Here is a 52,807-nt window from a genome sequence, read left to right as displayed (position 1 = left end):
CAGTGAAACAGGATGAAGAAGAAGCCCACCGCGGCGAGCGAGCTCCGCAACGCGGCCTCGGCGTACGAGCCCGCCTGCCCGCACAGCAACAACAGCGGGACGAGCCCGAACCAGGCCAACCACCACGCGTCGGCGGCCGGGAACGCAAGCGCCAACGCGCACCCGCACAACAGCGCGAGCACCTGCCCCGCCCACCAACGCAACCGCGCGGTACCAGACACGCAAGGACACTACCCCGCCTGAGAAGCACGACGTCCCGCCCGGAACGGATCGTCCTCACCGGCTACTGGGCGCTATCCGGCTACGGGCAACGCGCCGTCCGTGCCCTGGCCGCCCTGGCCGTGTTGGGTCGCCGTCGTCATCATGCTTCTGGCCTCGAAGTGGTCAACGCCGTCGCGAGTGCGGTCGGCCAGCACATGTGGGCCGACCCAGGCGCCTCAGTTGGGACCGACTGAGACCACAACTGAGACCACACGACGAACGCCGGGCTTTCCCCAGCAGGGAGCCCGGCGTTTCGCCTGTTCAGGAGCGGAGGATACGGGATTCGAACCCGTGAGGGCTTTTACACCCAACACGATTTCCAATCGTGCGCACTAGGCCACTATGCGAATCCTCCGCCGGAGAGGCTACCGGACGTGGTGGTGGCGGCCGAAACCGGAGTGGGCGGCGCTGTTGTGGCTGTCGCGCTCGCGGTCGGGGGCGATCTGTTACTGGGACCGCGCTGGTATCGGGTCCCGCATCCTTGGCGTGCGCATCGGATGGGTCCAGGGGGCTGGGCCGATAGCTGCCGCGGCACTGTCATCAGCCGGACACGAGAGGTGACTCATGACACTGCGCGATCTTGGCTTCGACGAACTCGCGGAGCGGGCGTACCGGGTGATGCTGGATGACCCCGGCAGTGATCTTGGCCGCCTCTCCGAGCGGTTGGGGGCGAACACCGAGGGCGCGCGCAAGGCACTGGATTCGTTGATCACCCTGGGGGTGGCGCGTGTGGATCGGACGCGGCCCGCGGAGATCGCGGTGCTGAATCCGGTGTCGGCGCTGGGTCGGCTTGTCGAGCAGATCGAGGACGAGTTGTTGCGGCAGCTCCGCAAGGTCGGCGCGACCCGATTAGAGCTGGCCGAACTGTCCACTCGGTACGAGCGGGTGTCGGCGCCGGTCGACCCGGACATCCAGCGCTTGGAAGACCCCGACGCGGTGCGGGAGGTGTTGGCGGAGCTGTCGTTCTTCACCAGAACCAGTGTGTGGGCGATGTACCCGGGTGGGCCGCAGCCGCCCGAGGCGTTGGTGGCGAGCAGGCCGCTCGACTTGCGTGGGCTGCGCCGTGGGGTCGAGATGCGCGCCGTCTACAACGTGTCCGTGTTGGACGATGAGGTGAACAGCGGGTACCTGCGTGAGTTGGGCGACGCGGGCGCGCGGTATCGGGTCACGGCGGCCGCGCTGGAACGCGTGATCATCATGGACGGGCAGGTCGCGGTCGTGCCGATCGACCCGACGTGCGCCGGGCACGGGGTGCTGGTAGTCCGGCAGCCGTCTCTGGTCGCCGGGTTCCAGCAGTTGTTCCGCCGGGTCTGGGAGGACGCCGACGAACTGCCGTGGGCCAAGCAGACCGGGAACGAGCCCGAGCTGTCCGACGAGGATCGTCAGGTGCTCGTCCAACTCGCTTCCGGCAACACCGATGAGGTGGTGGCCAGGATGCTCGGCGTCTCCGTCCGGCACATGCGCAGGCGGGTGGCGCGGCTGATGGATCGGCTGGGCGCGAACAGTCGGTTCGAGGCGGGCGCCGAGGCCACCCGGCGCGGCTGGATCTGAGCCAGACGGGCCGGGTCAATGCCGAACTTGTCCGCTTTCGGCCATTGTGGACGTCCGGTTGCTGACCACCGATGTCGTGTCGTGCGGCCTGCGGTTGTCGACAGACTTCGCCCGTTGGGGGCACGGGCTCCCAGCAGGTGGTGGGGCGCACCACCACCTGCCGCGGGCCGCGGTCCTGTCGTGCGGCCCGCGACATCCGCACTGGAGTGGAGGTGAGAGATGAGCATGCTTGTTCGCCATGCCAATGAGGTCTCCCCGCTGGTTTTCGGTCCGCTTGAGGAGACCGCGGACGCCAAGTCGCTGTCCGGCATGACCCCTGTCATGGCTACGCCCGCCGCAGTCGCGGCGGGTGTCGCGATCTCGGCGGCCGCGTTCGGCGCAGGCTTCGCGCTTGGCTACGGCTACTGCGGATCCGTACGGCCGAAGCTGTCGCCGCAGTAAGCGCTAGGCCGGTGGCCTAGTCGAACCAATCGCGGTCCGACGTCGTCTGCCGAGCGAATTTTCCGCATCGGCTGATTCCTCGTGCGCCGCAGTTATCAGCAACGTCGAAGGGGTGTCGTATGTCCACTTTGCTTGACAAGGTCAATGCGTCTGAGGTTCTCGCGGCGATTCCGCTGCGGACCGAGGGTGTGACGCCCGCCGGTTCGGCCGCTCCGGTGCTCGCGACTCCGGCGACTGTCGTCGGTTTCGCGGCGGGTGTCGCGGTCGTATCGGGTGTCGCGGGCGCTTTCATGGTCGGTTACAACATGGGTCAAGCGGCCGGCTCAACGCGACCGAAGTTATCGCCGCAGTAGGTACCCCGGGCTCGCGATATCCGCATGGAGGAGGTGAGAAATGAGCAGGCTTCTCAGCCACACCAACGAGGTCTCGTCGCTGGTCTTCGGTCCGCTTGAGGGGACCGCTGGTACCAGGTCGTTGTCGGGCATGACGCCCGTGACGGCCACGCCCGCGGCGGTCGCGGCGGGTGTCGCGATCTCGGCGGCCGCGTTCGGCGCAGGCTTCGCGGTCGGCTATTCAGGTTCGAATGTGCGTCCGCACTAGTCGGTTGCCGTCGATTCTCGACGGTCGAGTTTATTCAGAATAGGAAAAGGGGTGTGTATGTCCACTTTGCTTGACAAGGTCAACGCGTCTGAGGTTCTCGCGATGATTCCGTTGCGGACTGACGATCTGACGATGGCCGATTCGGCTGTGCCGGTGCTCGCGACGCCTGCGGCCGTCGTCGGTTTCGCGGCCGGTGTCGCGGTCGTATCGGGTGTCGCAGGCGCCTTCATGGTCGGTTACAACATGGGTCAGGCGGCCGGGTCCAACGTCCGCCCGCACTAGTCCGGGGGCCGGTGTGTCCGTTCCGGGCGCACCGGCCCGTCCCGGAACCGGAAGACCTGACGAACCCACGGGAAGGGTGATCGTGGTGGGACGATTACTGAAATACCTGCGGCCCGGCTTGCGCGCGGCGATTCCGCGCGACACGGTGCTGACCGCCACCGAACGACTGGGCTCGCTGACCCACCTGGTGTCGAGCCTGGAATACCTTGCCAGGGAACGGGATCGCGCGTGGGGCGGACCCAACAACTGGGAGGTTACCCGCGCCATCTTCGTCTCCCGCGCGCCCAAGCTGACCAAGGCGCTGGACGTGGTCGCCCGACGCGATGTGACGCGCGCGCTGCACGTGGCGCGGGTGCTCGCCGCGGTCGCGATGTGGGCCCCGGTGCCGAAGGGTGCCCGGGTCGCCGCGAACGCCGTGCTTTCCGGGAGCCAGGTCGCCCTCTACGCGCGCCACCTGTACGGAACCGACGGCGCCGACCAGGTCTCGTTCCTGGTACAGACCCTCGCCACGATCGCGCGGGCGGGCCAGCGCCGCCCGGCGCTGGTGGACGCCTGCCTGTGGTTCATCGCCCTGCAATCGGTGTTGTCCTACACCGTGTCCGGGTGGGCCAAGCTGCCGAGCGCGACCTGGCGCAGCGGCCGCGCGCTGCCCGGCATCACCCGCACCCTGACCTACGGCGACCCGCAGGTCTGGGGCCTGCTGACCCGGTACCCGCGGGCGACCCGAGTCCTCGCGCACGGCGTCCTCGCGATGGAATGCGGGTTCCCACTGGTGTTCGCGGCCCGCGGCCGGGCGGCACCGCTCGTGCTCGGCTCGGCGGGCGCGTTCCACCTGGTCAACGCCCGGGTCATGGGCCTGGGCCGGTTCTTCTGGTCGTTCGTCTCGACCTACCCCGCCGTGCTGTACGCGACCGGTCCGCGGGAGGCGACCGCGCTCGACGGCTCGGTGACCCGGCGGGACGACGCTCTCCCCGCGGCCTGCGCCGCCGTGGTCGCCGCGTTCCTGGCGGGCGCGCAGGCGGCCCGCGTACAGCGGGCGCGCGTTGTCGCCGCCGGTCGCGGCGACGAGCGGACGCACGTCGCGGCGTCGGGGAACACGTTGTCCTATCGCCGATCCGGTCCCGAGGACGGGCCAATCATGTTGCTGGAGAACGGTTTGTGCGCGACGGCGGAACACTGGGAGTGGATCGCGGGCATGCTGTCGCCGCGGTTCACCACCGTCACTTACCAGCGCGCCGGGTATGGGCCGAGCCGGTGCGATGGCGACTTCCGGTTCGAGACCATGGTGGACGATCTGGTCGGTCTCGCTCGGCACGTCGCGGGAGACCGACCCATTGTCCTCATCGGACACTCGCTGGGCGGCTATCTCGCGGTCCTTGCCGCCGCTCGGCTGGGTACTCAGGTGAGCGGTATCGCCTTGATCGACTCCAGCCACCCCGCCGAACTGCACCGGTCGCCGCGCCAGGCGAAGGGTGCCGACGGGCTCAGCGGCGCGTTGACGCTGATGCCGCTCTCACTGCGGGCCGGGCTCGGCGTGCTCCTGCAACGCCCGGACTGGGTCGACAAACTGCCCGAACACGTGCGGGAACTCTCGCTCGCGCAGTACCGGGACCCCGGCATGTGGGTCGCGGCCGCCCGGGAGTGGCGGGCGACCAAGCACCGGTTCGAGACCTTCGACGGCGATCTGCCGACGATCTCCGCGCCGATGCTGGTCATCACCGCCGGACAGACCGCGGCGGCCGACCCGGTGCAGGCCGAACTGCACGACGAACTCGCCGCCGCCGCGCCGCGAGCCGAGCGGCACACGCTGGCGGGCTACGACCACGACCAGGTGATCAGCGACGAGCCCGCGGCCGCGGCGGTGGCCGACCTGGTCGTGCGGTTCGTCGACAGTCTCAATAGGACGGAGGTGACCGCCGATGTCCGGGACGCCTCCTGAAGGCCGCGGCGTACTCGGCCCGCTGGTGATCGCCGCGCTGGCCACCTGGTTCGGGGCCACCGTGGCGAGCCAGCACCCGCTTCAGGTGTTCGATCGCTTCCGCCGCTACGACTTCACCGGCCTGGCGATCGCCAACTGGCGGTTCTTCGCGCCTGAGCCCGCGCAGCACGACTTCCATGTGCTGCACCGGGTGCTCACCGCGGCCGACGAGCAGACGCCGTGGTCGGAGACGACCCGGATTCCGCGCCGCCGCTCGGTGCAGGCGCTGTGGTTCCCGGACCGTAGGCAGGACAAGGCGATGTTCGACGTGTGCAACGAACTCATCGTCCACTTGGGACAGACCGGCACCGACGTGACCGCGACCCCTGCCTACCTGGTGCTGCGCGATGCGGTCGAACTCGCTGTCCGCACGGAGTATCCGGTGCGCCCCAAGGGTTTCCAGTTCGTCATCGCGCGGGGTACCGGCTACGACACCGACCACGACCCGGATTACTTGCTTGTCTCCCAGTTCGTCTCGATGCAGGAGAGCGCGCCATGACCGATATCGGCTACGGCAGCCAGTTCGCCGACTTCTACGACCGGCTCTTCCCCACCGACCCGGGCGCGGTCGACTTCCTCGCCGGACTGCACCCCGGCGACGGCTCGCCCACCCTCGAACTAGGTGTCGGCACGGGCCGGATCGCGCTGCCGCTGTCCGAGCGGACCGGCGAGATCGTCGGCGTCGACTCGTCGCCGGAGATGCTCGACGTGCTGCGCGAGGCGCTGGGCGACCGGCCGGTGACCCCGGTGCTCGGCGACATCCGGGACTACGCCGACGATCGGCGCTACGGACTGGTCTACTGCGTCTGCGGAACCCTGTCGATGCTGCTGGAACCCAAGCAGCAGCAACAGTTGTTCGACGTCGCCGCCCGGTCTGTCGCGCCTGGCGGCGTGGTGGTCATCGAGACGCACAACCCCGCCATCGCCGAAGCGCTCAACCAGGGCAGGCCGCGCGACTCGTTCTTCGTGCCCTACCCCACCCGCGACACCGGCCTGCTCTCGTACTCCACCATCGACCAGGCGAGCGGCCTGTGGCACCTCGCGCACATCTTCTTCGACGACGGACGCGCCCGCATCGCCAGCGAACTCAGCAGGCTGACCACGGCCGAGGAGACCGACGGCTACGCCGTCGCCGCGGGCCTGACCCCGGTCGCCCGCTACGCCGACTGGTCGGCGAACCCGTTCACCGGGGCGGAATCCATGACAGTGTCGGTCTACCGCGCGGAGGCGTCCCATGGCTGAGGCGGGAACCCGGTCAACGGTAAGGATGTTCGTCGGTTTCCTCCGTCCACATCGGACTTCGGTGATCGTGGGCGCGGTGCTGCTGGTGCTCTCCAGCGTGCTCGGCCTGGTGCAGCCGCTCGCCGCGAAGCTGGTCATCGACGCGCTGGCCACCAACACCGGCCTGGGATGGGCGCTGACGGTGTTGACCGTGCTCGTGATCGTGGCCGCGCTGCTGTTGGCGGGCGGCAACTTCCTGATGATGCGCGCCGCCGAGAACGTCACCCTGGGCGGTCGCCGGGCGCTGATCCGGCACCTGATTCGGTTGCCGGTGCCCAGCATGCGCACCCTGTCGCCGGGTGACCTGCTCGCCAGGGTCACCTCGGACACCTCGGTGCTGCGCGAGGTCGCCACCCAGGTGGTGATCCAGTTGCTGACCGGGTCGGTGATGCTGGTCGGCGCGCTGGTGTTCATGGGCATCGTGGACCTGGTGCTGCTGCTCATCACCCTGAGCGTGGTGGTCGTCCTCGGCGGCGTCGTCGGGCTGATCATGCCGCGGATCCGCGCGGCAGCGCTGCGCGCGCAGGAGGCCGTGGGCGAGATGGGCGGCGCGCTGGAGCGCGTGCTCGGCGCGTTCACCACCGTCAAGGCATCCGGCGCCGAACAGGCCGAGGAACAGCGGGTCGACCGCGCCGCCCGCGCCGCCTACGACCAGGGCATCGTGCTGGCGAAGTGGGGCTCGGTCGCCGGGACCACCGCGGGGCTGGCGATCCAGGTCGCGTTCCTGGTGGTGCTCGGCGTCGGCGGCGCACGGGTCGCGTCCGGGTCGATGACGATCTCGGAGCTGGTGGCGTTCCTGCTGTACGTGGCCTACCTGACATCCCCGCTGGCGCAGATGGTGTCCGCGGGCGCGTACGTCCAGGCCGGTCGCGCGGCGGTCACCCGGATCGGGGAGATCACCGCGCTGCCGGTGGAGGACGTCGATCCGGTCGCGGCGCCGTCGGGCGACCGGATCCCGGCCACGCTGTCGTTCGAGGGCGTGTCGTTCACCTACCCCGGCCGCGAGGAGCCCGCGCTGCGCGAGCTGACCCTCGACGTGCCGCGGTCCTCGCTGACCGCGCTCGTCGGACCGTCCGGGTCGGGCAAGTCCACCGTGCTGAGCCTGGTCGAGCGGTTCTACGAGCCCGGCGCGGGCCGCATCCTGCTCGACGGGCGCGACCTGCGGTCCTGGGACCTCGCCGCGCTGCGGGCGGACATCGGCTACGTCGAGCAGGACGCGGCGGTGCTCGCCGGGACGCTGCGGGACAACCTCACCTTCGCGGCGCCGTCCGCCACCGACGACGAGCTGCACGAGGTGCTGCGGACCACCCGGCTGACCTCGCTGCTACACCGCCTCGGCGACGACCTCGACGCGCCGATCCAGCACCGCGGCGTGTCGCTGTCCGGCGGCGAACGCCAGCGTGTGGCCATCGCGCGGGCGTTGCTGCGCAAGCCCCGGCTGCTCATGCTGGACGAGGCGACCTCGCAACTCGACGCGGTGAACGAGGCGGCGCTGCGCGAGGTCGTTCGGGACATCGCCAGCCGGACGACGGTGATCGTGGTGGCCCACCGGCTCTCGACGGTGCTCAGCGCGGCGCAGATCGTGGTGCTGGCCGACGGGGTCGCCACCGCGGTCGGACCGCACGAGGCGCTGCTGCGCGACGATCCGCTCTACGCCAGACTCGCCGCGGAGCAGATGCTGGTCTGAGGAGGCGGCCGTGGACGCGGTGATCGTCGGCGCGGGGCCGAACGGCCTCGCCGCGGCGCTCGTACTTGCCAAGGCGGGCCTGTCCGTCGAGGTGCACGAGGCCGCCGACACCATCGGCGGCGGCGCGCGCACGGCCGAGCTGACCCTGCCGGGCTTCCGGCACGACGTCTGCTCGGCCGCGCACCCGATGGGCCTGGCCTCGCCGTTCTTCCGGGCGTTCGACCTCGCCGCGCACGGCGTGGAGCTGATGGTTCCTGAGGTGTCCTACGGCCACCCGCTCGACGGCGGCCGGGCAGGGGTGGCGTGGCGCGACCTCGACCGCACCGCCGACGGACTCGGCCGAGACGGGCGGGCCTGGCGCTCGCTGCTGGGTCCGCTGGTGCGGGATTGGTCCGGCCTGGTCGAGCTGGCCATGTCGGACCTGCGGCACGTGCCGCGCGCCGTGCTGACCGGCGCGCGGTTCGGGCTGCGGATGCTGGAACAGGGCTCGCCGCTGTGGGGGCTGCGGTTCGCCGAAGAGGTCGCGCCCGCGCTGCTGACCGGGGTGAGCGCGCACGCCATCGCCCCGCCCCGGGCATTCGCGCCCGCGGGCGCCGGGCTGGTGCTCGCCACGCTCGGACACGCTGTCGGCTGGGCGATCCCGCGCGGCGGCAGTCAGTCCATTGTGGACGCGGTGGCCGCTGAGCTGGTCGCGTGCGGCGGGCGGATCGTGACGGGGAGCCGGATCGAACGGCTCGCTGAGCTGCCGCGGGCGCGCGCGGTGTTGCTCGATGTGGCGCCGAAGGCGTTGGCGCGGATGGCGGATTTCCCTGCCCGCTACGCCCGCCAACTCCGTGCGTTCCGCTATGGGGGCGGCGCGTGCAAGGTCGACTTCGCGTTGTCCGGTCCGGTGCCGTGGGCCGCTGCTGACCTGGCGCGCGCGGGCATTCTGCATGTGGTCGGCAGCCGTGCCGAGGCGGTCGCCGCGGAGCGGGACGTGGCTGCTGGTCGGCATTCGGACCGGCCGTATGTGCTGGTCGGGCAGCCGGGTGTGGTGGATTCCGGTCGGGCGCCGGTGGGTCGGCATACCTTGTGGTCTTACGCACACGTTCCGCACGGCTCTGATGTGGATCTCGGCGACGCGGTTACCGCGCAGATCGAGCGGTTCGCTCCTGGGTTTCGTGACCTGATTCTGGCTCGGCGCGTTGTCACGGCTGCGGATGCTGAGCGGCATAACGCCAACTATGTGGGCGGCGATATTGCCGCGGGGGCTCTTACGCTGCGGCAGACTGTGTTGCGGCCGGTGCCACGGTGGGATCCGTATCGGACGCCGTTGGATGGGGTGTATTTGTGCTCGTCGTCTACGCCGCCAGGGCCTGGGGTGCATGGGATGTGCGGCGTGCATGCCGCTCGGCGCGTTTTGCGTGGGCGGTTCGGGATACGGGTTGATCCGTTGTCGCTGGTGCGGATCGCCTGAAGTGTTGCGGGCGGGGTGGGGATTACAGATAGCCCGCAGTGTCGTCTGTGGACTCGGGGGGCGCCGTCGTTGTTCCGTTGCGTAGGGCGAATAGTTCGGCCAGTGTTGCGCCAGAAGAGGACACCCCTTGGCGGGTGCCCAGCCAGCGGACCGCTTCCGCGTGCGGCAGGGCACCGACCGCGAGTTGGCTCAGGCACCGGCCCGGTCGGGTGACCGCCGGGTGCAACTTGGCCAGATCCTCGTTGGTGGTGATGGCGACAAGCACGTCGCGGCCCTGGCCGAGTAGGCCGTCGGTCAGGTTCAGCAGGCGGGACAGGCCCTGACCAGCGGTTTGCTTCGCGGTGGGGGTGATCAGCTCGTCGCAGTCTTCCAGGATGAGCAGGCGCCACTTGTCGTCGCCGTCCGAGTCCGCGCCTACTGCCACCTCCATGAGGTAGGCGGGAGAGTTGAACAGGCGCTCCGGGTCGAGCACACAGTCGGCCTGGCACCACTGGCGCCACTCGTGGGCGAGGGTGCGCAGCAGCGAAGTCTTGCCCGTTCCCGGCGGGCCGTGCAGCAGGAGCAGCCTGCCGTGCACGTCGTCCGGGGTGAGGCGCATGAGTTCGGAGAGTCGAGGGTGCAGCGCGGAGGCGTAGTTCGCCCGGGTCTGCGCCCACTCCGTCGCGGTGATGGGCTTGTCGACTCGGCGTCCGCCGTGCGGGCCGTGCCACCAGAAACCCATTTCGACGTGGTCCTCGGGCGGCGGCGGCTCAGTGGCGCCGTCGGTGGCCTCGGTGATCAGCGCGGCGGCCAGTTCGGCGCTGACGGCGGTGACGCTGACGGTCGCGGCGCGATTCTGGTAGCGGACCACGCGCATCGTCCAACCGTCGCCCACGATGAGTTGGGCCAGCCTGCCGTTGTCCTCGGTGGCCGAGCGGACCAGCGTGCCCGCGGCCGGACGCAGCGTCGCCTCCGTACGCACCCGCTCCAGGTTCGCGGTGTGCGACCACGGCTGCGCGCCCACGTCGTCATACCCGCCATGCTCCCGGAGCGAAACCCGCTGGTCCACGGGTTTTCGACCACCCGCCGTCACCGATCGACAGTTCTCGCTACACTTGTCCACGGACCCCGTGCGGTGTTCACCTCGCGAACCTCCCCAGGGCCGGAAGGCAGCAAGGATAAGCGGGCTCTGGCAGGTGCACGGGGTCCGCCAGGCTCAGGCGACGTATGTCTGCGGAATGCGCAGACCTTGTCGCCTGTCATTGTCTCTGGGGCCGAGCCCCAGGCCCCCACGGTGCGTTCTCTCGCGTTTCAGCGTGGCTCGGCGTTTCGCGCCGTCGACACTAGGTTGTGGCCTTCAAGGTCACTATTTCGGCTACCTGGTGGTAGCTGCGGGTGCGGTCGGCGTGGTCGTACACATTCGTGGTGATCATCAACTCTTGGACGCCCGTCGCGTCGATCAGGTTGGTCAGGCCGGCGCGCACGGTCTCGGGGCCGCCGATGACCTGCGCATCCAGGCGTTCGTCGATGAACAACCGGTCCAGGTCGGTGTACGGGTACGCCGCCGTCTCCGCGGGACTCGGCATCCGGCCCGGCTTTCCCTTGCGGAGCTGGAGAAACTGCAGCGCCGCCGGTTGGGACAGCGCCCGCGCGGTCTCGTCGTCGTCGGCGCACAGCACTGACGCCGCGATCATCGCGTACGGTTCCGCCAGCACCCCCGACGGGCGGAACCGCTCGCGGTAGAGCGCGAGCGCGGGCAGGGTGTTCTCCGCGCTGAAGTGGTGCGCGAAGGCGAACGGTAGGCCGAGGTGCCCGGCCACCTGCGCGCTGTAGCCGCTCGACCCGAGCAGCCAGATCGCGGGCTGGTTGCCCAACGCGGGCACGGCGGTCACCCCGCGCGAGTCGCGTCCGGTGAAGTAGTTGGCCAGCTCGGTGAGCTGCTCCGGGAAGTCGTCGGCGGACAGCGGGCCAGCCGAGCGGCGCAGCGCGCGGGCGGTCACCTGGTCGGTGCCGGGGGCGCGGCCGATGCCGAGGTCGACCCGGCCCGGGTGCAGCGCCTCCAGCATGCCGAACTGCTCGGCCACCACCAGCGGCGCGTGATTCGGCAGCATCACACCACCCGAGCCGACGCGCAGCGTCGAGGTGACCATCGCGATGTGCGCGAGCAGCACGGCCGGGGCCGAGCTGGCGATGCCGGGCATGTTGTGGTGCTCGGCCACCCAATACCGGTGATACCCCAACCCTTCGGTGACCTGGGCGAGATCAAGGCTGTTGCGCAGGGCGGCGGTCTCGGTGGAACCGCTGGCCACGGGGGCGAGGTCGAGGACCGAGAACGGAATCGCGAAGGCGGACACGTCTGTGCACAACGCCCGCCTCCCCGGTGGGATTCCCCCGGCCGGTGCGGGCCGCCTGCCGTCGGCGCCGACCGGTAGGGTCGCAGCGTGGCGCTCGCCCTTTACCGCAAGTACCGCCCGGCGACCTTCGCCGAGGTCGTCGGCCAGGAACACGTCACCGTTCCGCTGCGCACCGCCCTGTCCGCGGGGCGGGTGAACCACGCGTACCTGTTCTCCGGTCCGCGCGGCTGCGGCAAGACCTCCAGTGCCCGCATCCTGGCCCGCTCGCTCAACTGCGTACAGGGCCCCACCGACGAGCCCTGCGGCGTCTGCGACTCCTGCGTCGGCCTCGCGCCGAACGGGCCGGGGACCATCGACGTGGTGGAGCTCGACGCCGCCAGCCACGGCGGCGTGGACGACGCCCGCGAGCTGCGCGACCGCGCGTTCTACGCGCCCGCCCAGTCCCGCTACCGCGTCTTCATCGTGGACGAGGCGCACATGGTCACCACGCAGGGGTTCAACGCCCTGCTCAAGATCGTGGAAGAGCCGCCGGAGCACCTGGTCTTCATCTTCGCCACCACCGAGCCGGAGAAGGTGCTGCCCACCATCCGCTCGCGCACCCACCACTACCCGTTCCGGCTGATCCCGCCGGGCGCGATGCGCGAACTGCTGGAGCGCAATTGCGCCGCCGAGGGCGCGACGGTGGCACCCGCGGTGTTCCCGCTGGTCATTCGCGCGGGCGGCGGTTCGGCCAGGGACACCCAGTCCGTGCTCGACCAGTTGCTCGCGGGCGCAGGTTCGGAAGGCGTGACCTACGAGCGCGCGATGTCCCTGCTCGGCGTCACCGATGTCGCCCTGATCGACGACATGGTCGACGGCCTCGGCGCGGGCGACGCGTCCGCCGTCTACGGCACCGTCGACCGGCTGGTGGAGGCGGGTCACGACCCGCGCCGGTTCGCGTCCGACCTGCTCGACCGGCTGCGCGACCTGGTACTCCTGCGCGCCGTGCCCGACGCGGGCAGCCGCGGCCTGGTCAGCGCCCCTGGCGACGAACTCGACCGGATGGTCGGCCAGGCGGAGCGGCTGGGCGCGGCCACACTGACCCGGTACGCCGAGATCGTGCACACCGGCCTGGTCGACATGCGCGGCGCCACCGCGCCCCGGCTGCTGCTGGAACTGCTCTGCGCCCGGATGCTGCTCCCCGGCGCGGTCCCGACCGACGCGGCGGCGGATTCCGCTGTGCTGCAACGGTTGGAGGCGATGGAACGGCGGATCGCGCTGGCCCCCGGCACCCCGGCGGAAGCCTCGACCCGCGCTCGCGAATCGGCCCAGCCGCCCGCCGCCGCCCGCGACTCATCCCGACCGGGCGACTCGACTGCATCCCGCACCGCGCACGACTCAACCAGAGCAGCTCGCGAGTCGACCCGCGCACTGGGCGATTCGACCGCGTCGCGCGCTGCCCACGACTCGGCCCGCGCACCGGGCGACTTGACTGCGTCCCGCGCTGCCCACGACTCCCGCGCACCCGACGACTCGATCTCGCCCACCCGCGCGGCCCACGATCCGACCCACGCGCCGGGCGATTCGACCGGTTCAGCCCGCGCTGCCCACGACTCGACCCGCGCACCCGACGACTCGACCGCGTCGCGCACTGCCCACGACTCGTCCCGCGTACCGGGTGACTCGACCTCGCCGACTTCCGCACCAGGTGAGTCGCCTGCCGACCGGCCGTCGCGAACTTCGGCATCTGGCCGTCCGGCCACAGCGGGCGAGTCCGGCCCGGCGATCACCCGGCCGTCCCAGCGCGCCACCGACCTCACCCCACCCGCCGACGACTGGCCCACGCCGACCCGCCCCGCGGAGCCCGCGGCCGAGCAGCAGGCGGCAGCCGCACCCGCCGCGTCGGCGCCGGGCGCGATGGACGCCACCGGCGTGCGCCGGGTGTGGTCGGAGCTGCTCGGTGCGGTGCGCAAGATCAGCCGCAGCACGGAGGCCATGCTCACCAACGCCACTGTCCAATCCGTCGACGGCGACGTGGTTGTCGTCTCGCACACAGCCGCGCCGTTGGCTCGTCGGCTGGCCGAGCCCCGCAACGTCGAGGCGATCGCCCAGGCGCTCACCATGGTGCTAGGTGGCCACTGGCAGGTGCGCTGCGTACACGCCGAGCCCGGTATGGGCGCGGCCCCCACGTCCCCCCGCCCCGCCCCCACCCCCACCCGCCCCGCAGAACCGCCGCGCACCTACGAGCCCCCGCGCCGGGTGACGAACAACCGCCCCCCAGCCGACGACGTGCCGCCCGAGCCGCCGGAGCCCGACCTGCCCCCGGAGCCGGAGGACGAGGAGGAACTCCTCGCCCAGGCCGCCCGCAAGCCCGAGCCGGGCTCCGCCGCGTCCCACCAGGACCCGGAGGAGGCCATGCTCAAACTGCTGGCCGACAAACTGGGCGCCCGCCCCCTGGAAAGTTGACCACCCCGGCCTTGATCGCCAGCCCTGACCACCCGGCCATGATCGCCCAGCCTCACTCACGCGATCCTGACCGCCACTTGGCTTCGATCATGCTGCTTCGACCACCTGGCCTTGACCACCTGGCCTTGACCACCTGCAGCAGCGCCGCGTCGAGCACCGTGCGCGCGCACGGCCCGGCCTGGCCGTGACCACCCCAGCCGTGACCACCCCTGGCGTGACCACCCCTGGCGTCGACCACGCGGCCTTGATCGCGTCCGGCCTTGATCGCCCAGCCTTGACCACCGGGCCTGATCGCCCCAGCCGTGATCACCCAGTCCTGACCACCTCCAGTCCTATCCACCTCCAGCCCTGATCAGCTCGCCGTGATCACCCTTTGTCAGGCTATCGGTGGGGAAGGATGGCGCCAGGGGGTGTGAAATCCTGTGGATGGTTTCGCGGGTTGTGGACAACTCGGTCAGGAGATCGGGCGGACTTCGCCGGTGTCGGCGGCTACCACGGCCGGGCCCGATGCCGTGTTCGCGGCGACCGAGCGGGAGTCCGGCGCCCAGAGGAAGTCCGTCACCGGTGCGGGCAGCTCAGCCGCACGCAGGAAGCGGCCGTTCTCGGTCTGGTAGAACGAAATCTGAGCACCGTCGGCCGCCGCGATCCGGCGGCCGTCGGGGGCCGCGAGGCCGGTCGCGGTGGCGGGGAGGGGGGCCACGACCGGGTGCCAGCTTTCGTCGCCGACGGTGAAGCGGACGATTCGGGTGCCGTCGGCGGTGTGTTCGGTGGCGATCAGGCGGGTCGAGTCGGGGAGCCAGCGCAGGGCGTGTCGGCCGGAGTCGGCGGGTTCCGGCGAGATCAGCCGGACATGGTCGTCCTCGGTGACCGGCATCGTGTCGACCAGCACCAGTTTGCGTGGCAGTCGGATCGCGATGTAGCGGCTGTTGGGGCTGACCGCGGCCGCCACGACCGCACCCCCGCGGTCGTACACCGCCTGCTCCTCACCGACGAGGACGTTGCGGATGACCACCGTGTAGAGCAGCCGGTGCCGCCGGTTGGCCCGGTACACGACGCGGCCGGGCAGGACGCCGAGCAGTTCGGTGGCGTGGTCGGGGGAGCCGAGCAGCGGGGTGAGCTTCGCGCCGACGCGCAGCAGCGACAGCCGCGCGGGATCGCCGTGCTGCACAACGACTTTCCGTTCGCCGGGCAGGTAGTTCGCGGCCGTCAGGCCGGTCGCCACGCAGAGGTCGCGGTGCGCGCCCTTGGCATCGATCTCGATCAACCGGACCTGGTCGTCCTCGACCAGTCCGGTGAGCAACCGCCCGCGCTCGTCGACATCGAGCACCCGAATCCCCGACATGATCACCACCCTGTCACAACGCCGGTCAGCCGAGGAAGCCGAGGACCCCGTCGGTGATCGCGGCCGCGTACCGCTGCCTGCCCGCCGCGCTGGACAGCGCGGCGGCATCGTCGGCGTTGCGCATGTTGCCGCACTCGACGAGCACCGCGGGGCGCTGCGACAGGTTGAGTCCGGCGAGGTCGTCGCGCGCGGACAAGCCCCGCGAACCGATGTAGGTCGACGTGGCGAAGCCGGCAGCCACCATCTTGTCGCGCACCGTCCGGGCCAGCCGCAGCGCGGGTTCGCCCTGGGCGGCGTTCAGCGCGGGCGCCGAGTAGGCGATGTGGAAGCCGTGCGCGCCCGCCGAGGCCGACCCGTCGGCGTGCAGGGACACGACCGCCGCCGCGGCCGACTCGTTCCCGATCGACGCGCGCCGGTCGACGCAGGGGCCGACGCTCTTGTTGTCCTGCCGGGTGAGCACGACTCTGACGCCGCGCGCGGCCAGCAGGTCGCGCACGCGCTGGGCCAGGTCCCAGGCGAACGCGTGCTCGGGGTAGCCCGCGGCGGTCGCGGTGCCGGTGGTGTTGCACGGTTTGGTGCGACCCCGCCCCGCGGGCACCGGCCGGTTGATCAGCGCCGCGTTGGTCGCGTTGCCGCCGTTGTGGCCGGGGTCGAGCACGACGACCTTCCCGGCGGGCACCACGGCGGCCGACGACGGCACAGACGGCACAGAAACCGCGGCCCCGGAAGGCGCGACCGGTGTCACCGCGGGCCCGGAACCCGGTTCGACCCGCGGTCCGCCGCAGGAGGACACCACCGCAGCCAGGGCCGCGGCAGCCGCCATGGCCCGCGCGCGTCGTCTCAGCACGGCGCTCACCCTGCCACAGACCCATGACCTCTAAGCTGGTGGCGACACCGGCACAGACCGTCGATGTCGATCATCTCCGACGAGAGGGGCCGCGGTGTTTCCCGGTGGCGGCGCACCCGACATGCAGGCGATCCTGGCGCAGGCGCAGAAGATGCAGGAGCAACTGCTGAGCGCGCAGCAGGAACTGGCCGAGGCCGAGGTCTCCGGCACGGCGGGCGGCGGCCTGGTCACGGCGACGGTCTCCGGCGCGGGCGAGCTGAAGTCCCTGGTGATCGACCCCAAGGTGGTCGACCCCGACGACGTTGAGACGCTGGCCGACCTGGTGGTCGCCGCGGTCCGCGACGCGGGGACCAACGCGCAGAAGCTGGCCGAGGACAAGATGGGGCCGCTCGCGGGCGGACTGGGCGGCGGGCTCGGCCTGCCCGGCATGTGAGCGGGACGGACACTTGTACGAGGGCCCGGTCCAGGACCTGATCGACGAGCTCGGGCGGCTGCCCGGGGTCGGGCCCAAGAGCGCCCAGCGGATCGCCTTCCACCTGCTCGGCGCCGAGCCCACCGACGTGACCCGGCTGCAGGAGGCCCTGCAGAAGGTCAAGGAGGGTGTCGTGTTCTGCGACATCTGCGGCAACGTCTCTGCGGAGGCCACCTGCCGCATCTGCCGCGACCTGCGCCGCGATCCGTCGGTGGTCTGCGTGGTCGAGGAGCCAAAGGACGTGCTCGCGATCGAGCGGACCCGCGAGTTCAAGGGCCGCTTCCACGTGTTGGGCGGCGCGCTCGACCCGTTGTCCGGCATCGGGCCCGAGCAGTTGCGCATCCGCCAGTTGCTGACCCGCATCGGCTCGCAGGAGATCACCGAGATCATCCTCGCGACCGACCCGAACACCGAGGGCGAGGCGACCGCCACCTATCTGGCGCGGATGCTGCGCGACTTCCCGGGCCTCACCGTGACCCGGTTGGCGTCCGGCCTGCCGATGGGCGGCGACCTGGAGTTCGCCGACGAGCTGACCTTGAGTCGGGCCCTGTCCGGCCGTCGCGCAGTGTGACGGCGGCGCTCGCCGAGCGGCTGCTCGCGGCCCCGCCGCGCCTGGGAAACGTCCGACTGGTGGCCATCGATGGTCCATCGGGAGCAGGGAAATCCACGCACGCGGCCGCGTTGCTGACCCACCTCCGGTCACAAGCGGTGACGACTGCGCTGGTGCCGACCGACCACTTCGCCACCTGGACCGACCCCGTCGCCTGGTGGCCGAGGCTCGTCGACGGCGTGCTGACGCCGCTGGCCGCTGGACGCCCGGGCCGCTACCAGGCCGTGGCGTGGTCCGACGGGACGCCCCGGCTCGGCGAGTGGATCACCGTCGAGGTGCCGGACGTGCTCGTCCTCGAAGGCGTCTCCGCAGGCAGGCGGTCGATCGAGCCGCTGTTGTCCGCCCTGGCCTGGGTCGAACTGCCGGAGCCCGCCGTCCGGCTGGCGCGCGCGGTGGCCCGCGACGGCGAGGCGTGCCGGGCCGAGCTGGTGCGGTGGCAGGCGTTCGAGACAGGCTGGTTCGCCGTCGACGGCACCCGTGACCGTGCGTCCGTAACCCTGGTTTCCTGACCGGTCGTCGCACGCTGTGTGTTCGGTGAGCGGACATTTGACCGGCAACTCTCACGCGTCGTGGTCAAGCGATCGCGCACGGGTGATTCTGTGTATGCCAGTTGGCCGGATCGTGACCTCTCGTAGTTAAGGGATGTACATCGGAGCGGCTATGGTCGGCGACCAACGGTGAGATCCCGGACAGTTTCGACGGCGGACCCGAGGAGTGCGTGATGGCTTACCAGCGATCCGCGCGACTTAGTCGGCAGGCGGCCCAGCACGGCCTGCCCCGACTCGTCGCGCAGACGCCCGGTCTCGGGCGGTTCGCGGCATGACGGCTCCGCTTGAGGTCACCGGTTCCGCCGCCGAGGCGTCGCCGGAGGCCAGTCTCCAAGGCATGAGCAAGAAGGCCATCCAGGGCCGCTCGCTCGGCCAGATCGCGTGGCTGCGGCTCAAGCGCGACAAGGTCGCCATGGCGGGCGCCATCGTGATCGCGCTGCTTGTGCTGGCCGCGATCGCCGCGCTCGTGCTCGACCGGTTCTTCGACGCGGTCGGCCCCAACGACTTCCACCAGGACCTCATCGACACCGAGGGCGGCACCCTCGCGCCGAAGGGCACCTTCGGTGGCATGAGCGCCGACCACCCGCTCGGCATCGAGCCGGTCAACGGCCGCGACATCCTCGCCCGGATCTTCGCGGGCTCCTGGATCTCGCTGCTCATCGCCTTCCTCGCGACACTGCTGTCCGTGACCATCGGCACCGTGATGGGCATCATCGCGGGCTTCTTCGGCGGCTGGGTCGACACCCTGATCAGCCGCGCGATGGACGTCTTCCTCGCGTTCCCGCTGCTGATCTTCGCGATGGCGCTGGTCGGCGTCATGCCGGACACCGCGTTCGGGATGTCCTCCGAGATGCTGCGCATCGCGATGCTGATCTTCATCATCGGCTTCTTCAACTGGCCATACATCGGCCGGATCGTCCGCGGCCAGACGCTGTCCCTGCGGGAACGCGAGTTCGTCGACGCGGCCCGCAGCCTCGGCGCGCGCGGCCCGTACATCCTGTTTCGCGAGCTGCTGCCGAACCTGGTCGCGCCGATCCTGGTGTACGCCACGCTGCTGATCCCGACCAACATCCTCTTCGAGTCCGCGCTGTCCTTCCTCGGCGTCGGCATCAACGCGCCGACCGCCACCTGGGGCGGGATGCTCTCGGAGGCGTCGCGCTTCTACACGTTGCCGCACTTCATGCTCTGGCCCGGCCTGGCGATCTTCGTCACCGTGCTGGCGTTCAACCTGTTCGGCGACGGCCTGCGCGACGCGCTCGACCCGCGCGCTCGCTAGGTGATTTGTGCCAGTGTCCCGATTGCTTCTGGAAAGAAGGGGTGCAACTTCCAAGATGAACAGCAAGCGCTTGGTTACCGCGGTCGCCGCGGGCGCGGCTGTCGCCATGGGGCTTTCCGCCTGTGGCGGTAGCAGTTCCGACGGTGGCGGCAATGGTGGCGGCGGGGGCACCAACACGCCCGCCTTCAACGCGGCCCTGACCACCACCTTCAACCCTTCCGAGAAGAAGGGCGGCGTCATCAAGGTCGCCAACGCGGGCACGTGGGACTCCCTGGACCCGGGCGAGACGTACTACGGCTACTCGTGGAACTTCCTTCGCCTGTACGGCCGTTCGCTGGTGATGTTCAAGCCCGCGCCGGGTACCGCCAGCAACGAGTTGGTCCCCGACCTGGCCGAAAGCCTGGGCGTGCCCACCGACGGCGGCAAGACCTGGACCTACAAGCTCCGCGAGGGCGTCAAGTACGAGGACGGCACACCCGTCACGTCCAAGGACGTCAAGCACGCGGTGCTGCGGTCCACGGACAAGGAGACCTTCCCCAACGGGCCTGCGTACTTCGAGGGCTTCCTCGACCTGCCCGAGGGCTACAAGGGTCCGTACAAGACCAAGGACATGGACACCAACTCGGCGATCCAGACCCCGGACGACCGGACGATCGTGTTCAAGCTGAAGCAGGCGTTCGGTGGTTTCGACTACATGGCGCAGCTTCCGCAGACCGTCCCGGTGCCCGAGGCCAAGGACACCGGCGCGAAGTATCGCGAGAAGATCATCTCGACCGGTCCGTACAAGTTCGGCAAGAACGACATCGACAAGAGCTTCACCCTGGTCCGCAACGACCAGTGGGACGCCAAGACCGACCCGAACCGCAAGGCGCTGCCGGACGGCTTCGAGGTCACGATGAACGTCAACGCCGACGACATCGACAACCGGCTGATCTCCGGTGACCTGCAGATCGACATCTCCGGCACGGGCGTGCAGCCCGCGTCGCTGAGCCGGGTGCTGGGCGACCCGAACCTCAAGGCGTCGGCGGACAACCCGACGCTCGCGCGCCTCTGGTACACCTCGATCAACCCGACCGTGGCCCCGCTGGACAACATCGAGTGCCGCAAGGCCATCGAGTTCGCCGCGGACCGCACCGGCTACCAGACCGCGTACGGCGGCACGTTCTCCGGCGGCGACATCGCCACCACGCTGATGCCGTCGCAGATCCCCGGCCAGGAGAAGTTCGACCTGTACCCGGCGGGCGCGGACAACAAGGGCGATGTGGCCAAGGCCAAGGAAGCACTGACCAAGTGCGGCAAGCCGGACGGCTTCGAGACCAACATCGCCTACCGCGCCGAGCGGCCCAAGGAGAAGGCCACCGCCGAGTCGCTGCAGCAGTCGCTGGCGCGCGTCGGCATCAAGCTGACCCTCAAGGCGTTCCCCGCCGGTGACTACTTCTCGCAGTTCGCGGGCAACCCGCCGTACGTCGTGGCCAACGGAATCGGCCTCTCGACCAACGGTTGGGGTGCCGACTGGAACGACGGCTTCGGCTTCCTGTCGCAGATCGTCGACAGCCGGGTCATCCGGGAGACCGGTGGCTCGTCGAACACCTCAGTGCGCATCCCCGAGGTCGACAAGATGCTCGACGACGCGATCTCGGAGACCGACACGGCCAAGCGCGAGAAGCTGTGGGGCGCGATCGACAAGCGCGTCATGGAGGAGGCGGTCATCCTCCCGGGTGTCCACGCCAAGAGCCTGCTCCTGCGCGGCAAGGGCCTGACGAACGTGTTCGTCTCCGACGCGTTCGGCATGTACGACTACCTGTCGCTGGGTGTCGCGTAGTTCGGTTCCCGTCCGCTGTAACTCCACGTTAGGCAGGTGAAGGCAGCAGACGGCAGGCCCGGGACGATCTCCCGGGCCTGCCGTCGGTGCCGGCCACTGTGATCACTTACATCATCCGGCGGCTGCTCGCCGCGGTCGTGCTGCTCTTCATCGTGAGCGCGGTGACGTTCTCGATCTTCTTCGTCATGCCCAAGCTCGTCGGGGCGACACCGGAGACCCTGGCGACCCGGTACGTGGGCCGGGCCGCCACCGAGGAGACCGTCAAGGCGACCGCGGAGAAGCTCGGGTTCTACGACCCGGTGGTCGTGCAGTACGGCGAGTGGGTCAAGGGCATCTTCGCGGGTGCCGAGTACGACTACGGCACGGGCGTCGAGGAGTGTCCGGCGCCGTGTCTGGGCTATTCGTTCCGCAGCAGGCAGCCGGTCTGGCCCGACCTGCTCGACCGCGCCCCGGTGACGCTGTCCCTCGCGGTCGGCGCGGCCGCGCTGTGGCTGGTCGCCGGCGTGGCCATCGGCACGCTTTCCGCGCTGCGCAAGGGAACCATCTTCGACCGGGCCGCCATGGGCGTCGCGCTGGCCGGGGTGTCCCTGCCGATCTTCTTCACCGGCCTGATCTCGCTGACGATCTTCAGTTATCAACTGGGCTGGACAGCGCCCGGCGGGGCCTATGTCCCGTTCGCCGAGAATCCGGGGGAATGGGCCTACAACCTGTTGTTGCCCTGGATCACGCTCGCATTCCTGTTCTCCGCGCAATACGCGCGACTGACCAGAGCCGGGATGCTGGAGACGATGAACGAGGACTTCATCCGCACGGCTCGGGCGAAGGGCCTGCCGGAACGCACGGTCGTGGTCAAACACGGCCTGCGCGGCGCGCTCACCCCGATCATCACGATCTTCGGTCTCGACGTCGGCCTGCTGCTCGGCGGCGCCGTGCTGACCGAGACCGCGTTCTCGCTCAAGGGCCTGGGGCAGTACGCCATCGAGGGCATCACCAACTACGACCTGCCCAAGGTCATGGGGGTGACCATTCTGGCGGCGTTCTTCATCGTGATCGCCAACCTGGTCGTCGACCTCCTGTACGCCGTCGTCGACCCGAGGGTGCGCACCAAGTGAGCCAGATTTCCGAAGACAGCCTCGACGGCGCCGCCGAAATCCGGCCGGTGCCCTCCGGCGACGCGTTCCTTGAGGTGCGCGAGCTGCGGGTGCACTTCCCGACCGACGACGGCATCGTCAAGTCGGTGGACGACCTGTCGTTGCGCCTGGAGCGCGGCAAGACCCTCGGCATCGTCGGCGAGTCCGGCTCGGGCAAGAGCGTGACCAGCCTGTCGATCATGGGGCTGCACAAGGAGGGCGCAGCGCGGATCTCGGGCGAGATCCTGCTCGACGGCCAGAACCTCGTCGGCATGCACAAGGAGAAGGTCCGCCTGCTGCGCGGCAAGCGGATGGCGATGATCTTCCAGGACCCGCTCTCGGCGATGCACCCGTACTACACGGTGGGCAACCAGATCGTCGAGGCGTACCGGGTGCACAACAAGGTCACCAAGCAGGTGGCCCGCAAGCACGCGATCGAAATGCTCGACCGGGTCGGCATCCCGAACCCGAAGTCCAGAGTGGACGATTATCCGCACCAGTTCTCCGGCGGCATGCGGCAGCGCGCGATGATCGCGATGGCGCTGTCCTGCGACCCGGAACTGCTGATCGCGGACGAGCCGACCACCGCGCTCGACGTCACCGTGCAGGCGCAGATCCTCGACCTGATCCGGGACCTGCAGCAGGAGTTCAACTCCGCGGTGATCATCATCACGCACGACCTCGGTGTGGTCGCCGAACTGGCCGACGACATCATGGTGATGTACGCGGGCAGGGCCGTGGAGTACAGCACCGCGGCGGACATCTTCAACACCCCGCAACACCCCTACACCTGGGGCCTGCTCGGCTCGATGCCCCGCCTGGACCGCGAGCGCACCGAGCGGCTGCTGCCGATCAAGGGCACGCCGCCGAGCCTGATCAACGTGCCGGACGGCTGCCCGTTCAACCCGCGCTGCGCCTACGCCGGGTTGACCAACGGCCTGAGCACGACCGAGCGCCCGGAGTTCCGCGACGTCGGCGGCGGCCACCACATCGCCTGCCACCTCTCCGCCGAGGACCGGCTGCGCATCTGGGACACCGAGATCAGGCCGAAGCTGTGAATGAGGACGACGTGACCACGACGCAGACCGACGCGGCGGCGCAGCCCAAGAAGATCGGCGAGGAACTGCTCGCCGTCGAGGGCCTGCAGAAGCACTTCCCGATCCGCCGGGGCCTGCTCCAGCGCCAGGTCGGCGCGGTGCAGGCGGTCGACGGCCTGACCTTCTCGGTCAACCGCGGCGAGACCCTGTCGCTGGTCGGCGAGTCCGGCTGCGGCAAGACCACCACCGGCAGGCTGCTCACCCGACTGCTGGAGCCGACCGGCGGCAAGATCGTCCTTGAGGGCAAGGACATCACGCACATCTCGATGAGCGAGATGCGCCCGCTCCGCCGCGAAGTCCAGATGATCTTCCAGGACCCGTACTCGTCGCTGAACCCGCGGCACACCGTCGGCACGATCGTCGGCGCGCCGTTCCGGCTGCAGAACGTGCAGACCGAACACGGCGTCAAACGCACGGTGCAGGATCTGCTGGAGTTGGTGGGCCTCAACCCCGAGCACTACAACCGCTACCCGCACGAGTTCTCCGGCGGCCAGCGCCAGCGCATCGGCATCGCCCGCACACTGGCCCTCAAGCCGAAGCTGATCGTCGCCGACGAGCCGGTGTCCGCGCTGGACGTGTCCATCCAGGCCCAGGTCGTCAACCTGCTGGAGGACCTGCAGAACGAGTTCGACCTGACCTACGTGATGATCGCCCACGACCTGTCCGTCGTGCGGCACGTGTCCGACCGGGTCGCGGTGATGTACCTCGGCAAGATCATGGAGATCGCCGACCGCACCTCGCTCTACGAGCGGCCGATGCACCCGTACACGGTCGCGCTGCTGTCCGCGGTCCCGATCCCGGACACCAATCGCCGCGCGAAGCGCGAACGCATCCGCCTGCAGGGCGACGTGCCCAGCCCGATCAACCCGCCGTCGGGGTGCCGGTTCCACACGCGGTGCTGGAAGGCGCAGGAGGTGTGCAAGGTCGAGGAGCCGCCGCTGGCCTCGCTCGCGCCAGGACACCTGACCGCGTGCCACTTCCCGGAGAACACCGACAAGATCACCATCGACCCGACCGGCATCACCGCGGACGTCTGAGCCCGCAAGAGGCAAGGACTCGGCCGGGCGCGTGTTGGTGCCCGGCCGGGTCTCGCTACCTGTGGGCCCGGTTCACCGCGGACACGACAGCGCGCAGGGACGCGGTGACGATCGAGCTGTCGATGGCCACCCCCCACAGCACCGTGCCGCCCACCGCGCACTCGACGTACGCCGCCGCCCGCGCGTCGTCGCCGGAGGTGAGGGCGTGTTCGGAGTAGTCCAGCACCCGCACGTCGTAGCCGACGCTGGCCAGCGCGTCCACGAAGGCCGCGATCGGGCCGTTGCCCGTGCCGGACACCTCGTGCTCGTCGCCCTCCACGCAGACGACGGCCTCGATCTCGTCGCGGCCCTCGCCGTCGTCGGAGATGCGGTTGCGGCGCAGGCGGAGCGGGGTCACCCGATCCAGGTACTCGCCCGCGAAGATGTCCCACATCTCCTTGGGGCTGACCTCGCCGCCCTCGCTGTCCGTCACGGCCTGCACGACCTGGGAGAACTCGATCTGCAGCCTGCGCGGCAGCTTGAGCTGGTGCTCGGTCTTCATCACATACGCCACGCCGCCCTTGCCGGACTGCGAGTTGACCCGGATGACCGCCTCGTACGAGCGGCCGACGTCCTTCGGGTCGATCGGCAGGTACGGCACCGCCCACGGGTACTCGTTCACCGGGACCCCCGCGGCGGCCGCGTCGGCGGCCAGCGCGTCGAAGCCCTTGTTGATCGCGTCCTGGTGGCTGCCGGAGAACGCGGTGAACACCAGGTCGCCGCCCCACGGGTGGCGCTCGGCGACCGGCAACTGGTTGCAGTACTCGACCGTGCGGCGGATCTCGTCGATGTCGGAGAAGTCGATCTGCGGGTCGATGCCCTGGCTGAACAGGTTCATCCCCAGCGTGACCAGGTCGACGTTGCCGGTGCGCTCGCCGTTGCCGAACAGGCAGCCCTCGATGCGGTCGGCGCCCGCCTGGTAGCCCAGCTCGGCCGCGGCCACCGCGGTGCCCCGGTCGTTGTGCGGGTGCAGGCTCAACACCACGGCGTCGCGGTTGTCGAGGTTGCGGCTCATCCACTCGATCGAGTCGGCGTAGACGTTGGGGGTGGCCATCTCGACGGTGGCGGGCAGGTTGATGATCATCGGCCGCGCGGGCGTCGGCTGCCAGATCGCGCCCACCGCGTTGCACACCTCGGCGGCGTAGGACAGCTCCGTGCCGGTGTAGGACTCGGGGGAGTACTCGAACCGGAAGTCGGTGTCGGCGTACTTCTCGGCGAAGGCCAGCACGATCTCCGCCCCGTCGGTGGCGATCTTCTTGATGCCTGCGCGGTCCTGCCGGAACACCACGCGCCGCTGCAGGATCGAGGTGGAGTTGTAGAGGTGGACGATCGCGCTGTGCGCCCCCTCCACCGACTCGAAGGTGCGCTCGATCAGCTCCGGCCTGGCCTGGGTGAGCACCTGGATGCGCACGTCGTCGGGGATCGCGCCCTCGGTGACGATCTCGCGCACGAAGTCGAAGTCGGTCTGGCTCGCCGCCGGGAAACCGACCTCGATCTCCTTGTAGCCCATGCGGACCAGCAGGTCGAACATGCGCCGCTTGCGGGCGGGCGACATCGGATCGATCAGCGCCTGGTTGCCGTCGCGCAGGTCGACCGCGCACCACAGCGGCGCCGTGGTGATCCGGGTGGTCGGCCAGGTGCGGTCGGGTACGTCGATCGGCTCGACCAGCGCGTGAAACGGCTGGTACCGGTGGAACGGCATCGCGCTGCCGCGCTGGGTGTTCCAGGTGGGCTGCTCGGCGGGGGCGAGCCGGGCGGGGGTGCGAATGCGGCTGCTCGCGGACGGGACGGCGTCTGGCGTGCTCATGACGGGAGGACTCCTGCTGCGGTGCGGTTGCTGGGGGACAACGGCGACCGGCGGCAATGCCTGACTCCGCGACGGGGAGCCGGCCTGGTCAGGCCCCGTCGCGGCAGCGAAGCAGGAGAGCGTGTGCCACGCGGCCACCCTAGCGGAGGCCGGACGGGAATGTGGAAACCCGCGTCCACATCATGGACTGCGCCGATCGGAGTAGTTACACATCCCGTGGTCGGGGGCACTTTCCAAGCATGTCTACGCATAGATGGCACGCCAGCAGCGGCCGCGGCACCGCGGCCAGGATCGTCACGGGCATCGGTGCGCTCTTCGCGCTCATCGAGGTCGTCTACATTCTGCTCATCGTGCTCGGGGCCAACGCCGCGAACGCGTTCTTCCGGTTCGTCTCCTCGCTGGCCGAGCCGCTCGCGCTGTTCTTCCCCGGGCTGTTCCAGCTCGCCAACTACAACCTCGCGGTGATCCTCAACTACGGCCTCGCCGCCGTGTTCTGGCTCGTCGTGGCCGGGCTCATCGCTCGGATCTTGCGCTGAGTCTCAGCGCGTAGCCGGATGCGTACGCACCTGTCAGACTTCCCGCATGGCTGAACACACCGACCAGGACTCCCGCGGCGCGGCCGAGCGGCGCGCGGGAATCGTGGGAGTCCTGGCCGGTGTGGTGCGGTGGGCGGGTCTGCTCATCGCGCTGCTGCTGGTCGTGCACGTGATCCTGGTGATGGGCAACGCCAATCCCGACAACGGGATCACCAGCTTCGTGCGCGCCATGGCCGAGCCGTTGTCGCTGGCGTTCAAGAACCTGTTCACCCCGGACGACGCCAAGCTCGGCGTGCTCATCAACTACGGCCTCGCCGCCGTGTTCTGGCTGGCGGTGTCCTCGGTCGCCGCCCGCCTCATCCGCAGGCTGGGCTGACCGCTCAGAACGGCGTGCCCCAGTCGGTGAACGCGATCTCCGCCAGCGGCAGCCGACTCCGGGGCGCGGTCTCGCGGGCACGCCGGTCCGCGGGCAGCAGATCCGGCGATCCGAGCACCCCGACGGCGATCGCGGCCAGCGGCCGCACCGACTCGGGCAAGGCGAACTCCCGCGTGACACCCGGCGCGTCGAACCCGGCCATCTGGTGGGCCACCAAGCCTTCCGCCACGGCTTGCAGCACCAGGTTCTCCGTGGCCAGGCCCACCCCGTACTCGGCGTAGGGCACCTCGCCCTTGGCGTTGACGGTGGCCGCGCAGGCCACCAGCAGCGCGCCCGCGTTGCCCGCCCACGCCTGGTTGCCCCGGTTGAGCAGCGCCAGGATCCGCGCGAACGTCGGCGTTCCGCGCGGCCCCACCAGGTACCGCGCGGGCTGGGTGTTGCCGTACGACGGCGCCCACCGCGCCGCCTCCAGCATCCGGCGCAGCGCCGCCGCGGGCACCTCGCCCGCCGGGTCGAGGGCCCGCGGGCTCCAGCGGCCCGTGATCAGCGGGTGCGGCTCAGATCGCATAGCCCCACGACGTGATCGAGTACGCGCCGAACCACGAGCCCACGATCGCGAACGCGCTCAGCGTGAGCACCATCGTCGCCGTCCGGCGCTTGGCCAGCGCGATGGCGATGGGCACCAGCAGGGTGACCGCGGGCACCATCAGCCGGACCTTCGAGTTCATCAGCCCGTTGGAGCCCAGATCCATGGCCAGCACGCCCGCCGCGTACACCAGCAGCGGCCACTCCAGCCGGCGCCGGATGCCGATGGCCAGCAGCACCAGCGCGACGATGATCAGCCCGACGGTGGCCACCTCCAGCACCGACCGCGCGTTGCCCAGCACGTCCAGGCTGAACTTGACGGTGGCCGCGCCGCCGTCGAACTCGGAGTCCCACCCGCGCCGCTGCAGCGCGAACCAGCCGTCCCACTCGCCGGTCCGGGTGGCGACCCACGCCAGGTAGCCGAGCAGGCCGACCGGGGCCAGCACGCCGCCGACCCAGGGCCGCCAGCCGTCGCGGCGGTGCAGCACGGCGATCACCGCGGCCAGCCCGACCGCCAGGATCAGCGCCGCCGCGGTCGGCCGGACCAGACCCGCGGCCGCGCAGCACAGGCCCGCGGCGACCCAGTTGCGCTCCAGCACGAACACCAGCGCCCACACCGCGAACGCGCAGAACATCGACTCCGAGTACGCCATCGACAGCACGATCGCCATCGGCGAGGCCGCGAACAGCGCCACCAGCACCAGCCCGGCGCGCCGCGACCCGCCGCGCACCAGCTCGCCGAGCCGGGTCAGGCCGTACGCGCAGACCACGCCGAAGGCGATGGTGATCGCGAGCGCGGAGGGCACCAGCCGGAACCCGAGGTCGCTGAGCCAGCCGACGACGGTCGGGTAGCCGGGGAAGAACGCCAGCGGCGTCTCCGCGCCGCGCTTGCCGAACGCGTCGACCAGGCCGTCGGGCACGCCCGCGTAGCCGTTGCCCGCGATCGCCAGGAACCACTGGCCGTCCCACGAGCGCAGCGCGTCGGTCGGCGACATGTCGTTGCGGGCGGCCATCCAGCCCAGCACGAGCAGGCCGACCTCGCGGATGCCCAGGAAGATCATCGCGGGCGCGATCAGCCGCAGCACCCGGCGTCTGGTCCACCGACGCCCGGCACCGGGCGCCTGCGGCGCGTCGCCGTCCGGCGCGGCCTCGGCGTCGGCTCTCGCCACGTCCGTCGCAGACACCCCGATCCCTTCCCATCTGCGGCCGTTGGGGGTCTCAGCCTAGTCCGGCGGCCACAGCGGGGTGCGGCCGTGGCGGCCACCACAGCGCAGGGCGGCTGACGGCGCCGCAGGTAGGCTCACCGGGACAGGGGACGGCGGCCGTCCCGGGCTCCCGGACGTGCTGAAGTCCTCACAGTGCTTGAGGAAGGTGCACGCAGTGGCGCTCGTCGTCCAAAAGTACGGCGGTTCCTCGCTGGAGAACGCCGAACGGATCAAACGGGTCGCCGAGCGGATCGTCGCGACGCGCAAGGCGGGCAACGACGTCGTGGTCGTCTGCTCCGCGATGGGCGACACCACCGACGAGCTGCTCGACCTCGCGATGCAGGTAAACCCGGTGCCGCCGGGGCGCGAGATGGACATGCTGCTCACCGCGGGCGAGCGGATCTCGAACTCGCTGGTGGCGATGGCCATCGCCGCGCTCGGCGCCGAGGCGCGGTCGTTCTCCGGCTCCCAGGCGGGCGTCATCACCACTTCGGCGCACGGCAAGGCCCGGATCATCGACGTCACGCCGAGCCGGGTGCAGACCGCGCTCGACGAGGGCTACATCGTGCTCGTCGCGGGCTTCCAGGGCGTCAGCCAGGACACCAAGGACATCACCACGCTGGGCCGCGGCGGCTCCGACACCACCGCGGTCGCGCTGGCGGCGGCGCTCAACGCCGACGTCTGCGAGATCTACACCGACGTGGACGGCATCTACACCGCCGACCCGCGGATCGTGCCCGACGCCAAGCGCCTCGACCAGGTCACCTACGAGGAGATGCTGGAGATGGCGGCGGGCGGCGCCAAGGTGCTCATGCTGCGCTGCGTCGAGTACGCCCGCCGCTACGACGTCCCGATCCACGTCCGCTCTTCGTTCAGCAACAAGCCCGGCACCCTGGTGACCGGATCGATGGAGGATTTGCCCGTGGAACAGGCGATGATCACCGGCGTCGCGCACGACCGGTCCGAGGCGAAGGTCACCGTCACCGGGGTGCCCGACCAGGCGGGGGTGGCCGCCCGGATCTTCCGTGCGGTGGCCGACAGCGAGATCGACATCGACATGGTGCTGCAGAACGTGTCCAGCACGGTGTCGGGCAAGACCGACATCACCTTCACCCTGTCCAAGAGCAACGGCCCGACCGCGGTCGCCGCGCTGGAGAAGATCCGCGTCGAGCAGGGTTTCACCGCGGTGCTCTACGACGACCACATCGGCAAGGTCTCGCTGGTCGGCGCGGGCATGCGCTCGCACCCCGGCGTCACCGCGACCTTCTGCGAGGCGCTGGCCAAGGCCGGGGTCAACATCGAGATCATCAACACCTCGGAGATCCGCATCTCGGTGTTGATCCGCGACACCCAGCTCGACGAGGCCGTGCGCGCGCTCCACGCCGCGTTCGACCTCGGCGGCGGCGAGGAGGCAATCGTGTACGGGGGGAGTGGTCGCTGATGGGACCCACATTGGCCCTGGTGGGCGCCACGGGCGCGGTCGGCACCGTGATGATCGACATCCTCAACGGCCGAGAGCACTGGCCCTGGGGCGAAGTCCGGCTGATCGCGTCACCGCGCTCGGCGGGCAAGAAGATCACCGTGCGGGGCGTGGAGTTGACCGTGCTCGCGCTCACCCCGGAGGTCTTCGACGGTGTCGACGTGGCCATGTTCGACGTGCCGGACGAGGTGTCCGCGCGGTGGGCGCCGATCGCCGCCGAGCGCGGCGCGATCGCGGTGGACAACTCGGGCGCGTTCCGAATGGACGACGACGTGCCGCTGGTCGTGCCGGAGGTCAACCGGGACCAGATCGCCGCGTGCCCGCGCGGCATCATCGCCAACCCCAACTGCACGACGCTGTCGATGATGGCCGCGCTCGGCGCGCTGCACCACGCGTTCGGGCTGCGCGAGCTGGTCGTGGCCTCCTACCAGGCGGCCTCCGGCGCGGGCCAGGACGGCATCGACCGGCTCTACGCCGAGGCCGCCGCCGTCGCGGGCAAGCAGGTCGGCTCGCGCGCCGGCGACGTCCGCGAGGCGCTGGCCGCGGCCGGGCTGTCCCAGGACGACTCGCCGTTCCCCGCGCCGCTGGCGTTCAACGTCGTGCCGTGGGCAGGCTCGCTCAAGGCCGATGGCTGGGCCAGCGAGGAGATCAAGGTCCGCGCCGAGTCCCGCAAGATCCTCGGCATCGCGGACCTGAAGGTGTCGGCGACCTGCGTGCGGGTGCCGGTGGTCACCACGCACTCGATCGCGGTGCACGCGACCTTCGCCGAGCCGGTGACCGTGGCCCAGGCGCACGAGATCTTCGCCGCGCAGCCGTCGCTGGTGCTCGTGGACGACCCGGAGAAGGGCCAGTTCCCGACCCCGGCCGACGTCGTCGGCGGCGACCCGACCTATGTCGGTCGAGTCCGCCAGGCGCTGGATTTCCCGAACGCTCTGGACTTCTTCGTGTGCGGGGACAATCTGCGCAAGGGTGCCGCGCTGAATACCTACGAGATCGCGGAATCGATCGCCGCTCGGCACTGAACGCACACCGAAGCCCTCGCCTTGCGGGCGAGGGCTTCGGTACGTCGGAAATCAGGCCGGTGCGGGCTCCTCGGCGGGCTCGGGCTCCTCTGTGGACTCGGACTCGGGCAGGCACTTGTCGGCGATGAGCGAGCCGACGACCTCGATCGCCCCGTCGACCTCGGCGCCGATCTTGATGTAGTCCGGCGACGCACTCACCTGCAGCGCCACCGAGGCGTGCACGTGCGCGTGCAGCTTCGCGGTCAGCTCCAGGCACGTGGTGATCTCCGTGCCCGCAGCCGGTGGCACCGCGGGTACGCACCCGTGGGCTTCCAGTGACACCGTCAGCGACTTGAGGTTGACCTGGACGTCGGCGACGGTCTCCCCGTTGGGAAGTTCCGCGCCGACCTCGGCCTTGATCGAGTCGAGCTGGGCCTGCAGTTCCACGGTGAGCGCGGCGCAGACCGACTTCGGTTCGGCGCGGGTCTCGGCGGATGCCGCGGGCGCGGCGACGCAGGCGAGAACGGTGGCAAAGGAAAGACAGACAGCCAATCTCCTGAACATCGGGTCCACTCCCTGGGTTCGGTGCAGAATTCAATCCGAAATGTCACCAGTAGCTATTTCGACGCCGTGTCGTTCGCCTGCCCGGGCCAGCCGATCGTAAGCACAGGTACCGGAGTCCGGTCGCTATGAGAGCGCAGGTTCACCTTTTCGTGCGGCGGCGTCGGGTGTCGCGCGGCGGTTGCCCCGGGCGATGAGCACCATCGCCACGCAGGCGACCAGCACGCCGCCCAGGCCCGCGACGGCGAAGCCCCACGCGGGGGTCGAGTGGTCGACCACGAACCCGACCAGCGGGGATCCGACCGCCGTGCCGAGGGTGAACGCGGAGCTCTGCAGCCCCGTCGCCTCGCCGCGCTGGGCAGGCGGCGCCAGGTTGCTGACCTGCTCGCCGGTCGAGGCGAGGGTCGGCGCGCACAGCAGGTTCGTCGGGATCAGCGCCAGCGCGAGCAGCCACCAGTGCTCGCCCGCAAGGCCGACCGGGATGGCCAGCAGCCCCAGCAGGGCCATCAGCACGACCTGCGGCAAGGACCGCTTGACCGCGCCGTGCACCAACCCGCCGACCGCCGACGCGACGCACATGGCCATCACCACGACGCCAGTCCAGTCGAGCTGTCCCGAGCCGCGCAGGGCGGCCACCAATGCCACCTCGGTGCCCGACAGCACGAAGACCGCGCCCGCGCCGATGGCCAGCACGCCCACCAGTTGCGGGGTGAGCCAGGTGCGCCGCGGCACCCGCCCGGCGCCCGGCTCGGTGATCTCGTGGTCGGCGCGAATCCGCGGGTTGACCACGATCAGCGTGACGCCGACGAGGAACACCGCGCCCGCCATGGCGGTTGTCGCGGTGCCGGTGGACACCTGGGTCGCGAGCAGCACCGCGGCGGCCGGGCCGACCATGAAGCTCAGTTCGACCGACACCGAGTCCAGCGAGTACGCCGAGCGTCGCAGGTTCTCGGGTACCAGCGCGGCAATCGCCTGGCGACCGATGGACATGGCGGGCACGATGACCAGTCCGCCCGCGAACGCCGCCACCAGCAGCACCGGGTAGGACATGTGCCGCGCGGCGAGCCAGAACGCCGTCTCGCCGATCGTCACCGCGACCAGCATCGGGCGCAGGCCGTAGCGGTCGACGACGCGCCCCATGATCGGCGCGCCGATCGCGATGCCGACGGTCGAGGCCGCGCCGACCAGGCCCGCCTGGCCGTAGCCGCGGTCCATCCCCACCGCGACGTGCAGCGTGAGGGTCATGCCCGCGGCCGAGACGGGGATCCGGGCGAAGAACATCAAGATCATCAGCGTCCGCACGCCGGGGAGGCCGAGCAACCGGCGGTACTGCTGCATGCCTCGATAGCACCGGACCCGCCCGGTTGTGGCAACCCAATTTCTCCTGGACCCGACCGCCGCCCCGCCTTGCCGTGCCGGACCCACCTGGAGGCGGGTTCTCCCCCTTCGGGGGATTCACCCCGGCCTTTTCTTGATTCGCTCCAGAAAACGTGGTGGTCTTGGGGGGTTAGTGCCCGACTGTGCGAACCACAACAACAAGGAGGGACCGGCGAAGTGACCACCTCACGGCCCACGACGAACAACGTGGGCATCCCGGTCGGCAGCGACAACGACTCGCTGACGCTCGGCTCGAACGGCCCGATCCTGCTCCAGGATCACTACCTCATCGAGAAGAACGCCCAGTTCAACCGCGAGCGCGTGCCCGAGCGGGTCGTGCACGCCAAGGGCGGTGGCGCGTTCGGCTTCCTGGAAGTCACCGAGGACGTCAGCCAGTTCACCAAGGCCGCGGTGTTCCAGCCGGGCACCCGCACCGAGAGCCTGATCCGGTTCTCGTCGGTAGCGGGCGAGAGCGGCTCGCCGGACACCTGGCGCGACCCGCGCGGTTTCGCGGTGAAGTTCTACACCTCGCAGGGCAACTACGACCTCGTCGGCAACAACACGCCGGTGTTCTTCATCCGCGACCCGATCAAGTTCCCCGACTTCATCCGCTCGCAGAAGCGCCGCGCCGACAACCACCTGCGCGACCACGACATGCAGTGGGACTTCTGGACCCTGCGGCCGGAGTCCGCGCACCAGGTCACGTGGCTGATGGGCGACCGCGGCATCCCGTCGAACTGGCGGGAGATGAACGGCTACGGCTCGCACACCTACCTGTGGGAGAACGCGGGCGGCGAGAAGTTCTGGGTCAAGTACCACTTCAAGACCGACCAGGGCATCGGCTACCTCACCCAGGCCGACGCGGACCGCATCGCGGGCGAGGACGGCGACCTCTACATCCGTGACCTGCACACCGAGATCGCCGCGGGCAACCACCCGAGCTGGACGCTGCACGTGCAGGTCATGCCGTACGAGGACGCCGCCGACTACCGGTTCAACCCGTTCGACCTGACCAAGGTCTGGCCGAAGTGCGACTATCCGCTGATCAAGGTCGGCCGGTACGTCCTGGACCGCAACCCGGAGAACTACTTCGCCCAGATCGAGCAGGCCGCGTTCGAGCCGTCGAACCTGGTCGCGGGCATCGGCCCGTCGCCGGACAAGATGCTCCAGGGCCGCCTGTTCGCCTACCCGGACGCGCACCGCTACCGGATCGGCCCGAACTACGCCCAGTTGCCGGTCAACGCCGCCAAGTCCGAGGTGAACAGCTACGCCAAGGACGGCGCGATGCGCTACACCAACCCCGCGGACCCGGTGTACGCGCCGAACTCCTACGGCGGCCCGCACGCGGACGCCGCGCTGGCGGCGGAGACGGCGTCGGCCTATGGCGTCGAGGACGAGGTCATCCGCTCGGCGTACAAGCTGCACAGCGAGGACGACGACTTCGGCCAGCCCGGCACGATGGTCCGCGACGTCCTCGACGACGACCAGCGCGAGCGGCTGGCGGGCAACATCATCGGCCACGCGGGCGACGGCGTGAGCAGGCCGGTGCTGGAGCGCGTGATCGAGTACTGGCGCAACGTGGACAAGGCCCTCGGCGACAAGGTCGCGGGCGCCTTCACCAAGTAGATCGTCGCGCGGTCACGCCGTGCGCGACGCCTCGGCCGGGTTCGGCGCGACCAGCGCCAACCCGGCCCGCAGCGCGCCCGCCGCCTCCGCCATGGCCTCGCGGAACCGGGTGCCCATGGCGAGGAAGTTGACGTAGCCGTGGATCAGGTCCGCGTGCCTGCTCAACGCGACCGGCACCCCCGCCTCGGTCAGCCTGCGCGCGAACGCCTCGCCCTCGTCGCGCAGCGGGTCGAACCCGGCGGTCGCGATGTAGGCGGGCGGCAGGCCGCTCAGGTCGTCGGCGAGCAGCACCGAGAACCGCGGGTCGGCCCGCTGCGCGACCTCCGGGCAGTAGTGGTCGGTGAACCAGACGATGTTGGCGTCGGTCAGGAAGAACCCGTCGGCGAACAGTTCCCGCGAGCGCGTGCGCACGGTGGCGTCGGTGCTGGGGTAGAACAGCAACTGGAACGCGGGCCGCGGCCCGCCCGCGCGCGTCGCCTGGTAGGCGGTCACCGCGGCCAGGTTGCCGCCCGCGCTGTCGCCGCCGACCGCGATCATGGCCGGATCGATGCCGAGGTCCGCGGCGTTGGCCACGGCGTAGCGGAAGGCGGCGAGGGCGTCCTCGACCCCGGCCGGGAACGGATGCTCGGGCGCGAGCCGGTAATCGACCGACAGCACCTTCACCTTGGCGTGTTTGGCCAGGTAGCGGCAGGTGTCGTCGTGGCTCTCGATGGTGCCGACGACCCAGCCGCCACCGTGGTAGAAGACCAGCAGCGGGGCGTCGTCGCCGACGTCCGCCGGGGTGTAGAGGCGGGCCGGGATGGCGCCGTCGATGGTCAGGCCGCGCACGCTGACCGGCTCGATCGGCTCGCCGCCGACCAGGTGCCGCGACCGGTCCAGCTTCGCCCTGGCCTGTTCGGGCGTGCCGCCGACGAGCGTGTGTCCGCCGAGCTTGTCGAGCGCGAGCAGCAACTGGGCGTCGAGCGCGAGTTCCTGGCCGTCGATCCGCACCGGCTTGCCCGCGATCAGCCTGCGCAGCGGCTTCGGCAGGGCGAACACCAGTCGTGCGGTCGCGGCCTGGACCCGGATCGGGACCCGGTTCATCAGCGTCGACATCCAGCCTCCTCGCGTGCTCCCCAGCCCGAGGTTACTCGCTGGTAGGTCTATCGGCTATGCCCCTCTCCCGCCCGGTGGACCGCATCCCGATGGGGGTCGTCCGCCATTGCCGCGCGATGCGAAGATGGCCCGGTGACGGTCACCGTGGTGGGAATCGGCGGGTCGCTGCGCGCGGACTCGCAGTCGGAGCGCGCCCTGCGTATCGCCCTGGCAGGCGCCGGGGAGGCGGGCGCGAAGACGACCGTGCTCTCCGGCGTCGACCTTGTGCTCCCCTTCTACGACCCGGCCGTGGCCGAGCGCTCCGACGCCGCCCGCAGGCTTGTGGACGAATTGCGCGACGCCGACGGTGTGGTGCTCGTCTCGCCCGGCTACCACGGCACCGTGTCCGGGCTGGTCAAGAACGCCCTGGACTACGTCGAGGATCTGCGCGAGGACGAGCGCCCCTACCTCGACGGCCGCGCGGTCGGCTGCGTGGCGACGGCGGCGGGCTGGCAGGCGTCGGTCACCACACTCACCGCGCTGCGCTCGGTCGTGCACGCCCTGCGCGGCTGGCCCACGCCGCTGGGCGCCGCGGTGAACTCCGCCGAGGTCGTCTTCGACGCCGCGGGCGGCTGCGGCGACCCGCAGGTGGTCACCAGCCTGCGCACCATCGGCCTGCAGGTGGTCGAGTTCGCGCTCGCCCGCAAATCCTGAACGGGCGAGCGCGAGTCCGTCACCGCAGCTTCAGCGCCCGCAGCGCGAAATGCACCTCGATCAGCGACTGCTTGATCGTCTCGGCCACCACCAGCGAGCCGTGGCCCGCGTCGTAGCGGTACATCTCGTAGGGCGCCCCGCGCTCGGCCAGCCGGTCGAGGTAGTTGTCGATCTGCCGGATCGGGCAGCGCGGGTCGTTCTCGCCCGCGAGCACCAGCACCGGCACCCGCACGTCGTCGACGTAGGTGATCGGCGAGCACTCGACATACCGGTCGCGAACGTCGTCGGGCGAGCCGCCGAACAGCGCCCGGTCGAACGCGCGCAGCGGCTCCATCTCGTCCTCGTACGCGGCCAGGTAGTCGGCCACCGGCACCCCCGCGACGCCCGCCGCCCACAGTTCGGGCTGGGTGCCGAGGGCGAGCAGGCTCAGGTAGCCGCCCCACGACGCGCCGTTGACCACGCACCGCTGCGGGTCGGCCAGCCCGGACGCCACGGCCCACGCGTGCACGGCGGCGACGTCGGCCAACTCGGTCAGCCCGGGCCTGCCCTCGATCGCGTCGCGCCAGGCCGACCCGTAGCCGGTGGAGCCGCGGTAGTTCACGTGCACCATGGCGAACCCGGCGTCGAGCCACATCGCGCGGTAGGCGGAGAAGCGGTCCTCGTCGGCCGCGTGCGGGCCGCCGTGCAGGCTGAACACCGTGGGCAGCGGCCCGTCCGGCGCGCCGACCGGGCGGGCGATCAGCGCGTGCACCCTGCCGTGCTCGGTCTCGACGAACGCGTCGGTCAGCGGGGCCGAGCCGGGGGCGCGGTCGCCGGGCGGCACCAGCAGCACCCGGTCGGTGCTGTCGGTGTGCAGCGCGCGCACCAGGGTGGGCTCCGCCGCGCTCGACCAGGAGTACTCGACCGTGCCGTCCGGGCGCGCGCCCGCGGAGCCGATCGTCCCAGCTGGAGTGTCCAAAGTAGAGAGTGTGCCGGTGGTGATGTCGTACCGATGCAGGGTGTTGCGGGCCTCGTGAGTGTGCGCCACGAGCAGCGCGCTGCCATCGGGGAACCAGTCGGCACTCACCTCGCCCGGCAGGTCGAGGGTGATCTCCTGCTCGGTGTCCGCCTCGACGTCCCAGATCAGCAGCTCCTCGCGGCCCCGCCGCTCGTGCAGCACCAGCAGCCGCGGGTCGCCCGCCACCGGGCTGAACACGATGCCGTCGAGGCCCTTGCCCTTGCCGTCCCACTTCTCGGCCACCGTGGCGCCGTCGGCCACCGACAGCACGCGCAGCGCCGGGTGCCGGTTGTCGCCGTGCTCCGAGTGCGCGATCGCCAGCAGCCGCTCGTCGTGCGACAGCGCGGACACCGAGCCGTCGTGCTCGTCCTGGTAGATCACCTCGGCCTCGGCCCCGCCGCGCGCCAGGTAGACCGTGGTGCCGTCGTCGTCGGCCACGCCGATCACGGCCACCCCGCGGCCGACCTCAAGGCCCGCCGGGTAGCCCGCCTTGGCGCCCGCCATCGCCGGGTCCGGCGCGTGGTCCGCGGGCCTACCCGCGAACGGCTCCCGAACCCAGGTGCCGAACTCGTCGCCGTCGGTGTCGGCGAACCACCAGACGTGCTCGCCGTCCGGGGTGAGGATGGCGTGCAGGGTGCCGTTGGGCCGGTCGGTCACCTGCCGGTGCGTGTCCGTCGCCCGGTCCCAGGCGTAGACCTCCCACACGCCGCTGGCATTGGACACGTACACGTTGCGGTCCGGCGCGTCCCGCGCCCAGCCCGGCAGCGACACCCGGGCGGCGTGGAATCGCGCGCGCCAGCGGATCTCGGCGTCGTCGTCGGCGAACAGGCGGTCGGGGACCTCGGCGACTGGATGATTTGTCACGTCCGTGATCCTGCCAGGCGGGTAGGCTTGCCGTCGCCCGCTGTTCGAGCGGGGAACCCGTGACCTGGGGGAGCGTCGCGATGTCCGGGGGACACCAGCCGTGGCAGGGCCAGTTCGCGCCGCAGGAGTGGTATTTCGCACCACCGCCGCCACAACCGCCGCGTAAGCCGGTCGGCCTGTGGATAGGGCTGGCGGTGGTGCTCGTGGCGGTACTCGGCATCGGCGCGTGGCTCATTGTCGAGACCACCAGCGAGCCGGACCGGCCCGCGGCGGCCAAGGCGGACACCGACCGCGCGACGAAGATCGTCAAGTCCACCGACGGGCACAGCAGGCTCACCGTGCCCGCCCAGTGGGTCGAGCTGCCCGAGGACTACCGGAGTCCGGCGTCGGTGATCGCGCAGGGGCAGATCTACCAGGAGCGCTACGTCATGGTGATCACCGACGACGAGGCCGACTTCGCGGCGTTCACCGAGTTCGAGGAAGCCGCGCTGGACGGGATGGCGGAGATCGCCGACGGCGCCACGGTCGGCCAGCCGCGCGAGGTCGCGCTCGGCTCGCTGCGCGGCATCCGCTACGAGGTCACCGGCGAGGTCGACGGCATCGACATCGTCTACTGGTTCACCCTGGTCGACGGCGGCCAGGGCTACCACCAGGTCGTCGCGTGGACCCTGGCCGACCGCAGGCCGGATGCCGAGAAGCCCCTGCACGACGTCGTGGCGACGTTCGAGGAGACCGGCTGAGGTTCGGGGCTGACGCGAGGCGGCGCCGACCCCTACGGTGGTGCCCGTGACGTGGAAACTGGAAGTGAACGCGAGCCGCTGCATGGCCTCTGGTGTGTGCGTGGCCACCGCGCCGGAGCATTTCGAGCTGGCGGGCCTGTCGGCCACGGTCAAGTCGGCCGAGATCGAGCCGAACGAAGACGTGCTCGACGCCGCCGAGTCGTGCCCCACCCTCGCCATCAGCATCCGCGACGGCGACAAGGAACTGGTCGTCTGAGCGGCCGGTTCTGTCGTACCTCCTCGATAGGGTTTCCCCAGGTAGGAGCGGGAAAACCGATCGAGGGGAGCCACCTTTGGCTGTCGTACTCAACGTCACCACTTTCGCCGAATACGCGGCGAGCGGCAGGCACCGGCGCACGGAGATCGTCACCACCCAGTCGGCAGACGATTTCCGCGGTCGCTTCTTCTACCAGCCCATCCTGGACGCCATCCGCCAGGCCGCCGTCGCCCCCGACCCGACCCCCGTCCTGGCCGAGGCGATAGCGCGCGCCGACCTGACCGGCCAACACCGCGCGTACACCGAGATCGCCGCGGGTTTCCTCGCGTGGTGGCGCCGCACCCACGCGATCCCACTCCGCCCTCGCACGACCACCCTGCGCATAGCCGACCTAGACCTAACCGTCACCCCCCACCTGGCCATCCACCCTCACCCGCGCAGCACCACCCTCACCACCACCGCCAACGCCCAGATAGTCCTCTTCTACCTCAAAGAGCCCCCACTACCCCGCGACGCCTCCAGCGCCGCCCTGCGCATCCTGCAGATCTGCCAGCCAGACCTACTCCCCAACGCCACCCCATTGGTAGTAGACCTCCGCCGAGCCCGCGAACACCGCCTCCCCCACAACACCAACCCCACCACCCTCGACGCCTGGCTAACCGCCGAAGCCGCCGCCTACACCACCCACCAATCCACCCTCTAACCCAACACCGCACGCTCTACCCCCACCCCAGATGCGAGGGCGAAGCCCAGCGATCCACGCTGAATCGGGAGAGGACGCACCGTGTGCGACCACGCAATTGCTCACACACCTCGACGGCGCGAAGCGCCGAGCCCACGCTGGATCGCGACGTGCCGCACCGTGGACGACCCTGCCATTGGTTACATACTCGATGCGAGCCGCAGGCGAGCGAACCACGCCGGGTCGGGAGTGGACGCACCGTGGGCGAGACTGCTTTTGTTTACATACTATGGCAGCCATGAGCAGCGCAGACCAAACTACAGGTCGGGGCGGCCGGCGGTCGGTGTACGACTCCTACGGCCGGTTGTCGCGGGTGCCTGAGACCGGCGAGTTGGAGAAGATCGAGACGCAGCTTGCCGACAACCGGAAGGTGATCGAGCGGCGCGGCGGGGTGCTCGGCGAGGAGCTGTCCGACGGGTTGTCGGCATGGAAGCGCAGCGTCCGCCGCCCCGGGTGGGAGCGGCTGTTGGAGCGGGTCGAGTCCGGCGAGTCGGACGGGATCGTGGTCTGGCACACCGACCGCCTGTTCCGCCAGCCGCGAGACTTGGAACGCCTGATCGAGCTCGCCGACAAGGGGTTCCGAGTTGCCTCGGCGCACGGTGAACGGGACCTGTCGGCCCCGGACGACCGGTTCATCCTGCGGATCGAGGTCGCACACGCCGCCAGGTCCAGCGATGACACGTCACGACGCCTCAAACGGCGGTTCGCCGCGATGCGCGCGGGTGGTCGGTCGCAGACCGGCGGGCCGCGCCGGTTCGGGTTCATGGGAGTCGAGGCTGAGGCGACCGGGCCGAACGGGGAACGCCTACCGGTGCCCGATGACGTGGTTGCCCGGGAACGTCAGGCATTGCGGGACGCGGTTACCGCGATCCTGTCCGGCGTGTCCATCGGCCAGATCGTGCGCGAGTGGAACGCGGCCGGTCTCCGCTCGGTCCCTGGCGGTCTGCTCTGGGAGCACAAGACCGTCCGCGCGACACTGACCCGTCCGGCACTGGCCGGACTGATCGAATACGACGGCAAGTTGGAAGGCCACATCGCCGGGGAGCCGATCATCGACCTGACCACCTTCGAACGACTGCGAGCACTGTTCGCCGCGCGCAGCAAGGGACAGGTCGCCGGCGTTCGCTACATCGGCACCGGAATCCTGCGCTGCGGGCTCTGCGGCGCCAAGCTGACCGCTCGCCCGGCTGGCACCAAGCCCTACCCCGACGGGGAACCACGCCGCACCTACTTCTGCAACAAGCAACGGAGGGGGTGCGGTCGGGTCTATGCCGATTGCCGACCCGTCGACACCGAGATCACCGCGTTCGTCGCCACCCGCTTGTCCGATCCACGCCACGCCGCCGCGATCGCCTCAGCACGGTCACGCGCATCCAAACGACTTGAACAGTTGGAAGACGAAATTGCGGCATGCGAGGAGATCCAACGAGCACTGTCCGTCCGACTCGGACTCAGGAAAATGACCCTGATCGCATTCGACCAGGCAAACGAACCACTCTCGGCCGACCTCGCACGCCTTATAGCCGAACGAGAATCCCTCGCTGGCGGCAAGACCAGCGTCGTACCGGCCGTACAGGCACGTGAGGACGTGGTGGCCCAATGGGAGGCAGCCGACGTCGCGGACAAGCGCGCCATGTTCCGTCAAGCACTCGGCCGTTCACGGATGCTGGTCGACCCGATGCCACCCGAGACCAAGAAGCGAGTGTTTGACCGATCGCGTATCCACATTGTGCAGCCGGACGAACGCTAGCAGGTGCGTTCAGGAGATCGCTGAGCTCCACAGGGATACGGCTGATCAAACCAACACGACGATGCCGAGAACTACAACGATCGCCGCGATCGCGATTTCCCAGCGTAGATAGTTCCGTTGAACCCACGCCCATTTGATGGCCCACCAGGTGGGGTCACTTGGAGCTGTCTCGCTCACATGGCAAAACGCCACTGACTCAATCTCCGCGCCCGAGATTGCCATACGTTCCCATGCCGGACCTAGAGCAACAGTTTGGGCTTGTTCTGCGGCGCGGACCGATAGTGGCGCTCCTAGGATCAGTTCACGTTTAGCTGGCTCCAACTCTGTCGACGCGCCGACGTAGTAGCCGATGACGTCCCGCCCACTTTTCAGGTGAACGCTGACGAAAGCCTGTTGTCCGGGTTGTAGTGCAAGTTCGCCTAGCCCGTGCCAGACATCGGCCTGAAGAATTTGTGTAGCCGAGCGGCCGTTCCGTAGGTCGCTGACGACCGTGGCCAACAGGGATGACAGTACGACCTGAACACCGACTGTCCACCCGACTAGTCCCAGATGGGCGGACACATAGGCCGCACCTTGGGTCAACAGTTTTTGCAGGTCCAACACGCCCGATGGATTAACGAGGCTAGCGAGCGCGAGTAGAGCAACAGTAGCTGCGCTAATAAATGTGCCGGAGAGCAATATCCGACTGATGTGAACGAACGTACTTTCCTCACGTGGTAGCGCTTTTCGACCGCGAAGCAGTTCTAGACAGCTTCCAGGTGCAACAAAAAGCAGAAAAACGACAACGCCGAGGATGCTAACTGGAACCAAGGTTAGTCCTTTGCGGTTGCCGCACCAGTTTCACCACTGCTGGGAGCCGGTGAACTAGACGGCATGGCTGGCTCGGTCGGGGGTGCGGAAACCGGCTTGATCGGGTAACCGCCGACCATTGTGATACCCCTGTTCTCAGTGAGCTGACCGCGTTTGTCCGTGTAGGACACTTCCGTCGCACGCTTGCCGCTATTTGCCACTGCAACTCTCCGTTCAGGATGAGGCTGACCGGGCGCAGGAGCGCACCCGGGGGATCTTGCTGCGCGTGGGCGGAACTATACGCCCGGACACCGACACCTTCGGGAGCCGGTGTGCGTCGCGAGGCGCGTCGCCGGGTTGTTGGGCTAAGTCTGCGCTCCCAACGCCCCACCGACACTTGATGATCAAGCAAGGCTCTCAGCAGCGTCACTTGTCGACGCGGCGAAGGATCACCGCGACAGTTGCGATCTCGTCGGCTGTCATTGTCGGCATGGCGGCGCACGCTCTGCGCCAGTAGTCCCAAGATTCTGGATCGACTTCTTTACCGGCAGTCTGATCATCTGTGCCATTCCCGTCGTCGTCCCGCTTTTGGCTGCCGCGCGTTGTGTCGTCGTCCGATGCGGTCGTTGCTTCTCACCCCCTTCCCGTTGGGGGTAGATGTCGGTGCCGTTCCACGGCGGCGCGGATATCGGCGATGAGATAGCCTCGGATCTGCCGAATTTTCCCGTCGTCGATGGGCACACGGTTGCGTGTTGGCCGACAGTCCAACTCCGTCATCTGCCGTCCGAACGTGGTGGGTTCGATGGCGAGTGCTTCTGTCAGTTCGGCCGTGGGTACGAAGTCGCGGTCTTCTGCGTCGAGTTCGTCTCCCAGGTAGTCCACAACGGACGCGAGCGGTTCCGGCAGGCCATCGGCTTCCCATGCCGCCGTTCGTGACGCTGTTCCTGCTCCGATGGCTTTCGCCGCTGCCGCATGGTCGAGCGCCGGTGTCGTGTCTTGTCCGGCCGCATGGCCGGTGAGGGTCCCGGCCACTTCTCGCAATGCCCGGCCGCGTCGGCAGATGGTGTGCCAGTCCTCGTTGGGCATGTAGTAGGTCCGCACGGTCAACGCGAGTACGTCCGCCCCGGCTTGGGTCTCGCCGTCCGGTCGCAGGATGCCGACGCCCTTGTGCGAGGCCAGTAGCCGACTGCTGTCGTACCCCCGTGTGTTCATCTGTTCACCGAGCACGATGTTGGAATCTCGCCAGTCCATGACCCGTAGTGCGAACCGTGATCCGAGCACCGCGCGCAGGCCGGACGGGATTGTCTTCGAGTCCGGCCGTTGAGTGGCCAGCACGAGGACCACACCCGCCGCCGGTCCTTTCTTGGCCAGCCAGGTAAGCAGCTCTCCGACGTACTCTCCGGCGGTCAGTTTCTTGTCTTCGACGCGAACCGGCGTTCGGTCTTCGAGCGGCACCTGAACCTCATCAACGAATATCGCCGTGATCGGCATGTTCAACGCCGTGTCCCGTGACATCGCCGGCGTCACCTTCGACTCAGGACATGTCACGTCGTCCAGTTCCCGCATGCGCCGATACCGCGCCTGCACTTCGCCGACGAGTTCGACCAGCCACGCGACCAACACCAACACGTGTTCGGACTCGTCGCCTGCCATGAACCGATGAGCGACATGACCGGCCGCGTCCCAGTCCTTCCCGGCCTTGAAATCGGCGACATACAGCCGGGTGTACGGGTCCAAGATCAGCCCTGCGGCGGCCAGCCGGGCCGCGAATGTCTTGCCCTGCCTGGGAATCGCGCCCACGAGCAGCGATGTCCAGACCAATGGAAGGTCCACCCGGCGGTCCCGCGCGTCCCGGCCGAACGGCATCGGTCGCCACGCGTCCCACGTCGGTGCGTCGAGCAGTGGGGTCCGCATCGGTGGGGACGCGTACGGGTCCTGGTCGGCGACCCACATCGCGACCCGTCCCGCGTGGCCGCCGTTGCCGCGCACACGTTCCACGCTGAGCTGAACTTCATCGACCGCCAGGGCGGACGCCAGCGCCTCGCGGCCCTTGATCACGTCCGCCGCCTTGCGCGTGGCCGGGAGGTCTATCGTGATCGCCCACCCCTCGCCGATGCGGGTCGCGCGTTCGACCAGGCGCAGCGTTTCGTCCTTGCCGATCAGCTTCGCGTCACGGAATGCGTCGACCAAGACTTGCGGGTCCATCGTCCAAGTCAGCGCCCGTGGTCCGGCGAGAACGGCTTTCCGTCCGGGACTCCCGTCTTTCCGCCGCCCAAGGATCGCCAGAGCGACCGAACCGGCCGCGCCTGCGATCCACAGCGCCCGACCGCCGTAGACGAGATCGGCGATCGCGAGGCCGACCACCGTCGTGATGGCGACGGCCCCAGTGACCTTCCATCGGAACAGCGTTAATTCCCGGATCTCGCCGAACTTGTCGGCCAGCTTTTCCGACTGTTCGGCGGCTTCCCGGTAGTCCCGAACCGTGACCCACCGACGCCACCACCGGATCGCGACCACCACTCCGCGAACTACCCCGCCAAGGAACCGGACCGGTGACCGGACGACCGCCGCCACGGCATCACGACCGGCTTGCACGGCCTGGGCGCGGCTCTTCAACCGATGCGGCACCCGGGCCGACCGTAGCCACCAGGATTGCAACCGCCCCAGCTTCGGCCGGTGGTAGATCGGCGCGGGGGGTTCCTCGACCAACTCGCCGTCGAACACGGCGGGCACCAGATCGTCACCGCTCATGACGGCCCTCGATCTCCGCGCGCAACGACGCCGCCAGCCGGGGTGAGAGCCCACGCGAACAGGAGGTGACCGTGCGAACCCACGCAGGTGTGACCTCGACATCCGGTGACCACGCTGCCCGCGCGTCCGCGAGGTAGTCAGCGAACATCTTCCGAACGGCGGGAGCGTTCACGTGAACGGGCGCTGCGTTCACGCTTTGGTGAGCCGCCGCAACCGCGTCGGTCAGCTTGTCGCGGAGATCGGTGATCGCCTCGGCCGCGACGAACACGACCAACGGCGGCACCGAGTGCAGCACGATCGACGCCATCGACCCGGCCGCGAACGACGCCCACGTGTTCATGACGTACGTCGCCGCCAACGTGAACCACTTCGCCCGCCGCACCCACGGCCCCGTTTGGATCTGGTACCGCGCGGTCACCTGCTCAGCCCGCAGGATCGCCAGCAACACCAGCGACACCGTCGGGTCGAGCACCCACGCAGCGATCCAGGGCAGCGACCACGGCGGCACCCCGGCCGCCGCGAAGCCCTGAACGTTGGTCATCGTGAACGCCAACCCCAACACGATCCCCGACCAACACATCCAGTCGACCTGCCGCCGGACGCGCTCGATCCGCAGTGCCACCACATCCGGGTGCGTCTGAAACGCCCGCACCTCAGCCGCCATGGCCGCGTCACGCGCCAACCGTTCAGCACGGTTCACCGCCGACCGCCCTTCCGGCGTGACGTGTCCACAGTGGTCACTGTCAACGCACGGGTCAGCGCGAACGCCGCGAACAACGCGGGCAGGCCGAGCACCGCGAGCAACAGCCACCGGTTGCCCGGATGCGCGATCACCACCCACTGAACTGCCACGATCAGCGCTGCGTTGAACAACACCCGACCGGCCAGCGACACGAACCGTGCCCCACTCCGCGCAGCCTCAGCCGCCGCCTTCGCCCGACGCGCACCCGCGCGCCACACCAGCACCAGCACGACCAACACCCCCGCGCCGGCGGCAATCTCCGTGATCGACAGGTTGATCGTGTTCATCGGCCAACCCCCCGATCGTCGGCGCGATCGCCCCGTTGCCGCCAATACCCGAGCAACGCACGACGGTCGACCTCGGACAGCGCACCCCAGACACCAACGGTGTCCTCACCGGCCGTCCGCAACTCCAACTCCAAACACTGATCCTGAACCGGGCAACCCGCACACAACCGCGCCGCCAACGCGCGGTCCGGTTGCTCATGCCCCAACCAGCCGGGCGGATCACCGGCCGCGTAGGCAGCCATGCACGCGCCATCGCGAACCGCGATATCACCGAGAACACCGGTAGGAACCCACCGCAGCGAGTCCAGTCGCCATGCGATGTCGATCAGCCAACGCTCGTTCGTCACCGTGTCCACATCGGACACCACGTCGCCGCGCTCCTCGTCACGCATCGACATCACCTCCGCCCAGCGGCGGAGCTGGACTCAGCAACGGCGTCAACACGCCGACAGGCACCACAAGCCGACCGCGCCGCCGAACGACTGGCAGGACCCCGTGCCGGATCGCCCGGCACACCCGTGCCTGATCAATCCCGAGAACCCACGCGGCCTCTCGGATCGAGAGGAAGACCGGAGAGCCGTTAGAACGCATAGAAGTACTCATGAGAAAGCCCTTCATTAGAAGAAAGCATGATTTAAGAGGTGATTTCATCGGTCATAGGACACGAAGGGACCAACTGCGGAACTCAGTGCTGGATTGCCGCCCGCCGAATCAGGTCCTCCCGCTAATCTCGACACTGAGGCGGAGCGCGGAGGAATGGGTGTCCGAAGACTGGTCGGCGGTTGCCAAGGCGATTAACGAGCGCGCGCATGAGGTCGGGATGACTCAGCGCGAACTCTCGGAGACGTCGCGCGTATCGCTGGCGATCGTGCGCGAACTTCAGCGCAACACGGTTCAGCGCCGCCGCAGCACTCGCACGTTGGAGGCGCTCTCGCTGGCGCTCGGCTGGCACCCGCGCCATCTCTCTGCCGTGCTGTACGGCCACCAGCCACCCGCACCGGGCGATCCGGTGGAGCTCCGGGTTGGAGACGGCGTGCCCGAACGCCTTGCGGCCATCGAGGACCGGCTGACCGAGCTGACCGAACAGCTCGCCGAGATAAATGCGAACATCACGACAGTGATCAGCCGTGACACACAGGACAGCCCGTAGGTCTGTCGATTTCTGCGGCACTCCGGCCCGGGGTGCCGCTCCGGTGTTCTGCGTTGCGTCCATGTCTACAGAGAACGGCAGTTCCGGGCCGGCTTACAGATGGCGCCGGTTAACCGTGTCACCATTAACTCGAACTAACCTCGCAGGTCAGACACGTTATTCGCTCGGACAAGCCGATGGGTAAGACACGGCTCCAGACCGTGCGAAAGACGGCTGGAGGCGCCGGCTATTCGCAGGTCGATGTGATCAACATGCTCCAGCAGCGGGCCGCGATGCTCGGCATGCCGGTCATGTCGTCGGCAAGTCTCAAGACAAAGCTGTCCGAGTGGGAGAACGGCCACAGCGCGGTAAGCCAACCGTACCGACGCCTGTTCCGGGACATCTATGGCCGCACAAACGAAGAGCTTGGGTTTCCGTCCGAGAACGAGGACGACGAGGCTGACGAACTGCTGTCCCGTTTGGCAATTGCGCGCACGGTCGACGCCGGAACAGTCGAACTGTTTCGGCGACAAGTCGATCAGGCACGACATGTCGACCGGCAGTTCGGCGGTATCGCAGTGCTCGATCAGTTGCGAAGCAACATACGACACATGGACGACCTGCTCAGCTACGGCACGGCGCGCGGTCAACGTGAGCAGTTGGCCGGAGTGCTTGCCGAAGCATCCGCGCTGGCCGGTTGGGAGGCGCTCGACCGGAACGCGATCCGGCAGGCATGGGATCATCACGAACGCGCCAAGACTGCCGCGCGCGAAGCGTGTTCTCCGCTTCTCCTGGCGCATTCCACGGCGCAGCAAGCCTTCGTCCTGATCGATCTCGGCGAGGTCGAGCAAGCAGTCGACCAACTCGCCCAAGCGCGCGACATCGCGGAACATTCGGCGCCGGCGCTTCTCCGCGCGTGGTTGGCCGCTGCGCACGGTGAAGGGCTAGCGGCGGACGGCCGGCGCGACGCGGCATTGCATGCTTTCGACGCGGCCGGGGCATTGCTGCCCAACGATCCCGTCGCCCCGTCGCTGCCCTACCTGTTCCTTGGCGGCGCACATCTCGACCGATGGCGCGGCCACGCCTTGAGTCGACTTGGTGAGCCTGAGGCAACTGATCAACTTCGTGACGCGCTGTCTCGTTTGCCCTCCGAGTTCACCAGGGCACGTACGGGAATGCTTGTCGATCTTGCGTTCGCGCACGCGGCGGCAGGTGACCGCGACGAGGCGTTGAATTACGCGAGACAGGCGAAGCGGCTCGCCTCGCAGATCAAATCCGATCGACAACTACGCAGACTCTCCAGACTGATCCTGCCCACGAACGGCATCGGTCCCGCGTGACGCGACGTAGTAGAGCAGTGGGACAAGCGCGCCCGACCCGAGCAGCTCTTGCCGCTTCGCCAGCTCCGGTATGCGGCTCAGTGGCACCCACTCGACGCGGCCGACTTCCTCCGTGTCGGTGGGCTCGCCGATCTTTTCGGCCTTGCGCCACAAGTACACGTCAACCGGAGCGGTCACCTGCCCCGGCAGTGGCTGAAAGCTGATCAAGTGTTCCGGCTCGCCGACCGGTTGCCACCCGCTCTCCTCAGCGGCTTCACGGGCAGCGGTCGCGGCCGCCTCTTCGCCATCCTCAACGAGACCACCTAGCAGTTCATAGCCCCACTGGTCAGTCGGGAACCGGTAACGCCAGAGCATGAGCGCCCGTTCCTGATCATCCACGATCAACGCGATGGCGATCCGATCAAGGTGCACCACGTGGTAGTCCCAGCGCTCGCCGTTCGGCGCCTGGACATCCACAAGGCCCAACTTCACCCACCGGTTGTCATAGACCAGCCGCTCACCGAAGGTCTGCCATGCTCCATGCGTGTCGGTCACGCGGGGCAGCCTACGGACTCGGTCGCGGCGCCAGAGTCGCGGAACCTCCGCGCCGCGTGAGCCAGAAAACGTTCAACGGCCAGCCAAGCGCGTCCCAAGTGCGGTTATCCGCTGGTACTGGCGCACTGACCCGATCTCGTCTGCCAACCCGGCCGCGTGATCGGCTTGTCGGCGCGCTTCGTCGCGTTCTCCGGCAACAGCGAATGCCATCGCAAGATCAACCCGGAGACCTGTCTCGGCGCGGGTGAAGGTCGGGTCCAGCCGATCAAGCGCGTCGGTAAGAACCTGGACGGCTTCCGGCACACCAAGTCGCGCAAGTGCGTGTCCTCGCCAACGAGCCAGGTGTACTCGGTCCAGAGCGACGTACGGCCCCTCGTCGTTGGTCGGGTCGGTTGGCAGCAGGTCGTCAGCATCGTCGAATGCATGCAGGCTCGCCGTCCGGTTCCCGTCCGCAGCAAACGCCTCACCGCACGCCGCCGCAAGCCACGCACGCAACAACTGGGGTGCATGGCGGTCTGCACGGCTGCGGGCGTCAACCAACAAGTCGACGGCGTCGGCCGATCTGCCGACATCGATCAGCACGAACGCCTGTTCACCGACCATATGAAGCTCGAACGGCGCCAGACACCGATGTTGAGCGGCCGCAGCCTTACCGCACTCGTGATGCTGCCAGGCGTCTGACGGCTTCCCCAGGTCGAGTGCTTGCCATCCGGCCAATGCGTGCAGTTCCGACAGCACGGCGGCGAGACCTTTCCGCGCCTGCGATGCCGTGCTGTGCGACAGGAGACGCGTGACCTGAGCGACCTTCGCTGTCACCTCGTCGTGCGCCACGATGGCGCCCAACTGGCGGTCAAGTCGCCGAACCGCTTCAAGTTGAGCCTGTAGGAGTTGGATCACGGACTCGTCAATGCGACTGGCGGCACTGAGTCGCCGCCTGAGTTCAGTCGCGGACTCGTTGGCGGGCTGAACGGCCATCGGAGGGGGTCGGAGTAGATCATTGACGCTCAGATCGAAGATTCGTTCCAGGAGTCGCGCTGTTGTCGGTTGCACGCGCATTCGACGCCCCTGGTACACGCCGCCGGCGACAAGCCGTTGAAGGTGGCGCGGACTGAGCGTGCCCGGTTCCCCGTGTTGCCGCGCAAAAGCTTCCGCGAACTCGGCGAACTCCGCCTGTGTCAGGTTGCGCTCCCAGATCAACAGCTCTAGCAGCGTCCGCGCTTGCCTTGCGTCTCCGGCCACGTCTTCCCGTCTCCGCTCCCTACGCCCTCGTCAGCGACCCATGTCGTCCGCTTGTCGCCGCGCTGTCACGTCCGTGTCGTTCCGCTGACGAGTAACTGACGAAAAACTGATTTCAGTGTGTCACGACTTTCGTCATCTGCGGTGACCAGGGACGGCGCCACATCGGCATACGCGGCCGGGCGGTTTGCCCCGTCCGTTGAAACAGGATCACGGAAGGGACTTTGTCATGGGATCTGCGTGGGTGTTGACCTTCTTGGGTGTGGTCGTCTTGGTGAGTGCCGGTCTGACCATTCGGGACATTGCGCGTGATGTGCGGGGGCGGTCTCGGTGACGGCGATCAAGTACCCGCTGGTGATCTGGATGTCCTTTTTGGACGGTTGTGATCACGCGGTGCGAGACGAGGAAGTCGCCGGATGCCGATCCGGCATCTACGAAGCGGTGTGTGGTGCACGGTTGCTGCCCGCGTCACCGCATGCGGCACCGCGTCCGCCCTGCCGGCGTTGCGGGTCGTTGTTGTTGGCGTGGTCGCGGATGCGGACCGTTGCCCAGCGCATCGGCGAGCCGACCGGGAAGCACAAGCATTCACAACCGGGTTGGTTCACTCGCCTGGTCTGCGGCAGGCGGGGGCGGTAGGGGTGACCGAACCAGACGACGTCGACCCCGTCTCGGAGTCGGCAACCCGGGCAGCGGCCGGGATGAGCCCGGCGGGCGCGGACATGGCGGATACCGGTGATGAGGGTTGGCGTGCCGAGTTGGTGTTGACTGGGCGGCTCTCGTCGCTCAACGGGGAGATCGCCGGCTACGTCCTGCGTTCGCTCGATGCCGACGCCGGACGCGCCGCGCCGACATCGGTCGAGGACGAACAGGCGTTGGGACAGCGTCTGGTCGAGATCGGACACGCGGTGATCGAACGCGCCCGCAACCGGCGGGCGATCCCCGGCGGGCTCGACTCCCGGGGGCGAGTCGTGAGGCCACGCAGGCGTGAGGTGAAACCTGCGGAGCACTGGTCCAGATCGGTGCGCAACACGCTGCGAGGGCGGGTGATCGGGCTGGAGTTGAGCGCGGCCGCACACGCCTCCGGGCAGACGATCAGGACCGTGGCGCACGGGTTGGGGTTCCCGGTGGCCAGAATCCACCGGCTGCTCAGCGGCTACGGCCTGCCCAACCCCGAAGACGTCGCCACGGTCGGCACCTTCCTCGGCATCTCCCGCCGAGCCAGGGAACAACTGTGCCCACTGGCCCACCAGGCCGCCGCGATCAACTGGCTCGAAGACCACGGCACCCGCCTGCCCATGCGGTCACGGACCCTGCGCGCGGTGGAGAACGGGCTGGTCGCCATGACCTGCTACGACCACGCCACCATCCCCCGACCCCTGCGCACCCCCGCCTACCACCGCGCCCTGCTCACCGCGTCCCCCCTGACCCCACCCGACGAGATCAACCAACGGGTCGAGGCACTGACCCACGACCACCGACTCGTCACCGACGAATCCGCCGCGTGCACATTCCTCATCGAGCACCACGCCCTGACCCGCACCGGCATCCCCACCCACACCATGAAAGACCAACTCGCCGCCCTGCGCGAGCACGCCGACCGCTCGAACGTCACCATCCGAATCATCCCCGCCCACACCGGGCACCCCGCAATGCCACTGCCTTAAAAGATCATGTTGGTTTTGGCTGTAGCGGGTGCAGGACGATCCGGTAGGTGACGGTCTGAACGGCCGGGGTGTTCGCGGGGCGTCGGTCGTAGCGGTTGGAGCCACCGCG

At 69.2% G+C, this 52,807-nt stretch carries 50 protein-coding genes, 1 tRNA gene, 1 other RNA gene and 1 pseudogene; 34 read left to right on the top strand and 19 right to left on the bottom strand.

From position 1 onward, the window contains the following. A pseudogene (locus tag ACT4N7_RS27455) lies at positions 1 to 221 on the bottom strand (apolipoprotein N-acyltransferase); the annotation flags it as partial. Between the two features lie 308 nt (positions 222 to 529). Next, positions 530 to 616, bottom strand: a tRNA-Ser gene (locus ACT4N7_RS27450). Positions 617 to 825: 209 nt separating this feature from the next. Here ACT4N7_RS27450 and ACT4N7_RS27445 point away from each other — a divergent pair. The 10 genes from ACT4N7_RS27445 (at position 826) to ACT4N7_RS27400 (ending at position 9,537) form a co-directional block, all read left to right on the top strand. Further along, the gene (locus tag ACT4N7_RS27445) at positions 826 to 1,812 is read left to right on the top strand and encodes a hypothetical protein (RefSeq protein ID WP_444831762.1); all 987 of its coding nucleotides are present in this window, start codon (positions 826 to 828) and stop codon (positions 1,810 to 1,812) included. A 219-nt stretch (positions 1,813 to 2,031) separates the two neighbouring features. Continuing rightward, a complete protein-coding gene (locus ACT4N7_RS27440) occupies positions 2,032 to 2,253 on the top strand; it encodes a hypothetical protein (RefSeq protein WP_444831761.1) in 222 nt (73 codons plus the stop codon). Between the two features lie 119 nt (positions 2,254 to 2,372). Further along, entirely contained in the window at positions 2,373 to 2,606 is a 234-nt protein-coding gene (locus ACT4N7_RS27435) for a hypothetical protein (RefSeq protein WP_444831760.1), read from the top strand. Positions 2,607 to 2,646: 40 nt separating this feature from the next. Continuing rightward, positions 2,647 to 2,853: a hypothetical protein gene (locus ACT4N7_RS27430; RefSeq protein WP_444831759.1), complete on the top strand. Its 207-nt coding sequence runs from the start codon at positions 2,647 to 2,649 to the stop codon at positions 2,851 to 2,853. A gap of 66 nt (positions 2,854 to 2,919) precedes the next feature. After that, positions 2,920 to 3,135, top strand: a complete 216-nt coding sequence (locus ACT4N7_RS27425) for a hypothetical protein (protein ID WP_444831758.1) — start codon at positions 2,920 to 2,922, stop codon at positions 3,133 to 3,135. 85 nt (positions 3,136 to 3,220) lie between these two features. Further along, entirely contained in the window at positions 3,221 to 5,074 is a 1,854-nt protein-coding gene (locus ACT4N7_RS27420; protein WP_444831757.1) for an alpha/beta fold hydrolase, read from the top strand. Continuing rightward, entirely contained in the window at positions 5,055 to 5,612 is a 558-nt protein-coding gene (locus ACT4N7_RS27415; RefSeq protein ID WP_444831756.1) for a hypothetical protein, read from the top strand. The genes ACT4N7_RS27420 and ACT4N7_RS27415 overlap by 20 nt, the downstream gene beginning before the upstream one ends. Then, positions 5,609 to 6,355: a class I SAM-dependent DNA methyltransferase gene (locus ACT4N7_RS27410; protein WP_444831755.1), complete on the top strand. Its 747-nt coding sequence runs from the start codon at positions 5,609 to 5,611 to the stop codon at positions 6,353 to 6,355. The genes ACT4N7_RS27415 and ACT4N7_RS27410 overlap by 4 nt, the downstream gene beginning before the upstream one ends. Beyond that, a complete protein-coding gene (locus ACT4N7_RS27405) occupies positions 6,348 to 8,081 on the top strand; it encodes an ABC transporter ATP-binding protein (protein ID WP_444831754.1) in 1,734 nt (577 codons plus the stop codon). The genes ACT4N7_RS27410 and ACT4N7_RS27405 overlap by 8 nt, the downstream gene beginning before the upstream one ends. 10 nt (positions 8,082 to 8,091) lie before the next feature. Next, entirely contained in the window at positions 8,092 to 9,537 is a 1,446-nt protein-coding gene (locus ACT4N7_RS27400) for a phytoene desaturase family protein (RefSeq protein ID WP_444831753.1), read from the top strand. Positions 9,538 to 9,559: 22 nt separating this feature from the next. Here ACT4N7_RS27400 and ACT4N7_RS27395 read toward each other — a convergent pair whose 3' ends face one another. Then, entirely contained in the window at positions 9,560 to 10,585 is a 1,026-nt protein-coding gene (locus ACT4N7_RS27395; protein WP_444831752.1) for a DUF5925 domain-containing protein, read from the bottom strand. A gap of 50 nt (positions 10,586 to 10,635) precedes the next feature. Here ACT4N7_RS27395 and ffs point away from each other — a divergent pair. Next, positions 10,636 to 10,732, top strand: an RNA gene (ffs, locus tag ACT4N7_RS27390) — signal recognition particle sRNA small type. 127 nt (positions 10,733 to 10,859) lie between these two features. Here ffs and ACT4N7_RS27385 read toward each other — a convergent pair. Continuing rightward, positions 10,860 to 11,870 (bottom strand): LLM class flavin-dependent oxidoreductase, encoded by a 1,011-nt coding sequence (locus tag ACT4N7_RS27385; RefSeq protein WP_444831751.1) that lies wholly within the window; start codon positions 11,868 to 11,870, stop codon positions 10,860 to 10,862. Between the two features lie 87 nt (positions 11,871 to 11,957). On the opposite strand from ACT4N7_RS27385, the gene ACT4N7_RS27380 reads away from it, so the two are divergent. Further along, positions 11,958 to 14,315, top strand: a complete 2,358-nt coding sequence (locus tag ACT4N7_RS27380) for a DNA polymerase III subunit gamma and tau (RefSeq protein WP_444831750.1) — start codon at positions 11,958 to 11,960, stop codon at positions 14,313 to 14,315. A gap of 454 nt (positions 14,316 to 14,769) precedes the next feature. Here ACT4N7_RS27380 and ACT4N7_RS27375 read toward each other — a convergent pair whose 3' ends face one another. Both ACT4N7_RS27375 and ACT4N7_RS27370 read right to left on the bottom strand, forming a co-directional pair. Further along, positions 14,770 to 15,657: a hypothetical protein gene (locus ACT4N7_RS27375; protein WP_444831749.1), complete on the bottom strand. Its 888-nt coding sequence runs from the start codon at positions 15,655 to 15,657 to the stop codon at positions 14,770 to 14,772. A gap of 25 nt (positions 15,658 to 15,682) precedes the next feature. Beyond that, on the bottom strand, positions 15,683 to 16,357 hold the full coding sequence (locus ACT4N7_RS27370; protein WP_444831748.1) for an N-acetylmuramoyl-L-alanine amidase: 675 nt from the start codon (positions 16,355 to 16,357) through the stop codon (positions 15,683 to 15,685). A gap of 268 nt (positions 16,358 to 16,625) precedes the next feature. Between ACT4N7_RS27370 and ACT4N7_RS27365 the strand changes: the two genes are divergently transcribed. The 8 genes from ACT4N7_RS27365 (at position 16,626) to ACT4N7_RS27330 (ending at position 24,496) form a co-directional block, all read left to right on the top strand. Beyond that, positions 16,626 to 16,937: a YbaB/EbfC family nucleoid-associated protein gene (locus ACT4N7_RS27365; protein ID WP_444831765.1), complete on the top strand. Its 312-nt coding sequence runs from the start codon at positions 16,626 to 16,628 to the stop codon at positions 16,935 to 16,937. A 13-nt stretch (positions 16,938 to 16,950) separates the two neighbouring features. Beyond that, complete coding sequence (recR, locus tag ACT4N7_RS27360; RefSeq protein ID WP_444831747.1) at positions 16,951 to 17,547, top strand: recombination mediator RecR; 597 nt, start codon at positions 16,951 to 16,953, stop codon at positions 17,545 to 17,547. Positions 17,548 to 17,684: 137 nt separating this feature from the next. Further along, the gene (locus ACT4N7_RS27355) at positions 17,685 to 18,095 is read left to right on the top strand and encodes a uridine kinase family protein (protein WP_444831746.1); all 411 of its coding nucleotides are present in this window, start codon (positions 17,685 to 17,687) and stop codon (positions 18,093 to 18,095) included. A 310-nt stretch (positions 18,096 to 18,405) separates the two neighbouring features. Continuing rightward, the gene (locus ACT4N7_RS27350; RefSeq protein ID WP_444831745.1) at positions 18,406 to 19,410 is read left to right on the top strand and encodes an ABC transporter permease; all 1,005 of its coding nucleotides are present in this window, start codon (positions 18,406 to 18,408) and stop codon (positions 19,408 to 19,410) included. A 55-nt stretch (positions 19,411 to 19,465) separates the two neighbouring features. Continuing rightward, positions 19,466 to 21,232 (top strand): ABC transporter substrate-binding protein, encoded by a 1,767-nt coding sequence (locus ACT4N7_RS27345; RefSeq protein ID WP_444831744.1) that lies wholly within the window; start codon positions 19,466 to 19,468, stop codon positions 21,230 to 21,232. 98 nt (positions 21,233 to 21,330) lie between these two features. Continuing rightward, a complete protein-coding gene (locus tag ACT4N7_RS27340) occupies positions 21,331 to 22,344 on the top strand; it encodes an ABC transporter permease (protein ID WP_444831743.1) in 1,014 nt (337 codons plus the stop codon). After that, entirely contained in the window at positions 22,341 to 23,420 is a 1,080-nt protein-coding gene (locus ACT4N7_RS27335) for an ABC transporter ATP-binding protein (protein WP_444831742.1), read from the top strand. Before ACT4N7_RS27340 ends, ACT4N7_RS27335 begins: the two co-directional genes overlap by 4 nt. A 53-nt stretch (positions 23,421 to 23,473) precedes the next feature. Next, on the top strand, positions 23,474 to 24,496 hold the full coding sequence (locus ACT4N7_RS27330; protein WP_444831764.1) for an ABC transporter ATP-binding protein: 1,023 nt from the start codon (positions 23,474 to 23,476) through the stop codon (positions 24,494 to 24,496). A 55-nt stretch (positions 24,497 to 24,551) separates the two neighbouring features. Here ACT4N7_RS27330 and leuA read toward each other — a convergent pair whose 3' ends face one another. Then, entirely contained in the window at positions 24,552 to 26,342 is a 1,791-nt protein-coding gene (gene leuA / locus ACT4N7_RS27325; protein WP_444831741.1) for a 2-isopropylmalate synthase, read from the bottom strand. Positions 26,343 to 26,581: 239 nt separating this feature from the next. Here leuA and ACT4N7_RS27320 point away from each other — a divergent pair, with 239 nt between their 5' ends. Together ACT4N7_RS27320 and ACT4N7_RS27315 are read left to right on the top strand one after the other, a co-directional pair. Beyond that, on the top strand, positions 26,582 to 26,878 hold the full coding sequence (locus ACT4N7_RS27320; RefSeq protein WP_444831740.1) for a hypothetical protein: 297 nt from the start codon (positions 26,582 to 26,584) through the stop codon (positions 26,876 to 26,878). A 46-nt stretch (positions 26,879 to 26,924) separates the two neighbouring features. Beyond that, complete coding sequence (locus ACT4N7_RS27315) at positions 26,925 to 27,254, top strand: hypothetical protein (RefSeq protein ID WP_444831739.1); 330 nt, start codon at positions 26,925 to 26,927, stop codon at positions 27,252 to 27,254. A gap of 4 nt (positions 27,255 to 27,258) precedes the next feature. On the opposite strand, the gene ACT4N7_RS27310 is transcribed toward ACT4N7_RS27315, so the two are convergent. After that, positions 27,259 to 27,822, bottom strand: a complete 564-nt coding sequence (locus ACT4N7_RS27310) for a nitroreductase family protein (RefSeq protein WP_444831738.1) — start codon at positions 27,820 to 27,822, stop codon at positions 27,259 to 27,261. Next, entirely contained in the window at positions 27,812 to 29,023 is a 1,212-nt protein-coding gene (locus ACT4N7_RS27305; RefSeq protein ID WP_444831737.1) for a hypothetical protein, read from the bottom strand. The genes ACT4N7_RS27310 and ACT4N7_RS27305 overlap by 11 nt, the downstream gene beginning before the upstream one ends. Positions 29,024 to 29,219: 196 nt before the next feature. Here ACT4N7_RS27305 and ACT4N7_RS27300 point away from each other — a divergent pair, with 196 nt between their 5' ends. Continuing rightward, positions 29,220 to 30,485, top strand: coding sequence for an aspartate kinase (locus ACT4N7_RS27300; RefSeq protein ID WP_444831736.1), 1,266 nt, complete (start codon positions 29,220 to 29,222; stop codon positions 30,483 to 30,485). Next, positions 30,485 to 31,546, top strand: a complete 1,062-nt coding sequence (locus tag ACT4N7_RS27295; RefSeq protein ID WP_444831735.1) for an aspartate-semialdehyde dehydrogenase — start codon at positions 30,485 to 30,487, stop codon at positions 31,544 to 31,546. The genes ACT4N7_RS27300 and ACT4N7_RS27295 overlap by 1 nt, the downstream gene beginning before the upstream one ends. Before the next feature lie 51 nt (positions 31,547 to 31,597). Here the strand turns inward: ACT4N7_RS27295 and ACT4N7_RS27290 are convergent, their stop codons facing one another. Beyond that, positions 31,598 to 32,089 carry a hypothetical protein gene (locus tag ACT4N7_RS27290; protein ID WP_444831734.1) on the bottom strand — a complete coding sequence of 164 codons (492 nt, stop codon included), beginning with the start codon at positions 32,087 to 32,089 and terminating at the stop codon, positions 31,598 to 31,600. A 123-nt stretch (positions 32,090 to 32,212) separates the two neighbouring features. Next, the gene (locus ACT4N7_RS27285) at positions 32,213 to 33,424 is read right to left on the bottom strand and encodes an MFS transporter (protein WP_444831733.1); all 1,212 of its coding nucleotides are present in this window, start codon (positions 33,422 to 33,424) and stop codon (positions 32,213 to 32,215) included. A 216-nt stretch (positions 33,425 to 33,640) separates the two neighbouring features. Between ACT4N7_RS27285 and ACT4N7_RS27280 the strand changes: the two genes are divergently transcribed. Further along, a complete protein-coding gene (locus ACT4N7_RS27280; protein ID WP_444831732.1) occupies positions 33,641 to 35,089 on the top strand; it encodes a catalase in 1,449 nt (482 codons plus the stop codon). 12 nt (positions 35,090 to 35,101) lie between these two features. Here the strand turns inward: ACT4N7_RS27280 and ACT4N7_RS27275 are convergent, their stop codons facing one another. After that, the gene (locus tag ACT4N7_RS27275; protein WP_444831731.1) at positions 35,102 to 36,184 is read right to left on the bottom strand and encodes an alpha/beta hydrolase; all 1,083 of its coding nucleotides are present in this window, start codon (positions 36,182 to 36,184) and stop codon (positions 35,102 to 35,104) included. 132 nt (positions 36,185 to 36,316) lie between these two features. On the opposite strand from ACT4N7_RS27275, the gene ACT4N7_RS27270 reads away from it, so the two are divergent. Continuing rightward, the gene (locus ACT4N7_RS27270; RefSeq protein ID WP_444831730.1) at positions 36,317 to 36,877 is read left to right on the top strand and encodes an NADPH-dependent FMN reductase; all 561 of its coding nucleotides are present in this window, start codon (positions 36,317 to 36,319) and stop codon (positions 36,875 to 36,877) included. A gap of 19 nt (positions 36,878 to 36,896) precedes the next feature. On the opposite strand, the gene ACT4N7_RS27265 is transcribed toward ACT4N7_RS27270, so the two are convergent. Beyond that, positions 36,897 to 38,738 carry a prolyl oligopeptidase family serine peptidase gene (locus tag ACT4N7_RS27265; RefSeq protein WP_444831729.1) on the bottom strand — a complete coding sequence of 614 codons (1,842 nt, stop codon included), beginning with the start codon at positions 38,736 to 38,738 and terminating at the stop codon, positions 36,897 to 36,899. Between the two features lie 80 nt (positions 38,739 to 38,818). Between ACT4N7_RS27265 and ACT4N7_RS27260 the strand changes: the two genes are divergently transcribed. The 4 genes from ACT4N7_RS27260 (at position 38,819) to ACT4N7_RS27245 (ending at position 42,226) form a co-directional block, all read left to right on the top strand. After that, the gene (locus ACT4N7_RS27260) at positions 38,819 to 39,478 is read left to right on the top strand and encodes a hypothetical protein (RefSeq protein ID WP_444831728.1); all 660 of its coding nucleotides are present in this window, start codon (positions 38,819 to 38,821) and stop codon (positions 39,476 to 39,478) included. A gap of 46 nt (positions 39,479 to 39,524) precedes the next feature. Further along, complete coding sequence (locus tag ACT4N7_RS27255; protein WP_444831727.1) at positions 39,525 to 39,734, top strand: ferredoxin; 210 nt, start codon at positions 39,525 to 39,527, stop codon at positions 39,732 to 39,734. Between the two features lie 76 nt (positions 39,735 to 39,810). Continuing rightward, on the top strand, positions 39,811 to 40,437 hold the full coding sequence (locus ACT4N7_RS27250) for a hypothetical protein (RefSeq protein WP_444831726.1): 627 nt from the start codon (positions 39,811 to 39,813) through the stop codon (positions 40,435 to 40,437). A 277-nt stretch (positions 40,438 to 40,714) separates the two neighbouring features. Next, a complete protein-coding gene (locus ACT4N7_RS27245; RefSeq protein ID WP_444831725.1) occupies positions 40,715 to 42,226 on the top strand; it encodes a recombinase family protein in 1,512 nt (503 codons plus the stop codon). A 45-nt stretch (positions 42,227 to 42,271) separates the two neighbouring features. Here ACT4N7_RS27245 and ACT4N7_RS27240 read toward each other — a convergent pair whose 3' ends face one another. The 5 genes from ACT4N7_RS27240 to ACT4N7_RS27220 all read right to left on the bottom strand — a co-directional run bounded on the left by ACT4N7_RS27240 (position 42,272) and on the right by ACT4N7_RS27220 (position 47,187). After that, complete coding sequence (locus tag ACT4N7_RS27240; RefSeq protein ID WP_444831724.1) at positions 42,272 to 43,036, bottom strand: DUF6338 family protein; 765 nt, start codon at positions 43,034 to 43,036, stop codon at positions 42,272 to 42,274. A gap of 612 nt (positions 43,037 to 43,648) precedes the next feature. Next, entirely contained in the window at positions 43,649 to 45,766 is a 2,118-nt protein-coding gene (locus tag ACT4N7_RS27235; protein WP_444831723.1) for a cell division protein FtsK, read from the bottom strand. Further along, the gene (locus tag ACT4N7_RS27230; RefSeq protein WP_444831763.1) at positions 45,756 to 46,430 is read right to left on the bottom strand and encodes a hypothetical protein; all 675 of its coding nucleotides are present in this window, start codon (positions 46,428 to 46,430) and stop codon (positions 45,756 to 45,758) included. The genes ACT4N7_RS27235 and ACT4N7_RS27230 overlap by 11 nt, the downstream gene beginning before the upstream one ends. A gap of 32 nt (positions 46,431 to 46,462) precedes the next feature. Continuing rightward, entirely contained in the window at positions 46,463 to 46,795 is a 333-nt protein-coding gene (locus ACT4N7_RS27225; RefSeq protein WP_444831722.1) for a hypothetical protein, read from the bottom strand. Next, positions 46,792 to 47,187 carry a WhiB family transcriptional regulator gene (locus tag ACT4N7_RS27220; RefSeq protein WP_444831721.1) on the bottom strand — a complete coding sequence of 132 codons (396 nt, stop codon included), beginning with the start codon at positions 47,185 to 47,187 and terminating at the stop codon, positions 46,792 to 46,794. Before ACT4N7_RS27220 ends, ACT4N7_RS27225 begins: the two co-directional genes overlap by 4 nt. Before the next feature lie 368 nt (positions 47,188 to 47,555). On the opposite strand from ACT4N7_RS27220, the gene ACT4N7_RS27215 reads away from it, so the two are divergent. Then, on the top strand, positions 47,556 to 47,945 hold the full coding sequence (locus ACT4N7_RS27215) for a helix-turn-helix domain-containing protein (protein ID WP_444831720.1): 390 nt from the start codon (positions 47,556 to 47,558) through the stop codon (positions 47,943 to 47,945). Positions 47,946 to 48,121: 176 nt separating this feature from the next. Then, complete coding sequence (locus ACT4N7_RS27210; RefSeq protein WP_444831719.1) at positions 48,122 to 49,264, top strand: tetratricopeptide repeat protein; 1,143 nt, start codon at positions 48,122 to 48,124, stop codon at positions 49,262 to 49,264. On the opposite strand, the gene ACT4N7_RS27205 is transcribed toward ACT4N7_RS27210, so the two are convergent. Then, positions 49,211 to 49,798 carry an NUDIX domain-containing protein gene (locus ACT4N7_RS27205; protein ID WP_444831718.1) on the bottom strand — a complete coding sequence of 196 codons (588 nt, stop codon included), beginning with the start codon at positions 49,796 to 49,798 and terminating at the stop codon, positions 49,211 to 49,213. The genes ACT4N7_RS27210 and ACT4N7_RS27205 overlap by 54 nt on opposite strands. Positions 49,799 to 49,954: 156 nt before the next feature. On the opposite strand from ACT4N7_RS27205, the gene ACT4N7_RS27200 reads away from it, so the two are divergent. Further along, entirely contained in the window at positions 49,955 to 50,479 is a 525-nt protein-coding gene (locus ACT4N7_RS27200; RefSeq protein ID WP_444831717.1) for a hypothetical protein, read from the top strand. A 1,193-nt stretch (positions 50,480 to 51,672) separates the two neighbouring features. After that, positions 51,673 to 52,698 (top strand): Scr1 family TA system antitoxin-like transcriptional regulator, encoded by a 1,026-nt coding sequence (locus ACT4N7_RS27195; RefSeq protein WP_444831716.1) that lies wholly within the window; start codon positions 51,673 to 51,675, stop codon positions 52,696 to 52,698. Positions 52,699 to 52,807 lie beyond the last annotated feature (109 nt).

The sequence above is a fragment of the Actinokineospora sp. genome (genome assembly GCF_052390155.1).
Lineage (GTDB): Bacteria > Actinomycetota > Actinomycetes > Mycobacteriales > Pseudonocardiaceae > Actinokineospora.
The sequence above is the reverse complement of the archived record's forward strand: the minus strand, read 5'-3'. Positions and strand labels throughout refer to the sequence as shown.

What these genes read in the sequence shown, in the direction of transcription:
- ACT4N7_RS27445 (WP_444831762.1), top strand. Translation starts at nt 826, where the DNA reads ATGACACTGCGCGATCTTGGCTTCGACGAACTCGCGGAGCGGGCGTAC.
- ACT4N7_RS27440 (WP_444831761.1), top strand. Translation starts at nt 2,032, where the DNA reads ATGAGCATGCTTGTTCGCCATGCCAATGAGGTCTCCCCGCTGGTTTTC.
- ACT4N7_RS27435 (WP_444831760.1), top strand. Translation starts at nt 2,373, where the DNA reads ATGTCCACTTTGCTTGACAAGGTCAATGCGTCTGAGGTTCTCGCGGCG.
- ACT4N7_RS27430 (WP_444831759.1), top strand. Translation starts at nt 2,647, where the DNA reads ATGAGCAGGCTTCTCAGCCACACCAACGAGGTCTCGTCGCTGGTCTTC.
- ACT4N7_RS27415 (WP_444831756.1), top strand. Translation starts at nt 5,055, where the DNA reads ATGTCCGGGACGCCTCCTGAAGGCCGCGGCGTACTCGGCCCGCTGGTG.
- ACT4N7_RS27410 (WP_444831755.1), top strand. Translation starts at nt 5,609, where the DNA reads ATGACCGATATCGGCTACGGCAGCCAGTTCGCCGACTTCTACGACCGG.
- ACT4N7_RS27405 (WP_444831754.1), top strand. Translation starts at nt 6,348, where the DNA reads ATGGCTGAGGCGGGAACCCGGTCAACGGTAAGGATGTTCGTCGGTTTC.
- ACT4N7_RS27375 (WP_444831749.1), bottom strand. Translation starts at nt 15,657, where the DNA reads ATGTCGGGGATTCGGGTGCTCGATGTCGACGAGCGCGGGCGGTTGCTC.
- ACT4N7_RS27365 (WP_444831765.1), top strand. Translation starts at nt 16,626, where the DNA reads ATGCAGGCGATCCTGGCGCAGGCGCAGAAGATGCAGGAGCAACTGCTG.
- ACT4N7_RS27350 (WP_444831745.1), top strand. Translation starts at nt 18,406, where the DNA reads ATGACGGCTCCGCTTGAGGTCACCGGTTCCGCCGCCGAGGCGTCGCCG.
- ACT4N7_RS27345 (WP_444831744.1), top strand. Translation starts at nt 19,466, where the DNA reads ATGAACAGCAAGCGCTTGGTTACCGCGGTCGCCGCGGGCGCGGCTGTC.
- leuA (WP_444831741.1), bottom strand. Translation starts at nt 26,342, where the DNA reads ATGAGCACGCCAGACGCCGTCCCGTCCGCGAGCAGCCGCATTCGCACC.
- ACT4N7_RS27320 (WP_444831740.1), top strand. Translation starts at nt 26,582, where the DNA reads ATGTCTACGCATAGATGGCACGCCAGCAGCGGCCGCGGCACCGCGGCC.
- ACT4N7_RS27315 (WP_444831739.1), top strand. Translation starts at nt 26,925, where the DNA reads ATGGCTGAACACACCGACCAGGACTCCCGCGGCGCGGCCGAGCGGCGC.
- ACT4N7_RS27310 (WP_444831738.1), bottom strand. Translation starts at nt 27,822, where the DNA reads ATGCGATCTGAGCCGCACCCGCTGATCACGGGCCGCTGGAGCCCGCGG.
- ACT4N7_RS27295 (WP_444831735.1), top strand. Translation starts at nt 30,485, where the DNA reads ATGGGACCCACATTGGCCCTGGTGGGCGCCACGGGCGCGGTCGGCACC.
- ACT4N7_RS27290 (WP_444831734.1), bottom strand. Translation starts at nt 32,089, where the DNA reads ATGTTCAGGAGATTGGCTGTCTGTCTTTCCTTTGCCACCGTTCTCGCC.
- ACT4N7_RS27285 (WP_444831733.1), bottom strand. Translation starts at nt 33,424, where the DNA reads ATGCAGCAGTACCGCCGGTTGCTCGGCCTCCCCGGCGTGCGGACGCTG.
- ACT4N7_RS27275 (WP_444831731.1), bottom strand. Translation starts at nt 36,184, where the DNA reads ATGTCGACGCTGATGAACCGGGTCCCGATCCGGGTCCAGGCCGCGACC.
- ACT4N7_RS27260 (WP_444831728.1), top strand. Translation starts at nt 38,819, where the DNA reads ATGTCCGGGGGACACCAGCCGTGGCAGGGCCAGTTCGCGCCGCAGGAG.
- ACT4N7_RS27245 (WP_444831725.1), top strand. Translation starts at nt 40,715, where the DNA reads ATGAGCAGCGCAGACCAAACTACAGGTCGGGGCGGCCGGCGGTCGGTG.
- ACT4N7_RS27235 (WP_444831723.1), bottom strand. Translation starts at nt 45,766, where the DNA reads ATGAGCGGTGACGATCTGGTGCCCGCCGTGTTCGACGGCGAGTTGGTC.
- ACT4N7_RS27230 (WP_444831763.1), bottom strand. Translation starts at nt 46,430, where the DNA reads ATGGCGGCTGAGGTGCGGGCGTTTCAGACGCACCCGGATGTGGTGGCA.
- ACT4N7_RS27225 (WP_444831722.1), bottom strand. Translation starts at nt 46,795, where the DNA reads ATGAACACGATCAACCTGTCGATCACGGAGATTGCCGCCGGCGCGGGG.
- ACT4N7_RS27220 (WP_444831721.1), bottom strand. Translation starts at nt 47,187, where the DNA reads ATGCGTGACGAGGAGCGCGGCGACGTGGTGTCCGATGTGGACACGGTG.
- ACT4N7_RS27210 (WP_444831719.1), top strand. Translation starts at nt 48,122, where the DNA reads ATGGGTAAGACACGGCTCCAGACCGTGCGAAAGACGGCTGGAGGCGCC.